The sequence below is a fragment of the Sphingomonas sp. SKA58 genome (assembly GCF_000153545.1).
In the GTDB taxonomy this organism is placed as follows: domain Bacteria; phylum Pseudomonadota; class Alphaproteobacteria; order Sphingomonadales; family Sphingomonadaceae; genus Sphingobium; species Sphingobium soli.
The window spans coordinates 1701767-1754629 of record NZ_CH959306.1 but is presented as its reverse complement, the minus strand read 5'-3'; the positions used below and the strand labels follow the sequence as shown (position 1 = coordinate 1754629).

Below are 52863 nucleotides of genomic sequence, written 5' to 3'. Positions count from 1 at the left end.
AGGAATCGGCGCGTTGGCCCGGCACCAGGCTGCCGAACTTCTTTTCCGCAAAACCAGCATAGGCCGCCTGCCGGGTGAAGCCGTCGAGCGCCGCTTGAAAGCTCACGCGTTGCTGCGGCATCCATCCGCCAACCGGCTGACCCTTTGCATCCTCCCGCGACATGGCGACCGCGATGCCGGGGAAGGGATTGGGGCTTTCCACCGGCACGTCGGAGCCGAAGGCGAGCGGCACGCGATTGTCGAGCATCGTTTTCCATGCATAGGCGCCCGCCAGCCGCGCTTCGCCCAGCCGCGCCGTCGCCATGCGCCAGTCCGACGCTTCATGCACCGGCTGCATCGAGGCAACCACGCCCAGCGGACCGAAGCGCGGCAGGTCGGCCGGATCGATGATCTGCGCATGTTCGATGCGCCAGCGCCGGTCGCCCTTGTAGGTTTCGGCCAGTTCCTGGATCGCGTCCAGCGCCTCGCCATTGGCGGCATCGCCAATCGCGTGCATCGCGACCTGGAAATTGTCCATCGCCGCCCGGCTCATGATGTTGCGCAATTGCGTGTCGGGGATCATGCGAAGGCCGCGCTGGCCCGGCGCATCGGCATAGTCGCCCTTCAGCCATGCCCCGCGCGATCCCAGCGCGCCGTCCAGCAGCAGCTTGATCCCGCCCATGCGCAGATGGTCGTCATACAGCCACGGCGTCGGTTCCGGCCCGGCGATCAGCACCATATTGTCCAGCCCCATGGCGTAGGACATGATCCGCACGCGCAGCGCGCCGCGATCGGCCGACCGGCGGAACGCCTGCCAATCCTCGATGCTGGTGCCCATGTCGGCGATGCCGGTGATGCCCATCGACAGCAGGGCGCGCTGCGCCTTCTCCAGCGCCAGATCGCGGTCCTTGGGCGCGGGCGGCGGCACGACCTTCTGCATCAGGTCCATCGCCCGGTCGACGAACACGCCCGCAGGCTTGCCGCCCGTCATTTCGATCCGCCCGCCCGCCGGCGCCTTGGTCGCGCCAGTGATCCCGGCCGCGCGGATGGCGGCGCTGTTCGCCCAGCCGGCATGGCCGTCCACCCGTTCCAGCCATACGGGAATGTCGCTGACCGCCGCGTCCAGGTCAGCGGCGGTGGGAAATCGGCCCAGACCCCATTGTTCCTGGTTCCAGCCCGTGCCGATGATCCATTTGCGGCCCGGATTGGCGGCGACATAGGCGCGGATCTTCTCCTGCGCCTGCGCCAGCGATGTCGTGTCCGACAGGTCGAGAGTGATCAGCGACAGGCCATAGCCCATTACATGGCCATGCGCGTCGATGAGGCCGGGGATCAGCGTCTTGCCGCCGCCGTCCAGCTTGAATGCCAGCCCCTTGGGCGGCTCGGGCCAGGGCTCGCCCTTCTTGCGCTTCTTGGGCCGTTTATATTCCGGTTCCTTGTAGCGGCCCTCGATCAGCTTTTCGACCTTGCCGTCATCGTCGATCATCAGCGCGCCGAAGCGCACGATCTTGCCATTGGCGTCCAGCGCGATGCCGTTCACATTGTCGATGACGCCCGCCGCAAGAACCGGCGCCGGACACAGGGCGAGCGCGATCGCGGCGCTCGAAACGAAAATCTTCATGCTCGGGTCAGTCTCCGCACCAATGCGCTCGTGTCCTGCCGATGGCCGCCCATGGCCTGCACATCGGCGTAAAATTGATCGATCATCGCCGTCACCGGCAATGTCGCGCCATTGGCGCGCGCTTCGTCCAGCGCCAGTCCCAGATCCTTGCGCATCCAGTCGACGGCGAAGCCGAAGTCGAATTCGTCGCGCGCCATCGTTCCCCAATATCGGTCCATCTGCCAGCTTTGCGCCGCGCCGCCCGAAATCGCCTCGAACACCGCGTCCAGATCCAGTTCCGCCGCCTGCGCGAACCGCAAGGCTTCGGACAGGCCCTGGATAATGCCGGCGATGCAGATCTGGTTCGCCATCTTGGCGGTCTGGCCCGCGCCCGCGCCGCCGACATGGACGATGCGCGTGGCATAGGCCTGCATCACGATCTTCGCCGCCGCGACCGCCGGTTCGCTGCCCCCGCACATGATGGCGAGCTTGCCGTCCTGCGCGCCCGAATGGCCGCCGGTCACGGGCGCGTCGACGCTGTGGATGCCCCGGCTTTCGCCTTCCACGAACAATTGCCGGGCGATGCGCGCGGATACGGTGGTGTGGTCGATGAACAGGCCGCCCGGCTGCATGGATCGGAACGCGCCTTCGCGCCCCAGCGCCACCTGCGCCAGATCATCGTCGGTGCCCACGCAACTGATGACGATGTCCGCATCCTCTGCGGCCTTGGCCGGGCTGATCGCGACCGCGCCGCCATAGGCTTCGGCCCAGCTTTTCGCCTTGCCGATGGATCGGTTGTAGACCGTCAGCTCATGCCCGGCCTTCGCCAGATGTCCAGCCATCGGAGCCCCCATGGTCCCCAGGCCGATAAACGCGATCCTAGCCATCCCGCCTCATATATTTGCGTGCTTGGACCTCCGCCATAGGGCCAGTGCCGGGACAGTTCCAGTTTCTTCGCAGCTGTTTTTGGTCTAGGGGGCGGGCATGAATACGCTCGCGAAGATCGAAAGCGCCCTGCCGCTGCCCGTCACCGTCGATGACATATTGGCCGCCCGCACCCGCATTGCCGGAGCGATCGTCAAGACGCCGACGTTGATCAGCCAGACGCTGTCCGACATGCTGGGCTGCAAGGTCTATCTGAAGTTCGAAAATCTCCAGTTCACCGCCGCCTATAAGGAACGCGGCGCGCTGAACCGCCTGCTGCAACTGGACGACGCGTCAAAGGCGAAGGGCGTCATCGCCGCGTCGGCGGGCAATCATGCGCAGGGCCTGGCCTATCATGGCAAACGGCTGGGCGTGCCTGTCACCATCGTGATGCCCACGACCACGCCGATCATCAAGGTGACGCAGACGCGCAGCCACGGCGCGACCGTCGTGCAATTTGGCGAGAAATTCGACGATGCCTATGCCCATGCCCGCGAACTGGAGGCGCAGCAGGGGCTGACCTTCGTCCACCCCTTCGATGAGCCCGACATCATCGCCGGGCAGGGGACGGTCGCGCTCGAAATGCTGGAGGACGCGCCGGAAATCGACACGCTGGTCGTGCCCATCGGCGGCGGCGGCCTGTTTTCGGGCATGGGCACGGCGGCGCGCGCGATGAAGCCGGACATTCGCCTGATCGGCGTGCAGGCCGAACTATATCCGTCCATGTACGGCTTCATGAAAAGCACGGACCTCGCTTGCGACGGCGACACGCTGGCCGAGGGCATTGCCGTCAAGCAGCCCGGTTCGGTCACGCGCCGCTTTGTCGAACGGCTGGCCGACGACATCCTGCTGGTGAACGAGCGGCGGCTGGAAGAATCGCTCAGCCTGCTGCTCCAGATCGAAAAGACGGTGGTGGAAGGGGCTGGCGCGGCAGGCCTTGCCGCCCTGCTCACGCATCGCGATCAATTTGCCGGGCGCAGGGTGGGGCTGGTGCTGACCGGCGGCAATATCGACACGCGCCTGCTGGCCAATGTGCTTCTGCGCGACCTTGCCCGCTCGGGCCGGCTGGCACGACTGCGCATCATCTTGCAGGATCGGCCGGGCGCGCTGTTCAACGTCGCGCGCATCTTCGATCAGGAGGCGGTCAACATCCTGGAACTGTCGCATCAGCGCATTTTCACCAACCTGCCGGCCAAGGGCCTCAGCCTCGACGTCGAATGCGAAACGCGCGACCGCGATCATCTCCAGAACCTGCTCGGCGCGCTGCGCGCCGCCGGCTATGAGGTCGCGCCGATCGAGGTTGCATAATGGGACGCTTGACCCCCATTTTTTGATAGTAAATGCGCTTTTCTTGCGCGCGCGGGAGCGGCATAACGAGCGCATGACGCATGGGTTTGGCAGCACAGGATCGGGGGGAGCCGCGTGACCGCGCCATTTCGCTTCCCGCGCTTCTTCGTGACCAATCCCAGCCCGTGCCCCTATTTGCCTGGCCGGAGCGAACGGAAGGTCTTTACGGAACTCAGCGGCGACAATGCGGCGGAACTCAACGACGCGCTTGGCCGCATCGGTTTTCGTCGCAGCCAGAATGTCGCCTATCGGCCCAGCTGCATCGATTGCACCGCCTGCGTGTCGGTCCGCGTCGTCACGCACGAATTCCGGCCCAATGCGACCCAGCGCAAATTGCTGCGCCGGAACGAGGATCTGGTGGTCAGCGCCTGCAAGCCCTGGTCGACGCAGGAGCAGTTCGCGCTGCTCCAGCGTTATCTGAACGTGCGCCACCCCGGCGGGGGTATGACCGGAATGGACGAAATGGACTTTGCCGACATGGTCGAACAGACCCCGGTCGATAGCCATGTCGTCGAATATCGAGAGCCCGGCAGCAATGGCCGGCCGGGCAAACTGGTCGGCGCCTGTCTTACCGACCGGCAAGGCGACGGCCTGTCGATGATCTACAGTTTCTTCGACACCCAGTCCCCGGATCGCCCCGGGCTGGGCAACTATATCATCATGGACCATATCCTGCGCGCGGCCGCCGCGGACCTGCCTTATGTCTATCTGGGCTATTGGGTTAAGGGCGCGGCGCGGATGCAGTATAAGGTGCGGTACCAGCCGCTCGAAAAGCTCGGCCGCGATGGCTGGACACGCTTCGATCCGATCGAAAGCGATCCGGGAGCTGTCGGTGCAGCACCAGAGCGCGCGCCACGAACCGCTGATCTCGCGACAATTTTGCGCAGATAGGCCGCTGGTCCGGCCGGGATTGCCCGCCAGGCTGGAAAATATCCAAATTGTTTAACCTTTTCCTCTAAACGGGTCTCCATGACGCAGGAATGTGCCTGGAGGGAGAGGAGCGGTGGACCGGTTCGTTGACCACCGGTTTTTGCAGGGTTGGGACATGGCCGGACATGGCTATGTCGGCGCCGACCCGTTGCTCGCCGGCGTCGATATGGCGCCCTCTGCCGATTTCGTCGAGATGTCGCCGCGCATCATTCGATGGGTGGCCGACCGGCATGGTCGGCTGATCGGATGGTGGTCGGTATCGGGGCCGTCGCTGCGACCGGCGATCGATCCTGTCGGCCGTGGCTGGCGGGCGCTGCTGGACGCGGCTGATCGCCGCGCCCTGATCGCCGCCAGCAAGGAACGGCAGCCGTCCCCCATCATGGTGACATTGTCGCTCGAACCGGGCCGCCCGCGCTGGTGCCGCGTCGAGATGCGGCGTCACCCCCTGCCCGGCGGGGACTGGCGCTATTACGGCATCGTGGCGGATGCTCAGCCCTATCATGAATTGCTGTCCGCAGCTGTCGCCGAAAGCCGCGATCACTATCGCTGGTCGGTCGCGCTCAGCCCGCAGGTTCCCTGGACTGCCGGGCCTGACGGAGCGATCGAGGAAGTCGGGCCTCGATTCGCGGAAATAACCGGCATTTCGAAAGACGAAGCGCTTGGCCAGGGATGGGCCACGGTGTTGCACCCAGAGGATGAGACCCGCGTGCTGGGAATATGGGATCGGCATCTCGCCAATGGGGAACCGGTCGATATCGAATATCGCGTGCGGTTGCGCTCTGGCCATTATCGCTGGATGCGAGCCTGCGCGGCGGCGCGGCGCGACGCGGATGGCCGGATCATTCGCTGGTATGGATCGCTGGAAGACGTGCATGAACGGCATATGGCCGAGCATGATCTCGCCCAAAGCGAGGAGCGGTTCCGGCTGGCGATCCAGTCGGCCGGACTTGGGATATGGGATTTCGACAGCAGGACGGGACAGCGCAGTTGGTCGCCGGAATTGCGCGCAATGCTGGGCGTGTCGCCAGATGTCACGCCGACGACCGAACTGGCGCTGTCGCTCGTCCACCCGGATGATCGCCCGCGCTTGCAGGACAAATTGGCCGCGGTTGCCGGCGGCGGCCTGCCAGCGCATTTTGAAGACATGCTGCGGATATATCGCGCCACCGACGGCGCGCTTCGCTGGATCAAGAGCACGGGCTGGACGACGCGGTGCGATACCGACGGGTCGGTTCGCATCATCATCACGTTCCTGGACGTGACCGAACAGCAGGACAGCGAACGGCGTATTCGCTGGGCGGCCACGCATGACGCCATGACGCGACTGCCCAACCGGTCGTCATGGCAACAGACGCTGGACGACATGGCCAAGGCGGCGCGCCGGTCGGGGGACAGTTTCGCCCTTCTTTTGATGGACATAGACGACCTTAAACGGACCAATGATTCACTGGGCCACGATGCCGGCGACGCGCTGTTGTGCGCCTTTGCCGAGCGGTTGCAGGCCGCGGCTCCGCCCGATGCGGTCATCGGTCGCCTGGGCGGCGACGAATTTGGCCTTTTGTCCAGCACGTTGAGTGATGCGACCCGCGCCGAAGCCTGGGGCAAGGCGCTGATCGAAACCCTGCGCCGACCGCATATGCATGAAGGGCGCTCGCTCGATTGCGGCGTCAGCATGGGCGCGGCGCTGTTCGGCGGCGACGCCGGCAGCGAAGGGGATGAGCTGTTCAAGGCCGCCGACCTGGCCCTTTACACGTCGAAGGCGGCCGGGCGCGGGCGGCTGACGCTGTTCCATTCCAGTCTGCGCGCCGAGGCGCAGCAGCGCAGCTCCATGATCCGAATGGCGCGCCAGATCATCGCCGACGACCTGATCATGCCCTATTACCAGCCCAAGATCGACCTGCGCACCCGTATGGTCACGGGCTATGAGGCGCTGTTGCGCTGGTGTCATCCGCGCCTGGGCGTGCAGTTGCCCGGCAGCATCGCTGCCGCCTTCGACCATGGGGAGATCGCGGTCGGACTGACCCAGACGATGCTGGACAAGCTGCTGCGCGATATCATCCGATGGCTTGATGCGGGGCTTGATCCGGGCAGCGTGGCGTTCAACGCGTCGGCGGCCGATTTCACTCATGCCGGCTTTGCCGATTCGGTGTTGGAACGACTGCGTCTAGCCAATATCCCCACGCGCCATCTTGAGTTGGAGGTGACGGAAACCGTGTTCCTGGGCCGGGGCGCGGATCAGGTCGCCACCGCGCTGCGCTGTTTCGCCAAGGAAGGGGTGCGAGTCGCACTGGACGATTTCGGCACCGGCTATGCCTCGCTCAGCCACCTCAAACATTATCCGGTCGATGTGCTCAAGATCGACCGCAGTTTCGTCAGCAACATGGACAATGACGCGGGCGACGCGGCCATTGTCGATGCGATCGTCAAGCTGGGTGACAGTTTCGGCATGGAAGTCGTGGCGGAGGGCGTCGAGACGGAACTTCAGGCGCAATTGCTGCTCGCCCATGGCTGCCCCATCGGCCAGGGTTTTCATCTGGGCCGGCCCCAGCCTTTTGACGTCGTCACCGCCAAGATGCGCTAGAGCATTCCCAGGTTGCTCTCTCGCGGTCGGCGCTGCCGCGAACGCTCCATTCAGCCGCCCGTATCGACCTGCGCCGGGCCGAACCGGTCGATCGCCTGGAACAGTTGCGTCAGTGCGTCGCGTTCCTCCGCCTCGATTTCAGGCCGCCATATCTCGAACAACAGCACGACCCGCGTGTCCGAACTGCGGTTCCACGCCTCATGCTCGATGCTGTCGTCGAACAGCAGCATCTCGCCCTTGCGCCATGTCCGCGTTTCCGCCCCGACCCGCAGCGCGCATCCGTCTGGCGTCAGCAGCGGCAAGTGACAGATGAGGCGGGTGTTGAGCAGGCCGTGATGCGGCTGGATATGCGTGCCGGGCTTTAATAGCGACCAGAGCGCCATCGGCGACCGTCCGGCGATGACGGGAATGGGCGCCAAAGCCAAGGCCGCCATCACCGCCGGGCAGCGGTCCGCATTGGCCGCGACCTGCTCGCCATTCTGCCAGAAATACAGCGCCCCCCAGCGATCATCGTCGCGCAACGGGTTGTTGGGCGCGGGACGCAACGGGGACGTCTGGACATAGGGGGCGAAGGCAGCGGCCTCCTGCGCGCGCACCTGCTCCAGTTCCGCGACCATGGCCCCAGTCATCGCTTCCATCGGGGCGACCCAATCAAACTCCGACCGCTCGTAAAAGGCGCGCTGCGGCAGTCCGGGGAAATAGAACATGCTGGGCTGCTGCAGGAACAGGCTCTGCTTGCCCAGCAGCAGGTCGGTCGCCAGCTGGATGCGGGGCAGTGCCGGCAGTCCGCTGATCGCATCCATCAGATGATCTTCGAAAGTCCGGCTTGATCGCGCCACATAGTCCTGCGCCTTGTGCAACAACGGCTGGAGCAGGGGCGGCGCGCCTGTGGCCGCGGCTTGGGCCAGCGCGGACCGATACCAGCTGGTCGCGCCGCGCGCGTCGCCCCGCCGATCGGCATTCTGGCCCATGGCCAGCATCGCGGGCAGATTGCGAATGTCCTGGTCAAGGATGCGTCGCAGCGCCGCCGCCTCGCCATCCAGGTCGCCGCTGCGATTGCAGGCCTGCGCCAGCAGCATGGGCGGCGGTTCCTGCATGTCGCGCAAGGTGGCGACTGCTCGTTGCGCATCTCCCTGCCGCAGCGCCGCCATCGCTGCGTCCGCCAGCGCCCGTTCCCGTCCCGTATCTGTCATCGCGCCTGTCTAGTCGGCGTCGGCGGCCCGCGAAAGCGCCTTTATTCGGCCGGCGCAGCGATCATGGGGGCCGCGCGCCGTTGCAGCATGATGGCGACCAGGAACACTGCAAGGCCGCCCAGCGCCAGCCCGCTGCCGATCCAGCCGGTCGACACCAGCCCATGGCCGGCGGCGATCGACAGGCCACCCAGCCATGGGCCAAGCGCATTGGCGACATTGAAGGCGCTGTGATGCAGCGCGGCGGCCAGCGTCTGCGCGTCGCCTGCCACGTCCATCAAGCGCGCCTGCAACGGCGTGCCAAGACCGCCGCCCAGTCCGATCATGAAGATGACGAGCCCCAGCGTCCACAAATTGCCCGCCATCAGCGGGAACAGCGCCAGCGACGCCGCGCTCCACAGCATGATGCCGATGACGGTCCGATTGAGCGCCCGGTCCGCCAACCAGGCCGACGCCAGATTGCCCAATGTCATGCCCACGCCGAAAATGGCCAGCACCAGCGGCACATAGGCTTCCGACACATGCGTCACTTCGATCATGGTTGAAGCGACATAGGTGTAAACCGCGAACAGCCCGCCAAAGCCGATCGCCCCGGTCAGCAGCGTCAGCCACACCTGCGGGCGCTGCAACGCCGTCAGCTCGCGCATCGGGCTGGCCTTGGGGTCGCCCCTGTCGCGCGGCGCATAAATGGCAACCAGGGCCACGGTGGCGATCGCCAGCACCGCCACGACGCTAAAGCCCCAGCGCCAGCCGAGCGCCTGGCCCATCCAGTTCGCCACCGGCACGCCGATGATCGTCGCAACCGTCAGACCCGCGAACATGCGCGCAATAGCCTGCGCCCGCTTTTCGATCGGCACCAGGCTGGCGGCAACCAACGCAGCGACGCCGAAATAGGCCCCATGCGGAACGCCCGACAGGAACCGGAACAGCAGCATCCAGTGATAGCTGGGCGACAGCGCAGACAACCCGTTGGCTAGCGCGAACATCGCCATCAGGCCGATCAGCAGCGTGCGTCGCGGCAGCCGGGCGCCAAAGGCCGCGATCACCGGCGCGCCGGCGACCACGCCCAACGCATAGGCGCTGATCGCATGACCCGCCGTCGGCGCATCGATGCCCAGGTCGCGCGCGAAGAAAGGCAGCAGGCTCATCGCCGCGAATTCGGTCGTGCCGATGGCAAAGGCGCCGACCGACAGCGCGAACAGGACAAGCGCTGGGTGCGCCTGATGGGGGTGGGCGTTCATCGCCGGCTCCATGTTGCAGTGCAATATACAGAAGCGACGCAGATGGGCGCGATGACAGCGTTGGTCAATCCCGCATTCGTATGACTTTGTTGCACCTGCCTCCGCAATGCACACAATCGTACGACGATCAGAATCATGGCGCCGTCCGCGCGATAGGCTATAGCGCCCGGCGATGGCCAGCAGCGAAGAACAGGGCGCGCATGACGCGCTGATCGGCACCGGGGCAGTGATGCTGTCGCTTTTGTCGATGAATTTGGGCGCGGCCTTCGCCAAGACGCTGTTTCCGCTGGTCGGAGCGCCGGGCGTGGCGGGCTTGCGGATCGTGCTGGCGGCACTGTTGCTCCTGTCCTTCCGTCGGCCCTGGCGGCAGGCGGTGCCGCCTGGCCTGCGCTGGCCGCTGCTGGCCTATGGCGCGACGCTCGCACTTATGAACCTGTCCATCTATCAGGCGTTCGCTCGGATCCCGCTCGGCACCGCCATCGCGATCGAGGTGACGGGGCCGCTCGCCATCGTGCTGTTCGGATCGCGCCGTCCGCGCGATTTCGTTTGGCTGGCCGCAGCAGTGGCGGGCCTGCTGATCCTGCTCCCCATTCGTGCCGACGCGCGGCTTGATCCCGTGGGCGTCGCCTTTGCCTGTGGCGCGGCCTTGTGCTGGGCGCTCTACATCCTTGCGGGCAAGCGCGTGTCGGCCGGGATCGGCGGCAATGCCGTCGCCTGGGGGATGCTGGTCGCCGCCATCATCATCAGCCCGGCGGCGGTTAGCGCCATCGATACGGCGGTTCATTCGCCCCACCTGCTGCTTGTCGCGCTCGCCGTCGCCTTTCTGTCCAGCGCCTTTCCCTACACGCTGGAAATGGAGGCGATGCGGCGGCTGTCCGCCCCGACCTTCGGGCTGCTGCTCAGTTCAGCGCCCGCGATCGGCGCGCTGGCGGGATTTGCCGTGCTGGGCGAGCGGCTGACGTCGATCCAGTGGATCGCGATGCTCAGCATCATGGTCGCTTCGGCCGGCAGCGCGCTGACCGCCGCGCCCAGGCCACGGATCGAAACGACGCCGCTCTAGGCGCCGACCTTCGCCTTGCCGACATTCAGCATCTTGCCGTTGGTGATGACCGCGACGTCGCCGATCTTCGTCACGCCGAACAGCTTCTTGGCAAATTCCGTCGGCACGCCGATGCAGCCATGGGTGCCGCGTCCATATTCGACATCGCTGCCATGGATGAAGACGCCGTCGCTGGTCAGTCGCTGCGCATAGGGCATGGGCGCATCATACAGGTTGGACACATGATCCGCGTCCTTCTGCGTGATCGGAAAGGCGCCGAGCGGACTGGGCTTGTCCGTCGCGCCATAGAGGATGACCGCTGCGCCGATTTCATAGCCATCGCGGAAAACGGACAGCGTCTCGGCCTTGAGGTCGATGGTGATGATGACCGGCCCGGTTGCGGGCGCGCCCTTTTCATCCCAGACATAATCGCCATGACGAAATGGTCCGTCGATAGCCAGCACGCGCTTCACGGTCAGCGCGCGCGGATCGATCTCCATTGGCTGGTCGCTGCGTCGTTCGACCGGCTGGGCGGCCGGGGTGGGGACTGCGGCCTCTGCGGCGGGAGAGGCCGCCTGCGCCGCGATCGGTTCAGCCTCGGCCGCAGCCGGTCGATCGAGCACATGCATCGCACCCCACGCCGCGCCGCCCAGGCCAAGGACGATCACCAGCTTGGGACCGATGCTTTTCGCCATCGCGTTGAACCATGATGCCATTGGCAATCTCCTTTCGCCGCGCAGGCTAGCAGGCAAAGGTTAAGTGACGCCTTCCCGCACGACCTCGGCCGCCGCAATGGCCGTCAGGTTGAGGATACCGCGCGATGTCACGCCGGGCGTCAGCACATGGATCGGCTTTGACAGGCCCATCAGCATGGGGCCGACCGTAGGCGAACTGGACGATGCCGACAGCGCCGTCAGCGTGATGTTGGCCGCGTCCAGATTGGGCATGACCAGCAGGTTTGCCGACCCTTCAAAGCGCGAGTCGGGGATCAGCCGATCGCGCAGCGCCTGGCTGAGCGCCGCGTCGGCATGCATTTCGCCATCGGCCGCCAATTCGGGGCCATATCGCGCACCTTCTTGTAGGCACGGCGCATCTTGCGCGCGCTGTCGGTGTGCGATGATCCGAATTGGAGTGGGACAGCAGCGCGACGCGCGGCTTGAGGCCGAAATGCGCGACTTCCGCGGCGGCCGCGATCGTCATCTCGGCAATCTGCTCGGTGGTCGGATCGGGCACCATATGCGTGTCGGTGATGAACAGCGCGCCCGCGTCCAGGATCAGCCCGGACAGCGCGTAGACGCGGCTGTGGCTCGGCACCCGATCGATGATGCGCAGCACATGCTCGACCTGTCCCCAATATTCCGACCGACCGCCGACCAGCGCGGCGTCGACCCTGCCGGTGCGCAGCAGCATGGCGGCGGTGACGGTCGGGCGGCGATAGACATGGCGTAGGATTTCATCCGCCGGCACGCCCTTGCGCGCGGCGACGGCGCGATAGGCCTCGACCAGTTCGCCCATGACCAGATGGTCGGTTTCCGGGTCGATCACCTCGACATCGCGGTCGAGGTCAAAGCTCAGCCCCAGTTCGGGCAGCTTCTGTTCCAGGATGCGGCGGCGGCCGACGATGGTCGGGCGGACAATCCCTTCGTCCAGCGCATCGCGGATTGCGCGCAGCACGCGGTCATCCTCGCCCTCACCATAGGCGATGCGGGTGCCGCTGCCGCGCGCGGCTTCGAACACCGGCAGCATCAACTGGCCCGACCGGGTATTCTGGTGGTTCAGGTTGCGCTTGTAATCGTCCAGATTGAGCGTCTTTTTCGCGACGCCGCTGTCCATCGCGGCCTTCGCGACGGCGACCGCAATCTCACCGATCAGGCGCGGATCGAAGGGGGTTGGGATGATGTAATCCGCGCCGAACACCAGCCTGCGCCCGCCATAGGCCTGGGCGACACTGTCATGCGCGGGCATGCGGGCGAGGGCGGCGATGGCATCGGCGGCGGCGACCTTCATCGCCTCGTTGATCTGCGTCGCGCCCACGTCCAGCGCGCCGCGGAAGATATAGGGGAAGCACAGGACATTGTTGACCTGATTGGGATAGTCCGACCGGCCGGTCGCGATGATCGCGTCGGGGCGGACCTCGCGCGCGGCTTCGGGGCGGATTTCCGGCTCTGGATTGGCGAGCGCGAAGATCAGCGGATTGGGCGCCATCAACGGCAGCCATTCGGGCTTCAGAACGCCCGGCGCCGACAGGCCCAGGAACAGGTTCGCGCCCGGCAGCACGTCGGGCAAGGTGCGTGCATTGGTAGTGCGGGCATAGCGCGCCATATTGGGCAACATGCCCTCGCGGCCCGCATGGATGACGCCGTCCTTGTCGGTCATCGTGACATTTTCGATCGGCAGGCCCATCGACACCAGCAGATCGACGCAGGCCAGCGCTGCCGCGCCCGCGCCCGACGTCACGAGCTTGGCATCGGCCAGCGTCTTGCCCTGCAACACCAGCGCGTTGCGCACGGCGGCCGCAACGACGATCGCGGTCCCATGCTGGTCATCGTGGAAGACCGGAATGTTCATCCGCTCTTTCAGGCGCCGCTCGATCTCGAAACATTCGGGCGCCTTGATGTCTTCGAGGTTGATGCCGCCGAACGTCGGCTCCAGCAGCGCGACCGCTTCGACAAACTGGTCGGGATCGGTCGTGTCCACTTCGATGTCGAACACGTCGATGTCGGCGAATTTCTTGAAGAGGACGGCCTTGCCCTCCATCACCGGCTTGGACGCCAGCGCGCCGATCGCACCCAGCCCCAGCACCGCTGTGCCGTTCGATATGACCGCGACCAGATTGCCGCGCGCGGTATAGTCCAGCGCCTTGTGGGGATCGGCGGCGATTTCGACGCAGGGCGCGGCGACGCCGGGCGAATAGGCCAGCGCCAGGTCGCGCTGGTTGACCATGCGCTTTGTGGGTTCGATCCGAAGCTTGCCGGGTTGCGGATAGCGATGATAGTCGAGTGCCGCGCGGCGGGTGTTGTCGTCCATGGACGCGGCCTTAGAGGCTTGCTTCCGCTAGGGCAATGGTGGAGCGTTCCCAGGGCGGCACCGGCCCGTAAAGGCTGGCCAGAAAGTCGATAAAGGCGCTGATCGCGCGCGGCGGATGGCTTTGCGGAAGGTGCACCGCGAACAGGGCAACATCGGCCGACCCGGCATAGGCCGGCAAGACCTGACGCAACGCGCCCGATGCCAAGGCGTCGCTCACGTCCCAGAGCGATCGCAGCGCGATGCCGCCCCCAGCCAGCGTCAATTCGCGCACCAGTTCGCTGCTGTTGGTGCGCACATGGCTCTGCCCTTCGATGCTGACGGGTCCCCTGGGGCCGACCAGCCGCCACGGCATCTGCCCGTCCGCGGCGAGCAATCGGTGGGCTTTGATCGCCGCGATCGTGTCCGGCACGCCATGACGATCGAGATAGCCTGGCGCAGCGCACAGGATGCGGCGATTGGTGGCGAGCCGCGTTGCAGACAGGCCGCGCCCGGGATTCGCAGTGATGCGCAGCGCCAGGTCCGCCCGCGCCTCGATCAGGTCGGCGAACGCGTCCGACAGGTCGATGGTCAGCGCGACCTTCGGATAGGCGTCGAGAAAGCCCTGGAGATAGGGCGCCAGATGCATGCGCCCGAAGGAGGTTGGCGCGGTCACGCGCAGTGGGCCGCTCACCATCGCCGACTGCCCCGACACCCGCCGCTCCGCTTCATCGAGCGCCGCCAATATGCCCCGCAGGTCGGCATGCAGCCGCTCGCCCGCCGGGGTCAGCGCCATGCGCCGGGTTGTGCGGTGGAGCAGTTTCGCGCCAAGCCGGTCCTCCAGCCGCGCTAAGCGCTTTGACACCATCGCCGGGGAAATATGCAGCCGCCGTCCGGCCGCCGCCAGCCCGCCTTCATCGACGACGGTCACGAACAGGTCATGGTCGGGGTCCATCATATTCGTTCACTACAGGAATGACTATGTTCGCATAATAGCGTCTACACGGCATAATGGCGATAGGGTAGGGGGTGGGGCGACATATTGATGCTGGGAGAAGAGCCATGACCGACCGCATGATCGACAAGTCCGGCCTCATGGTCGCGCCGTCGTTCGCCGACTTCATCGAAATGCGCGCATTGCCCGGCACCGGGATCGACCCGCACGCCTTCTGGGCCGGAACGGCGGACATCCTTGCCCGCTTCTCCCCGGAAAACGTCGCCCTGCTGCGCAAGCGCGATACATTGCAAGCGCAGATCGACAGCTGGCACGAACAGCGCCGGGGCCAGCCCCATGATGCGCAAGCCTATCAGGCCTTTCTGCACGACATTGGGTATCTCGTTCCCGAACCTGAACCATTCGCGATCGGCAGCCAGAATGTCGATGACGAAGTCGCCCGCCTTGCCGGACCGCAGCTGGTCGTCCCGATCCTCAACGCCCGCTTCCTGCTCAACGCCGCCAATGCGCGCTGGGGCAGCCTCTATGACGCGCTCTACGGCACTGACGCCATCACGGGCGCGCCGGCCGGAAGAGGCTATGACGCTGCGCGCGGCGCGCAGGTCATCGCCTGGGCCAAGGCGTTCCTCGATGATGCCATCCCGCTCGCCGGCGGCCGCTGGGCCGACCTGACCAACGCGGACATCGTCCTGCGCGATCCTGCCCAGTTCATCGGCACCAGCGAAAAGGGCAAGCTGTTCCGTCATAACGGCCTGCATATCGAGGTTGTCTTCGACCGCGACCATCCGATCGGCGCGACCGACCCAGCCGGCATCGCGGACGTCATCCTCGAATCCGCGCTGACCGCCATTTGCGACCTGGAAGACTCCGTCGCCGCCGTCGACGCGCAGGACAAGGTCGCCGCCTATGCCAACTGGCTGGGCCTGATGCGCGGCGACCTGACCGAAACGTTCGAGAAGGGCGGGACGCAAATGACGCGTGCGCTCAACCCTGATCGCGCCTACACCGCGCTGGACGGCAGCACCTTCACGCTGCCGGGCCGCAGCCTGCTGTTCGTCCGCAATGTCGGCCATCTGATGACGACGCCCGCCGTCCGCCTGCCCAATGGCGACGACGCGCCCGAAGGCATTATCGACGGCATCGTCACCAGCCTGATCGCGCTACACGATCTTAAGGGTCGTAGGGACAACAGCCGCGCCGGCTCCGTCTATATCGTCAAGCCCAAGATGCACGGGCCGGACGAGGTCGCCTTCACCGATCGCCTGTTCGACGCGATCGAGGATATGCTCGGCATGGCGCGCCACACGATCAAGGTCGGTGTCATGGATGAGGAACGCCGCACATCTGCCAATCTGGCGGCCTGCATCCATGCGGTGAAGGACCGCATCGTCTTTATAAATACCGGCTTCCTCGATCGCACGGGCGACGAAATGCATACATCGATGCAGGCTGGTCCCATGATCCGCAAGGGCGAGATGAAGTCGAGCGACTGGATCACCGCCTATGAGGATCGCAATGTCCAGATCGGCCTTGCCTGCGGCCTCAGTGGCCGGGCGCAGATCGGCAAAGGCATGTGGGCCGCGCCCGACCGCATGGCCGACATGCTGGAGCAGAAGACCGGCCATCCGATGAGCGGTGCCAACACCGCCTGGGTGCCATCGCCCACCGCCGCCACCCTGCACGCCACCCATTATCACAGCGTCGACGTCTTCGCGCGCCAGGCGGAGCGCAAGGCGGAAGCTGTCGCGCCGCTGGACACGCTGCTGTCCATTCCTGTCGCCTTTGGTCGCAACTTCTCGGAAGACGAAATTGCGCAGGAGCTGGATAATAATGCGCAGGGCATTCTTGGCTATGTCGTCCGCTGGGTCGATCAGGGGATCGGCTGTTCCAAGGTGCCCGATATTCACGACATCGGCCTGATGGAGGATCGCGCGACGCTGCGCATCTCCTCGCAGCATATGGCCAACTGGCTGCTGCATGGCGTTTGCACGGCGGACCAGATCGACGCCGCTTTCACCCGCATGGCGGCGAAGGTCGATGCGCAGAATGAAAGCGATCCGCTCTATCAGCCGATGAGCGGCCGGGAAGGGCAGAGCCTCGCCTATCAGGCCGCCCGCGCGCTTGTGTTCGAGGGGGTCGAACAGCCCAACGGCTATACCGAGCCCCTGCTCCACGCCTTTCGCGCAAAGAAGAAGGCGGAGGTTCTGGAAGACGCCTGAAAACATATCGTCAAGGACAAGGCGCTGGCCTGAACTTGGCAACGGCCCCATGCTGCGTTAGCCATCACGCTCCGCAGCACGGGAAGGGCCGTCATGACCATCATCGTCCATCATCTCAATAACAGCCGGTCGCAACGCATCCTCTGGCTGCTGGAGGAAATGGGCGAGCCCTATGAGGTGCGCCGCTACGAACGCGACGCAAAGACCATGCGCGCGCCCGCCTCGCTCCGCGCCATCCACCCGCTCGGCCGGTCGCCGGTCGTGGAGGTCGATGGCCACCGGCTGATCGAAACCGGGGCGATCATGGACTATCTCGTCGCGCGCGCCTGCAACCGGTTCGGCGCGCCGGCGGACGCGGAAAACGCGATCCGCTATCGTCAGTTTATGCATTATGCCGAAGGGTCGATGATGCCGCCGCTGCTGGCGCTGCTCGTGGTCGGCAAGCTGGGCCTGCTCGGTCGCCCGGCCAGGCCCACGGTGCAGAAAATGCTTGATGATCATCTGGACTGGCTGGAAACCGAACTGGCGACCCGACCCTATTTCGCCGGGGATGATTTCACCGCCGCCGACATGATGATGAGCTTTCCGCTGGAAGCCTCCCGCGCGCGCGGTGGCCTCGACGAAAGCCGCCCGCACCTCATCCGCTGGTTGCACGAGATGCACGGCCGGCCCGCCTATCAGGCGGCGCTGGCGGCGGGAGGTCCCTATGCCTATGCCTGACCGCCGCGCTGTCCTGCGTCTTGCAACTGTCAGCATCGGTGTCGGCATCGTCAGCCCGCGCCTGTTCGCGCAGGAGAAAGCGGGCGAGATGCTGGCCTCGATGACCGGTGAGGTTACGCCCATCGGCACGTCCGAGCGCGCTGGCAGACTGGCCCGCGCGCAGGCAGTGATGCGGGAAGCGGGCATCGACGCCTTGCTGGTCGAACCGGGGGCGAGCCTCATCTACTATAGCGGCATCCGCTGGCATCGCTCGGAACGGCTTACGGCGCTGGTGATTCCGGCCAGCGGCGCGCCGCTCGTCGTCTGTCCCTTTTTTGAAAAGCCCTCGATCGACGAATCGCTCGCAATCCCCGCAGAGGTCCGCGTCTGGCAGGAACATGAAAGCCCCTATACGCCGATCGCCGATTTCCTGACGGCGAAGGGATTGGCCAAGGGGCGCATCGGCATCGAGGAGACGGTGCGCTATTTCGCGGTCGATGGTTTGAAGGCTGCCATACCCACCGCCACCTTGGTGAAGGACCCCGTCACCCGTGCGCTGCGCATGCGCAAGACCGCGGCCGAAATCGCCCTGATGCAAAAGGCGGCCGATGTCACCATGGCCGCCTATCGCTGGACCTACCCCCAGGTGACGGCCGGCATGACCCCGGCCGACATCGGCGCTTTGATGAGCGCCGCGACGAGGCAGCTAGGCGGCAAGGTCGAATTCAACCTCGTCCTGCTGGGCGAAGCCGCCGCCTATCCCCATGGTTCCGGCAAGCCACAGGCCGTACGCGCCGGCGATGTGGTGCTGATGGACTGTGGTTGCACGGTGGAGGATTATCAGTCCGACATCAGCCGGACCTGGGTCCATGACGCGACCCCGACGCCGCAGCAGCGCAAGGTCTGGAACGACGTGGCGCACGGCCAGCAAATCGCCTTCGCCGCGGCGCAACTCGGCGCGCCGGCCGGTTCGGTCGATGACGCGGTCCGCGGCTGGTATGAAAAAAGCGGCTACGGCCCCGGCTACGCGCTCCCCGGCCTCTCCCACCGCACCGGCCACGGCATCGGCATGGAAGGGCATGAGCCGGTCAACCTCGTGCATGGCGAAACGACGAAGCTGGACATCGGCATGTGCTTTTCCAACGAACCGGGGCTCTATCTGCCCGGCACCATGGGCATCCGCATGGAGGACTGCTTCCACATGACCGAGAAGGGACCGGCTTGGTTCTCGAAACCACCCATGACGATCGAGCAGCCGATTGGTTAAAGGCGTCGCCCGCTATGAACGCGGCCGTTGGCGTTGTTCACGCGATGCCGAGCATGAGTTTCAGCTTCTTTTCAAACAGCGCCGGATCAATGGTGAAATGCCGCTCGCCCGGAATATTGGGGTCGTAGTTGATGGGACCTTCTGCCGGCAGGAGATATCCGACGCTGTGCTGCCGGAAATTGCCGATGCGGGACTGGCATTCGGTGATGTAGTTCAATGCCATGATCCGGCATCCTGCCGGGGAAAATAAGGCGTTGTGCATCGCACTGGAAAATTCGCCGACAATATAGCGCGCGTCGGCGAACAAAGCGATTTGCTCTTCCAACGACAATTTTTCAGGACTGACGGCTTCAAATCCATAGCCCGTAGCAATGTCGCGCAAGGCATCGGCATTGGCCAGGACGCGATAGGACTGCACCCGGCGCTCGACGAAGATGCGCCGGACGGGCCCGCCTTCGGTCCGGTACGGAGCAGCAAGGCTGTTCAATTCGTTCTGAACGCGATCGGAGTAGATGTACCCCTTGCCCCAATTTGGGACCATCAACTGCCCAACGAAGATGTCCTCATCGGCGTCCTTCAATTCTATTTGGAAATCGGGAAGCAGCAGTTCAATCCAACGTCGAGCGAAGGCAGGCGCATTTGCAGGCAGCAGGATTGGAATGTCGGACAGTGAAGGATCATCGCGATAGGCAGATCGGATCAGTAGAAGACGTGACACCGCTTCTAAGAGAAAGTGCCCGTAAATAATGCAGTTATAGTTCCAAACCGCCCAAGCCCGATCAACATGCCTCGACCGGGTCGCTGCGGGCGCAACATGACTTATGAAAGCAGGGTCTTCATATTTTACGACGACATATCCGGGGAAAAGAGCGTTTTTCAAGTCGGGCTCAAGCCCTTCGAATATCATCGGTATGCATGGACCAATGACGCGCACATCGTCAAACGCCCAAATGGTTGCTGCGGGTGTTTCAACCGGATACGCATGTCGCTGTTGGATCAGGGGTGTCAGTCCATCATTCCACAACATGGGAACAGCCTGATTTTTCCGGACGCTTTTCCACTCGGCAATAATGTGTGCCGTCATGTTGTTTGAACTCCACCTTCTGCGTAACGTGAGACCGCCATTGCAGGCGTCGGGTCGAATGACAAGGTCACTGGCCTTTCGGAGGCCCGTTTCGATTGCGGAGACGCCATCAAATCCCCCGCTTGTGCGGCGGGCCGCTTCCTCTTAAATCGCGTCCATGACCTCGACCAACGACATTCGCCGCTCTTTCCTCGATTATTTCGGAGGCAACGGCCACACCATCGTTCCCTCGGCGCCGCTGGTGCCGCATAATGATCCGACGCTGATGTTCGTCAACGCCGGCATGGTGCCGTTCAAGAATGTGTTCACAGGTCTTGAAACACGCCCCTACAAAACCGCGACATCGAGCCAGAAATGCGTGCGGGCGGGCGGCAAGCATAATGACCTCGACAATGTCGGCTATACCGCGCGCCACCATACGTTCTTCGAAATGCTCGGCAATTTCAGCTTTGGCGATTATTTCAAGGAACAGGCGATCACCCATGCCTGGACGCTGCTGACCAAGGAATGGGGTCTGCCCGCCGACAGGCTGACCGCGACCGTCTATCATACCGATGACGAGGCGTTCGACCTGTGGAAGAAGATTGCGGGCCTGCCGGAAGAGCGCATCATCCGCATCGCGACCAAAGATAATTTCTGGGCAATGGGCGACAGCGGTCCGTGCGGTCCCTGCTCGGAAATCTTCTACGATCATGGCGACCATATCTGGGGTGGTCCGCCCGGATCGCCTGAGGAGGATGGCGACCGCTTCGTCGAAATCTGGAACCTTGTCTTCATGCAATATGAGCAGGAAGCGAACGAGATCGTTTCGGAACTGCCCAGGCCCAGCATCGACACTGGCATGGGGCTGGAGCGCGTTGCCGCCGTGATGCAGGGCGTCACCGACAATTATGATACCGACACGTTCAAGGCGCTGATAGCCGAAAGCGGGGCGCTCAGTCGTACCGCGACCGACGGCGCGCATAAGGCCAGCCATCGGGTCATCGCCGATCATCTGCGCTCGACCGGGTTCCTGATTGCTGACGGCGTGCTGCCGGCCAATGAAGGGCGCGGCTATGTGCTGCGCCGAATCATGCGCCGCGCCATGCGCCACGCGCACATCATCGGCGCGAAGGAGCCGCTGATGTATCGCCTCGTCTCCAGCCTCGTATCGGAAATGGGCGGCGCCTATCCCGAACTGGTCCGCGCCCAGCCGCTGATCGAGGAAACCCTGCTGCGCGAAGAAACGCGCTTTCGCAAGACTTTGGAGAACGGGCTTAAGTTGCTGGACGAAGCGACCGGGGACTTGGCGGAAGGCGGCACGCTTGCCGGTGAAACCGCCTTCAAGCTCTACGATACCTATGGTTTCCCCTATGACCTGACCGAAGACGCGCTGCGCTCGCGCGGCCTGACGGTGGATCGCGCCGGCTTCGACGCCGCCATGGCCGAACAGAAGGCCGCCGCGCGCGCAGCCTGGAAGGGATCGGGCGAAAAGGCGTCCGACGAAATCTGGTTCGACATCGCGGAAAAGGCAGGCAACACCGAATTTATCGGCTACGCCACCACGCAGGGTGAAGGCGAAGTTCTGGCAATCGTCAAGGATGGTGTGAACTTCGACAGTGCTGCGGCCGGCGACACCGTCACGATCGTCACCAATCAGACGCCCTTCTACGGCGAAAGCGGCGGCCAGATGGGCGACGCGGGCCGGATCACGACGCAGGGCGGCTTTGTCGCGCTGGTCGATGATACGGCCAAGCCGCTGGGCCGCGTCCATGCCCATCACGCGACGATCGAGGCGGGCAGTATCAAGGTGGGCGACACCGTGCATCTGAGCGTGGATGTCGACCGCCGGGACCGTATCCGCGCCAACCACAGCGCCACCCATTTGCTTCATGCCGCGTTGCGCAAGGAACTGGGCGCGCATGTGACGCAGAAGGGCAGCCTGGTTGCGGCTGATCGCCTGCGCTTCGACTTCTCGCATCCCGAAGCGCTGACGCATGCGCAGATCGCCGCGATCGAGGCGGATGTGAACGCGCAGGTGCGCCATAATGAGGAGGTGACGACCCGCCTCATGACCCCGGACGACGCGGTCGCGGCGGGCGCCATGGCGCTGTTTGGCGAAAAATATGGCGACGAGGTTCGCGTCCTGTCGATGGGCCGGGGGGACGATGCGCATTATTCGGTTGAACTGTGCGGCGGCACCCATGTCCGCGCGACCGGTGACATCGCTCTGTTCAAGATCGTGTCGGAAAGCGCCGTCTCCTCGGGCGTGCGCCGGATCGAAGCCTTGACCGGCGAGGCCGCGCGCCTGTGGCTGGTCGAACGCGACGACAAGCTGCGGCAGACGGCCGCCGCGCTCAAGACCACTCCGGAGGATGTGCCGACCCGCATTGCCGCGCTGGTCGAACAGAGCCGCAAGCTGGAGCGCGAACTTGCCGAGGCCAAAAAGGCTTTGGCGCTGGGTGGCGGCAGCGCGGCTCAGACGGCGGGACCGGAAAAAATTGGCAACATCGATTTTCTGGGCCAGGTCATCGAAGGGCTCGACCCCAAGGAATTGCGCGGCATCGTCGATCAGAACAAGGCGACGCTGGGTAGCGGCGTGTCCGCCGTGCTTGCGGTGGTCGACGGCCGCGCCAGTATCGCAGTCGGCGTCACCGATGACCTCAAGGGTCAGATCAGCGCCGTCGACCTCGTCCGCGCCGGTGTTGAGGCGCTGGGCGGCAAGGGTGGCGGTGGCCGTCCCGACATGGCGCAGGGCGGTGGCCCCGATGGCGACAAGGCGACGGCGGCGCTGGACGCGGTGAAGACGGCGCTCGCCAGCGTGCCGGCGTGAACAGGCTTAGCCCGGTCGGGTCGTATTGATGGGTAATCAGGACGGGGTCAGTAGCTTTCCCCGCCGCACAGCACCCGGCCGGTGCCCCGATGATCGACGGTGCAGGCGGCCTTGCCGTCAATCTGAACGTCGCCTGATCCACTGGCGACGATCTTGACGGCGACGTCCCCGGTCAGCGCCACGCTGCCCGGCCCGTCATTCCCGACCTCGGCCTGTCGCGCGCGCAGGCCTTGCGCGGCGACTTCGCCCGGTCCGTTCACATGGATGTTCGCGACCCCGGCGCGTCCCGCCAGCGTCGCTCGCCCGCCACCGGCCAGCAGCAGGTCAAGCCGGTCCAATTGCACATCACTAACGGTGACGTCGCCATTGCCGCCGAGCACGATCTGGCCCCGCAGCCCTTTCAGGTGGTCGATCTGCACGGAACCGCCGCCGGTCAGCATCACGCGGTCGATCATCCCGGTCGACAGGCGCAGGGTCGCAGCGCCGCCGCTTTTCTCGCCCGGACGCAGCCTGTCCATCCCGATGGTGAGTTGTCGCCCCGACACATCAACGTGCAAGCGGTCAAGCACAGCCTGATCGCCCTCGGCACGAGCAGATGGTCCCTGCCCGGTGGCCAGGATGACATTGACTGGCGCGTCTATGCGAATGCTGTCAAAGCTGGTGATGGTATAGCCGCGCGTTGCTGCCGCCGCTGGCGATGCCGTCGCCAGCCCGAACAGGATCAGGGCGCGCAGCGCGCCTCGCCGGGGCCAAGCCCTTTTATCGTGCATTGCGCCTTGCCTTTCACCGTCACGTCGCCCGGACCCATGATGTTGATAGCGACTTTGCCGTCCGACGCGAAGTCGATGTCGCCGGCACCCAGAACGGACACGTCGGCGTCCCCGATCTTCAACGCTTCGCCATCAATGTCGCCCGCGCCGGTGATGGACAGTTTGGCCTGGTCAGTCGCGCCGGCGATCTTGATCGAGCCCGCACCGGTAATGTCGGTGGTCAAGGATTTCAGATTCACCTTGGCGATGCGAAAATCGCCCGCGCCGGTCAGCGACAGGGTCAGGCTGTCGCCTTCCGCCCGGTCGAGATCCAGGTCGCCCGCACCGGTCAGGTCCGCGCCGGTGATGGCAGGCATCGTCACATGGATGGTGGCGCGATTCGCGCTTTTAGGACCGGACCATGTGGTGCTGGACTTGCGACCGATCAGCAGCGTGTCGCCCTTCACCCGGATATCGAGGTCGGCGATTGCCCTTTCATCGCCCTGCGCCCGGACGGAAAATTGGGGGCTGATCGTGACTTTGACATTGTCAGGGCCGGTTGCGTCGATGGCGGTAAAATCTCGGAGGGAGGACCAGTCCTGCGTTTTAGCCGCGCCACTCTCCGCCGTGGGCGACTCATCGGTACGCGAGCAGGCGCTCGTGGACAGAAGCAGGCTCGATAGCGCCAGCGTCAGAAGGGGGAAGGACCGGGACATCGCAATCTCCTGATGTGTATTGCTTATATAATACACAAGATGATGGCGGTTCCAAGCCTCTTGTTCGTCGGCGCTCTTGATGATCAATGGACTTTTGGAAAAGCGGAGTGTGACCATGAAGCGCCTAGCCCTGACACTGCCATTTGCGGCGCTCATGCTCAATTCGGCGGCAGTCGGCGCCGAAGATGCCGCCCCGGACGATGGCACGCGCTGGTGGGGTCATGTGCAGGTGCTGGCCGGCGACGATATGGAAGGGCGCGGCACGGGCACGCCCGGCTATGACAGGGCTGCGGACTATGTCATCGGCGCATTCCAGTCGCTCGGTCTGAAGCCCATGGGGACCGATGGCTACAAGCAGCCGGTTGCCTTTGTCGAGCAGATCATTCGATCCGACAGCAGCAGCGCTGTCCTGCTCGGTTCGGGCGGGGAAACGCCTTTGTCCGTTCCCGGCGACCTCATCTTTTCTGGCGGCGGCGGTCCGGTTCCCGAGCGGATCGACGCCTCGATGGTCTTTGCCGGATATGGGTTGCATCTGCCCGAAGAAGGGCATGACGATTTTGCCGGCCTTGACCTTCAGGGTAAGGTCGTGGTGGTGGTTTCAGGCGGGCCGGCAACGATCTCCGGCGCGCTGAAATCTCATGCCCGGTCCGAGCGCGCACAATATCTGGCGTCGAAGGGGGCGGTCGGGCTGATCAGCCTTGTGACGCCGAGGCAGGTCGAAATCCCCTGGAAGCGGCGCGTCAATCTGGCCGGCGCGCCCGCTCTCTATTATGCGGATGCGGCTTTACGCGAAAGTGACCGGCCCTTCCTGAACGCGCAGATCGATCCAGCCCGGTCGCAGTCGGTGTTCGAAGGATCGGGCCATGATTTTGCGGCGATCGCCGCCGCAGCTGATGCTTCCGCGCCCATCGCCGGCTTTCCTTTGGCCCAGCGTTTGAGTGCGCGGGTTGCGGCGACGCGGCGAAACCTGTCGTCGCCCAATCTCATTGCGGTCATGCCCGGCAGCGACCCCAATCTGCGCGATGAGTATGTCGTCCTCTCCGCGCATCTCGATGGCTATGGCATTGGCACGCCGGTCAAGGGCGACGCCATCTATAATGGCGCGTTCGACAATGCGTCGGGTGTCGCCAGCCTGCTGGAGATCGCCCGCGCCTTGCAACAGGCGGAGCAAAAGCCCAAACGCTCCATTCTTTTTGCTATCGTCACGGCCGAGGAGAAGGGTTTGCTTGGGTCTCGTTATTTCGCCCGGCGGCCGACAGTGCCGGCCGATGCGATGGTCGCTGACCTCAATTTCGACATGGCGCTGCCCATCTTTCCCCTGACCAGCGTCACGCCGATCGGCTATGACCAAAGCTCGTTGGGCGAAGACGCCTCTGCCGTCAGCGCGGCGATGAACTTGCCTATTACGCCGGACCCGTTCCCTGATCGGAACGTCTTCATCCGGTCGGACCAATATGCCTTCATCCGACAAGGCATTCCCGCTTTATTCTTCAAATATGGGTTTAAGGCCGGGACGCCTGAGGCTGTGGTGGAAAAGGCATGGCGCGCCAATCTCTATCATTCGCCCTTTGATGATCTCAACCAACCAGTGCTACCGGCGGAAACCGCGAAGCTGAACGCCTATGTCACGGCGGTGGCGCTGCGCGTGGCCAATGCACCGGAACGCCCAAGGTGGAATGCGGATAGCTTCTTCAAGCGGTTCGCGCAATAGAAGCCGGCGCCAATCATGAGCCGGCTCCCATGGCCATGGACGTCAGGCTGGCGCTCGATCGAGATAGGGCAAGCGGTCGGTCAGCACCGACGGAAGGCCGTTGACGATGATCGAGCGCGTCTGATGCCAAAGCGCGGAAAGCAGCAACAGGGCCGATCCGATCACAAGACTGGTGAGCGCCCAGGAAAGCTCCACTGCGCCCGCCTGCTTGAACAGGGCGTAGAGGGCGAAGAGAACATAGGCGAGGCTGGAGACCAGCAAAGCGCGCCGGTCGATCGCAAGCGCGACAAGGCCAAAGGCGATGTAGAGCGCGACGACAAGCAAGGCACGGCCGGCACCAATTTCGCCCCCATTCAGAACGCCCAACAGATGAAAAAGCGAATGGGCGATCATCGGGGCTGCGGCCAGATGCAACCAGAAAGCAACGTCCGATCGACGCGTCAGGCGCGCCCGGTCGGTCATGTCCCAGCGCATCGCCAGCAGGAAAATCACCAGACCCGATGCCAGCAGCATCAGGAAGGGCAGAGTGCGGTTATCGGGGAACGCGGCCATGACGAGGCCAGCCACCACGCCGGCGCCGGCCGCTGCCCCCGCGGCTACGGTGATCGGGACCATGAACCGCCGCCAGTGCAGGGCCGCGCCAGCCAGGCCGACGGCGGCTGCGGCCGACAGGATCAGGGATTCGGCGCGATCGCCGGATCCGGGCCAGATTTGCGCGCCGAGCGCGCCCGCAGCGAACGCAATCCCCCCAACAAAGCCGCACAGCAATAAAATGGAGGGCAGGGCCATACGCCGCTGCCGGGTGAAATATTCCGCAAGGCCCCAGCTCGCCGCCGCGACCAGCAGGCCGGACATGAAGGTGGGATGATGGTCGGGCGCTCCGAATCGCAGGCTGTCGCCCAGCCAGCCGAGCGCGACCAGCAGGATGACGCTGGCGATAGCGACGAAGATGTCGTTGAATCCAGTCAGTAGCCGGAATTGTTCTTCATCCACCGCAACGGTCGCCCGCGATCGCGCGACATGATCGCGCAACGCCTGTGCGGCCTCGGGAGACAGAATGCCGGCCGTTACGGCATCCTGCAAATCGCTGTCGCTATACATGGCTTATCCTTCCCGAAAGGGTTCGATGCCGGGATATTAGCATCACTGTATTATTCAATCAATACAGTCGTTTTATGCTTTTTCTGCGACTTTCCCGATGTTAGCGCGGAACGATCGATAAGAGAGGACGCTGTTCATGACCTTGCCGCCGTTGCTTAGGGACCGGTTGTCGCTGCCGTTGATCGGTTCGCCGATGTTCATCATTTCGCAGCCCGATCTTGTCATTGCGCAATGCCGCAGCGGGATCGTGGGCGCCTTCCCGTCGCTCAATGCCCGACCGGCGGGCATGTTCGAAAGCTGGTTGCAGCAATTGGGGGAGACGTTGGGCGAAAGCGATGCGCCCTTTGCCGTCAACCTGATCGTCCACCGCACCAATAGCCGGCTGGAAGAGGATCTGGCGCTGTGCGTGCGCTATCGCGTGCCCATCGTCATCACGTCACTTGGCGCGCGGGAAGACGTCAATGACGCCATTCACAGCTATGGTGGCATCGTCCTGCATGATGTCATCAACAATGTCTTCGCCCGCAAGGCGGTGGAAAAGGGCGCGGATGGCCTGATCGCCGTTGCAGCAGGGGCAGGGGGGCATGCGGGCACGCTGTCGCCCTTCGCCCTGATCCAGGAAATCCGTGCGTGGTTCGATGGACCGCTCGCCCTGTCGGGATCGATCGCGACGGGCCGGGCGATCGCGGCCGCGCGCATGATGGGTGCGGACCTTGGGTATATGGGCACGCCCTTCATCGCGACCGAGGAAGCCAATGCGCAGGCGGCCTACAAGCAGATGATCGTGGACGGCAGCGCGCAGGATATCGTCTATTCCGATGTCTTTACCGGTGTACTGGGCAATTATCTGCGCCCCAGCATCGTTGCCGCGGGACTTGATCCCGACGCGCTGCCCAAGGCGAAGGATATGGATTTCGCCAGCCTGACGGGTGGAGAAAAAAAGGCATGGCGCGACGTCTGGGGCGCGGGGCAGGGCATCGGCGCCATCGCGAAGGTTCAGCCGGCCGCCGATTTCATTGCCGGGCTGAAGGCTGACTATAGAGCGGCGGTGGAGGGGTTTACGGCCTGACGCGCGCGACCGCGCCGGACGGCATGTCGGGCCGCAGGAAGCGAAGCGTCTCGGCAATGAAGCGGTCGAACTGATCATGGTGCAGCCAATGGCCGGCATTGTCGAACTCGGTCAGGCTGGCATCGCGAAAATGCGTCATGCGCCCGTCCTTGGCCGGGTTGGACGCCCAGCTGTCGCGCCCCAGATAGAGCTGGACCGGACAGGTGATCCGGCTCCAGAAAGCCGGCAGTTCTGCGTCCGATGCCGCCTCCGGCGCGATGCCTTTCATATAAGGATCGAATTTCCAGCTATAGCTGCTGTCTTCGTTGCGATTGATGCCATGTTGGGTCAGATGCATCGCCTGCTCCAGCGTCAGTTTCTCGTTACGTTCGCGCATCCGGCCCACTGCGGCCTCCAGCGTCGGGTAGGAACGGGGCGTGCGATGCGCGCGGGCCCGGCGACCTTCGATCCAGTCGACCCAAATGTCAGGCGCTGCCTGTTCCTGTCGTTGAGCGACGGCGTCGGGAGACAGACCCAATCCCTCGATCGCCACGATCTTGTCGACCTTGTCCGGAAAGAGGCCGGCGAACCGCAGGCTGATCGATCCGCCCAGCGAATGCCCCATGATCGTCACCGGCGATCGGTCGAGGAGATCGACGAGCAGAGCAAGGTCATAGACGAAATGGGCGATCGGATATGCCCCGGTGGGCGACCAGGCGCTGTCCCCATGTCCCCGCAAATCGGGCGAGATCACGTGAAAATCCTGCGCCAGGACACGCGCGGTCCAGTCCCAGCTATGCGCATGATCGAATCCGCCATGGACCAGGATCAACAAAGGGGCAGAAGGATTTCCCCAGTCCAGATAATGGAGGCGCGACCGCAGGGAGGTGAAGAAATGCGATGTCGGAGTAGGTACAGCCGGCATGTTCCAGGATCCTGCGGTAGCGTTTTGCATGTCCGCACGACCATTGGCGCGCCCACTGCATCTTGCAAGCGCGAATAAACAATAAGGCGTATTTTCCGTGATTTCTGAGCGCTATGCGGTGAAATTGCCGTCTTGCGGCAAGATCAGGGACAATGATTGTCGTTAAAGTGGATCGGTCGATGGGCCAAACGAGATGCGCTCTTTCCCTGAGGAAAGTGCGCCGACCTGATTGACCAGGCGAGCCAGTTGCGCTTGGCGGAAGGGTTTGTCCAGTCTTGGCCGGCTGCTGGAATGGGCTGGCAGTTCGGCAAAGCCGGTAATGATAATGACGGGAAGGTGAGGATGGGCCTCCTCGATGGCGTCGGCCAACTGCGCGCCCGTCATGCCGGGCATGGCATGATCGGTGACCACCATGTCGATGCGGGATTGTTCGAGCATGCGCAACGCGTCGGCCGCACTTCCGGCCCGAAAGACGGTGTGTCCCAGATCCTCCAGCATGCCAGCCGTGTTTGTCAGGACCAGGTCGTCGTCGTCGACCGCCAGGATCACGAGCGGAGTCTGCATCAGTGGGCCTTCCGGGGTGTCGGTCCCGACGATCGATGTCTCTTCCTCCTGCGAGACGGGCAACCATAGCGAGACGGTCGTGCCTGCGCCAACGGTGCTTTCGATGGTCAGTGCGCCACCGCATTGTTCGACAAAGCCATGGACCATGGAAAGGCCAAGGCCCGTGCCCTTGCCGACGCCTTTGGTCGTGAAGAACGGCTCGCGAGCCTGTTCCAGCGTCGCGCTGTCCATGCCCTGGCCTTCGTCGATCACCGACAGCTTGACGTAGGTGCCGCTCGCAAGGCCTGGAACGGTCCCCTGCGCCGTCAGCATCTCACTGGCGCTGATCAGGATCCGCCCGCCGTCGGGCATCGCATCGCGCGCATTGACCACCAGGTTCAGTAAGGCCATTTCCAGTTGGCCGGTGTCGGCATGAGCGGGCGCAAGGCTTTTCGGGAACAGACTGTCGATGATGATGCCCGGTCCGACGCTGCTTTGCAGCATGTCGGTCATGCCGTGGACCAGCGCCAGGCAATCGACGCTTTGCAGCTTCAATTCCTGCCGTCTGGCAAAGGCGAGCATGCGCTGCGTCAAGGTGGCGCCCCGGTCTGCCGCAGCCATGGCATTGTCCAGGAAACGTTCTATGTCGCCGCCTTTGGCAAGGCGCATCCGGGCCAGCTCGAGACTACCGACGATCACGGCAAGCAGATTATTGAAGTCATGCGCGACGCCGCCCGTTAATTTGCCGATTGCGTCCATTTTCTGCGCCTGCATGATCGCTGCGCGGGCATCCTCCAGCGCCAGCTGGGATTCGCGCCTTTCGGTCAGGTCACGCGTGACCTTGGCAAATCCGATCAGCTGTCCTGCGGAATCGCGTATGGCGTCAATAACGGCATTGGCCCAGAAGCGGCTGCCATCCTTGCGGATGCGCCAGCCTTCCGATTCGAACCGGCCATCGCGCTCGGCGCTGTGCAGGGCGCGGGAAGGAAGGCCAGCAATGCGATCATCCTCCGAATAGAATAGGGCGAAATTCTTACCCAGAATCTCATCCGTCTTATAGCCCTTGGCGCGCTCGGCGCCCATGTTCCAGCTCGTGATGGTCCCGACGGGGTCGAGCATGTAAATGGCGTAGTCCGATACGCTTTCGACCAGCAGGCGAAACCGCTCCTCGCTCTTGCGCAGCGCTTCGTCCGCCGCGCGACGTTCGGTCAGATCGCGCGTGACCTTTGCGAAGCCCAGCAATCGCCCATCGGTATCACGGATGGGATCGATCACGACATTGGCCCAGAAATGGGTGCCGTCCTTGCGCACGCGCCAGCCTTCGGCTTCAAATCGCCCTTCCTGCTGTGCCGTCGCCAGCGCGGCAGCGGGTATCCCTGCGGCCTGATCCTGGGGTGTGTAGAAGCGGGAAAAATGCTGGCCGATAATCTCGTCGGGCTCATAGCCTTTGAAGCGGCGCGCGCCGGCATTCCAGCTGGCAATCCGGCCATCGGTATCCAGCATGAAGATCGCATAATCCGTCACGCTCTGAACCAATAATTCAAACCGGTTGCCGCTATATTCCGATGGGAGGGTGTTCATTTAGTCCCCTTATGGTTCGCTGGCCCGCGCGAACCTGCTTTTGCCTGAGCAAAACGTCCCGTGTCCCCGATCGTTCCCGTAGAGATGCGGGTGCGCCGGGCAAGGCGACTTGACTTGGCGACCACCTCTGCCCACCACGCAGGCGCGGATCAAGGAGCAGCCAAGGCATGGAAATGAAGGCAGGGACGGTCATCACGGTCATCGGCGAAGCGATGCTGGAACTCAGCCATGGTGACGGCGCCAGCTGGAATTTGCGCTATGGCGGGGACGTCATCAATACGGCCGTCCATCTTGCCCGTTTCGGGGATAAGGTTCGGTTGGCGAGCGCGCTTGGCACCGATCCGATGAGCGCGCATCTTATCGCGCAATGGCAGGCGGAAGGCGTGGATACGCAGCTCGTTCTGGCTGCGGCCGATCGCCTGCCCGGCCTGTATGCGATCGAGACGGATGCCGCGGGTGAACGCAGCTTTCACTATTGGCGAAGTGAAGCGGCCGCGCGGCGCATGTTCGCCTTGCCCGACAGCGATATGATGGTGGCAAACGCGGCGCAGTCTGACCTGCTCTATTTCTCGCTCATTACGCTGGCCATTCTTCCCGATGAAGGGCGCGAAGCGCTGCTGGCGCTGTGCGAACAAGTGCGGGCCAATGGCGGGCGCGTGGCGTTCGACGGTAATTACCGGGCGCGGCTCTGGCCCGATGTAGCGACGGCGCGGCACTGGAGGGATCGCGCGATCGCGATGGCGGATATGGGCCTGCCCACGCTGGCCGACGAGGTCGAGATGGGTGAGGCCGACGACGCGGCCGACGCGGCTGCCCGCTGGGGCGCGGGCGAGGGGCGTGAAATCATCGTGAAGCTGGGCGGCGACGGGTGTCTGGTCGATGGCCAGCAGGTCGCTCCACCACGCCGGATTGACGTGGTCGATTCGAGTGGCGCGGGCGATGCGTTCAATGCCGGCTATCTTCATGCCCGGCTCGCCGCATCCTCTCCGCTCGAAGCGGCTTTGGCCGGCCATCGCCTTGCCGGATGGAATATCGGCCGGCGCGGCGCGATCCCGGACAAGGACGCCAACGCCCCATATGACGCCCGTTGACAGTATCGGGCCGCTGCGCCATTGAGCTTCAGCCTCGCGGGTGTAGCTCAATGGTAGAGCAGCAGCTTCCCAAGCTGACGACGGGGGTTCGATTCCCCTCACCCGCTCCATTTTCCGATCTCAGGGCGTCCCCGACAGCTTTACAAACCGCTGAAATCTGCGGTATTTTTCGGGTCATCCGGCTCGTGAAATCTCGCCTCATGCCATGGAAGCCCAGGCAAATGTGGGGCCTTTTTCGAAAATAGCGGGCCAAAAAATGCACGAGGCCCCCAAGGGTGGGGGCCTCGCCATGGAAGGCCTGACCTATGTCATTGACTGATATAGCAATTCGTCGAGCCAAGACGCGCGACAAGCCCTACAAGCTGTATGATGAGCTGGGCCTCTTTCTGGTGATCTCCCCGTCTGGCTCGCGACTCTGGCGGATGAAGTTCCGTCACGGCGGATCTGAGAAAAAACTCAGCTTCGGCGCTTACCCTCAGGTGAGTCTGCGCGACGCGCGCAAAATGCGCGATGACGCTCGCGACCTGCTCGCGGAAGGCAAGGACCCCTCCCTTGAAAAGCAGCGGGAGAAGCTCCGGGCCGGCGCGCTGGCGGAAAACACCTTCACCAGCATCGCCAACGAATATTGCCGCAAGCGGCGCCGCGACGGTGACAGGGCCTGGGCACCGGCTACAGCCGCGCGCTGCGAATATCTCCTCAGCCTGCTGGACACCTCGATCGGCAAGATGCCGATCCATGAGATCGAGCCGATCGACGCCCTCGCCGCGATCCGCAAGATCGAGAAGCGGGGCAAGCTGGAAAGCGCGCGGCGAACCTTGCAATTGGCCAGCGCCGTGTTCCGCTATGCCGTAGCCACGGCCCGCCTGCGGTCCGACCCCACACGTGACCTGCGCGGGGCGCTGATGACCCCCACGGTCACGCATTACGGGGCGGTCACCGATGCCAGTGAGGTCGGCGACCTGCTCAGGGCCATCGATGGCTACGAAGGCCAGGGCATGACGAAATGGGCACTGCAACTTGCACCGCACGTCTTCGTGCGCCCCGGCGAGCTTCGTCACGCGCGATGGGATGAGGTCGACCTCGAAGCCGCACTGTGGACCATCCCGGCCGAAAAGATGAAGATGCGTAAGGCGCACCATGTGCCGCTCTCGCGCCAGTCGATCGCGATCCTGCAGGAAATCCGCTCGATCACGGGATCGTCTGGCTATGTTTTCCCGTCGATGCGATCCCGAACGCGGCCGATGTCGGAGAACACCCTCAACGCCGCCTTGCGCCGCCTGGGCTATGCCACCAATGAAATGACCGCGCATGGCTTTCGGGCGATGGCGAGTACTCTGCTAAACGAATCGGGCAAGTGGTCCCCCGACGCCATCGAACGCGCGCTGGCGCATGGTGACGGTGACAAGGTGCGCGCGGCCTATCATCGCGGAGCCCATTGGAAAGAACGGGTCGCGATGGCGCAATGGTGGTCCGATCTCCTGGATTCGTTACGGAGTGGAGCCACCATCCTGCCCTTTCCCGGGGCAATGGCTGGCTAACCGTAATGGGATCAGTCCGGCTGCCGTCTCGTACGGCTGTCTCTACACGCTGGTCGACTGGGATTGGACCGCGAAGAGACTGGCGGGTTCTTGAAGGCCGCCGGGCAAAGCGGTCGTTCGCGGATCACGTTCGCTACCGGCAACTTGCGACCAAACCACGTCGTTTGCCGATTGGGTTTGAACGGCAGCTTCGGGTCTATAACTGGACGTTGGCATGCCTCCAGGGACCGGACCTTCAACGGCGGGCTAAGCGCTCCGTACATGCCACAAGAGCGGCGGGTGGAAGCGCTCAACAACGTCGTTACGTCGTACGTCCCGGCCTACACCCGCATCACAGCACGCCATATTTGGAGCCAGCCCGGTTCGCCCGTTTCATGGCATGGCATTGAAACTGCTAAGCCAATGTCTTGAGCGCATCAGGGTCAAAGGTGCGCAATTCATCCATCCGGCCAGCCTGCACCTTCTCGACCCAATCAGGATCGCCAAGTAGCGCCCGACCCACCGCGATCAGATCGAACTCGCCGCGCTCCATTCGCTCATAGAGTCCGTCAATTGATCTCGGCTCTGCGCTCTCGCCGGCATAGGCAGCCATGAATTCGCCGGACAGGCCTACCGATCCGACAGTGATCGACGGCTTGCCGCTCAGTTTTTTCAACCATCCGGCAAAGTTGAGATCGGAACCTTCGAATTCCGGTTCCCAATAGCGGCGTTGTGATCCGTGAAGAGCATCGACACCGGCATCGACAAGGGGCGCCAGCCACGCTTCGAGTTCGGCAGGTGTCGCTGCCACCTTCGTCTCATAATGCCCGACCTTCCATTGCGACAGTCGCATGATGATCGGAAAATCGGGACCGGTCGCTTCGCGTACGGCACGAACAATTTCGGCGCCAAATCGCGCGCGTCCGCTCATAACGCCGCCCCATGCGTCACCGCGACGATTTGTGAACGCCCAAGCGAACTGGTCGATAAGATGGCCGTGCGCCCCGTGAATCTCAACGGTGTCGAAACCTATGCGCTGTGCTTCCGCCGCGGCATTGGCAAAGGCGGCGATAGTGTCGGCAATGTCGGCGTCGCGCATCGGCTCGCCGAGCGGATTCCCGGCATTATCGAATCCAGAGACGCTGTCGATACGACCTTCCGGCAACCAGCCATTTATCGGATTTGGGTTGGCTCCGAGATGGCCGATCTGAAGACCGATTCGACCATTCGCCGCATGGACATCATCGACGACCCGGTGCCAGGCCTCGAACGAAGCTTCTGAATTCAACCGGGGCATTGCTGGGTCGCCGTGGGAAGCCTCACGATCGACAACGCTAAGTTCCGTCAGGATCAAACCTACGCCACCTTCTGCACGCTTGCGATAGTATGCTCCTGCCTCTGGAGGAATAATGCCGTCATCTGCAAAAAGGCGCGTCATAGGCGCCATGACAAAACGATTGGGGAGAACCAGTTTGTTGAGTGAAAAAGGTTCGAACAATGCTTCATATACCATGTGATGGTTTCCTAACCTGATCCATGCAGGTTGTTCGTAGAGGTGAGCATGTCGATTGATATAGCGTCGTGATGTTTCAGGGGCCTTGTTTATCACTTCTGCCATCTCAATCAGTCTGCAAGGAGCCAAAGAGCGGTTTTGTATGTTGGCACGCAAACTGGTATAGCATCGAAACCTAGCGTCAATTAGGCACTAGAGATCGCCTAGGTATACATGAAGGAACCGCATGCTGGACGCTCAGAACCCGGATTTGGGCAATCGCCTGCTTCTCGATCAAATTGCCGACAAATGGTCTATCTTGATCCTGTCGCAAATCTGTGAGGAACCGCTACGCTTCAATCTGCTCAAGCGCAGTATCCCCGGGATCTCGCAGAAGGCTTTGACGCAGGCTTTAAGGCGACTTGAGCGGAATGGTATCCTGCAACGTGTCGTCAGATCGACGTCACCAGTCGCTGTGGAATACCGCGTGACGCCTCTCGGCCGGACGCTCAGCGGACCGTTCTCGGCTCTTTTTGACTGGACCGAGCGCTATGCGTCGGATGTCGAAGCTGCCCGGAGTGAGTATGATGCCCGTGAAGCTCTTACGGTTCTTTGAGCGACTACAGTCATAGATTGCCGGGAGAGAGGGAAAGCGTACTGCATGTCGTTGGCATTTGCGGGTGGGGCGGCGACGGTGCTTTCCATTGATGGAAATCGCCACGCATGCCGCTCGCTTACAATCGGAACCTTGCCGCTGAGCAAGGGGCCGCTGGTCGGCGCATGGCGCAGCCTGGTTAAACCCCTCTGGTCTATCGGTTCGGTAGTTAGGTTGGTGACATCAGTTCGCCCCTGCTACACTGTTGGGCATATGCGAAAGACCATGCTGTCCCCCCAAGCCCAATCGCCCGAAGCTGCCGGCGCTGTCAGTGACCGCCGACGCCAGATTTTGGAAATTTCCGCCCAATTGTTCGCGCGTAAGGGATATAGGGGCACCACCATGCGCGATATCGGCGAAGAAGCCGGTGTGCTCGGCGGGTCGCTCTACCATCACATAAAATCGAAAGACGCATTGTTCGTCGAGTTGCACAACGTAGCGCTGGATGCAGCCGCCGAGCGCATCGCGACGGCGATCGCAGACCATGACGATGCATGGCAAAGGCTCGAAGCGGCGTGCGTGGCCATGCTTGAAATCCAGCTCGACCCGGATTCCCTGACATTGCCGATGATGAACGACTTTCGGGAAGTGCCCGCCGAGGTGAGAGCGGCGCTCATCCGACGGCGCGACCAGTTCGAAGATCAGTTTCGGAAGCTGGTCGATGCACTGGACCTACCGGCGGCGATCGACCGGTCGGTATATCGCAATCTGCTGTTGTCGCAGTTGAACACGGCTGCGGCCTGGTTTCGACCGGGCCGCCTCACGCCGGCGCAGCTCGCCCATCAGATAGCGATCGTGTTTCGCCACCAATAACGACCGGGCCTTCTCAGCCGATTAGGCTGATTAAGCGCTCGCGAATTGACTGTAACAGATGTTTGGTATAGCAGCGTCCCGGAATAGCCGGGAGTGCCGCCATGCCGAGTTACGTGCCGCCAATCGAGGATTACCGCTTCCTCCTGAACGAGGTTCTCGGCTTCGATGCCCAGACGTCGGAGCTCGGGTTCGAGGTGGATGCCGATCTGGCGGCCTCGGTGCTGGAAGAGGCCGGACGATTATGTTCGGATCGCCTCTATCCGCTAAACCGGGAAGGGGACGAAAAGGGTAGCCAGCTGGTCGATGGCGTCGTGCGCACGCCGCCGGGTTTCGCGGATGCGTATCGCGACTTTGCCTCGGCGGGCTGGGCCTCGCTGTCGGCGGACCCCGCGTATGGCGGGCAGGGGCTTCCTTTCATCCTGCAGCTCTGGCTCGACGAGATGATGTCGGCGGCGAACCTGTCGTTCGGCCTTTTCCCCGGTTTGACGCGCGGCGCGTGCGAGGCGATCGCAGCCCATGCCGATGACCAGCTCAAGACTGCCTATCTGCCCCGCATGATCAGTGGCGAATGGACCGGCGTCATGGCGCTGACCGAAAGCGGGGCGGGCACCGATCTGGCCTTGCTCAAGACCAGGGCTGCGCCGCTGGACGACGGCTATGCCATCACCGGCACCAAGATCTTCATCTCCTCGGGCGACCATGATTTCGGCGGCAATATCGTCCATCTCGTGCTGGCGCGCTTGCCGGACGCGCCAGCCGGGGTGAAGGGCATCAGCCTGTTCCTGGTGCCGAAATTCCTTCCCGACGAAAGCGGTGGTTTCACCGCGCGCAATACCCTGTCGGTTGGTGCTCTCGAAAAGAAGATGGGTATCCACGCGCAACCGACCTGCGTGATGAATTATGACGGTGCTACCGGCTGGCTCGTCGGCGAGCCTCATCGGGGGCTGGCGGCGATGTTCACTATGATGAACACTGAGCGGCTGATGGTCGGTATCCAGGGTCTCGGCATTGCCGGCGCGGCCTATCAGCAGGCAGCCGCTTATGCGAAAGATCGCCTGCAAGGGCGGAGTGCCGATGGCAAGGCCGGCCCCGTGGCGATCATCGATCATGCCGATGTGCGCCGGATGCTGCTGGGCGTGCGCGCCTTTGTCGAAGCTGGGCGGGCCTTGGCCGGGTGGACAGCGCTGCAACTCGACCGCGCACAGGCGCATCCCGACCCTTCGGAGCGCGCCCGAGCGGATGCGCGCGTCGCGCTGCTCACGCCGGTGATCAAAGCGGCGTTTACCGACCTTGGCTTTGAAGGAGCCGTCCAGGCGCAGCAGGTGTTCGGCGGTCACGGCTACATCCGTGAATGGGGGATGGAGCAATTCGTGCGCGATGCACGCATCGCCCAGATTTACGAAGGCACCAACGGCGTCCAGGCGATGGATCTGGTCGGCCGCAAACTCGGTATGGGGGGCGGCACCGTCGTCGAGGAGTTTTTCGCGTTGATCGACGCGGATCTCGACAGTCTTGCGGAGGCGGCCGTCAACCACTCGGTCGTGGCGCAGACGCGACAGGCGCTCGCGTTGTTGCGGACGTCGACCGTCGCGCTGCGTGGCGCCGATGCCGATGCGACGGGCGCGGCGGCGGTCGACTATCTGCGGTTGTTCGCGTTGGTCGCAATGGGGTGGATGTGGTCCCGGATGGTCGGCGCCGCGATCAAGGGCAACTCGCCGCTCCATGCCGCAAAGCTCACCGTCGCCACCTTTTTCGGACAGCGGGTCTTGTCGCAGGTCCACGGGCTGGCAGCGAGCATCGCGGCGGGTGGGCAAAGCATCATGGCACTTCCAGCGGAAGCTTTTTGAACGAACGGGGAATTGGAAATGGCGGTTCAAGTGGAACGAAACGGCGCAACCAGCGTGCCGCGCCTGTCCAACGGTGCCGTGATGCCCTGTCGATAGCCAATGGCTTTGTCGATCAGATCGGTGAAACTGCGACGGCAGCCGAGGCTGATCCCGATTGCCAGGCCATCGTCATGGCCGGCGCCAGCAGGCTGTCATTGCGACCAGATCAGACTGTCGACACTGGCCGATCGGCTGCAATTCTAAGCGGCATGCCGGAACGGCTGGGCCTGGCAGCCCGCTCCCTTGATCGAACAACTGGCGGCGCAAGGCCGCACATTCTTAGACCTGAATGCATGAAGCGCCACGATGTGGCGATCGGAGACAGACAATGACGGACGTATATCTGGTTTCTGCGGCGCGGACCGCTATCGGCAGCTTTAGCGGGTCATTGAAGGACCAGAAGCCGGGCGAACTGGCCGCCCATGTGGCGAAAGCGGCGATCGCGCGCGCGGGCATCGACGCCGCCCTGGTCGGTAATGTCGTGTTGGGTAACGTCATCCACACCGAACCGCGTGACGCCTATGCGGCGCGGATCGCGGCGATCGGCGCGGGCATCCCCCAGGAATGCCCCGCGCATACGGTGAACCGGCTGTGCGGATCAGGGCTGCAGGCCATCATAGCCGCGGCACAGTCGATCCTGCTCGGCGATTGTGAAATTGCCCTTGGTGCAGGTGCAGAGATCATGAGCCGCGCGCCCTATTTCGCACCAGCCGTCCGCTGGGGTCAAAAAATGGGGGAGGCGGCTCTTGTCGACGGGCTCACCGGCGCATTGACCGATCCGTTCCAGGCGATCCATATGGGCGTCACCGCGGAAAACGTCGCGGCGCGCTACGGCATCAGCCGCGAAGCGCAGGATAACCTCGCGCTGGAAAGCCAGCGTAGGGCAGCCCATGCCATCGCCGAGGGCTATTTCCGCGAACAGATCGCCCCCGTGGATATCATCGCGCAGCGCAAGCCCGTGACGTTCGACACCGACGAATATGTCCGCACAAATGCCGGCCCGGAAGATTTCGCCAAGCTCAAGCCCGTGTTCCAGAAGGACGGCACCGTTACCGCTGGTAATGCGTCGGGCATCAACGATGCCGCCGCAGCGGTGATCCTCGCGAGCGGGGAAGCTGTGCGGACCCACGGCCTCAAGTCGCTCGCGCGCCTTGTCTCTTATGGCCATGCTGGCGTCGATCCCGCCTATATGGGCATCGGTCCGGTGCCTGCGACCCGCCAGGCGCTTCAACGGGCAGGACTGACGGTCGCCGACCTGGACGTCGTCGAAGCCAACGAAGCGTTCGCGGCACAGGCCTGCGCGGTCACGAGCGAACTGGGTTTCGACCCTGGGAAAGTTAACCCCAATGGCAGCGGGATATCGCTTGGTCACCCGGTCGGCGCGACGGGGGCGATCATCACGACGAAACTGGTCTACGAACTGCAACGTACAGGCGGCCGTTACGGGCTGACGACGATGTGCATCGGCGGTGGACAAGGCATCGCCGCGGTGTGGGAGCGGGTCTGACTTCCGTAGCGAGGGTACGGAGAGGCAGCGCCTTCACAAACGGGTTGGCGGGCAATCGTGGAATGATCGTCAGGCCGCGACCTTGTGGCATCTTCCATCCTCGAGCCCAAGCCGACCCGGTGAACGTCCAAAGTGACGACTGAACTTCGTGACGGCGTGAAGGTAGGGACGCTGGGTAGCCGGCGACAAGTTGCGCAACATCATGTCGTCGATCATATGACGGAGCAGCGGGCTCACCGCTGTCGTGGTATCCGCCATAAGGTGGTCTCCTGATCAGGTGGTGGTGGTCTCAGCACCCGCACCTTCTCATCAGGAGACCATTTCAGCCAATAGGCAAACCTCTCCCACGCTACCTCTGTTCAATCCGGTTTGCCCGTGGACCAGTGCGCCGTCAGAACCGATAGCCGACCATCAGACTGAACACACCGGGATCGACCTTGACGTCGATCGTCCGGGCAATGTCGCCTACTCCGGGCGTCGTCGTGGTGAGGGTGGCCCTGGTGTCGATCCAGTAGCGCGAGTAGGCCATGTCGAGCATCCAGTTCTTCGCGATAGGAATTTCCGCGCCGAGCTTCACCACGGGGCCCCAGGAATCCTTCAGCTTGGAGGAACTGCCGGTGCCGCCAAACGCGCCGGTATATCCGGCACTCACGTGCCTGTTGGCGAAAGATGTGTAGTTCACCCCGGCGCCGACATAGGGCCGAATGCCCGGCAGGTCGGTGACGGTATAGGTTGCCAGCACCGCGGGGAACCAGGCTCTCGCTGTCCCCACCCGGCCGAGCGCCGCCCCCGCGCCAGCACCATCGAACTTGATCAGGGGCGGGGCGCCCGCCTGCACCACGACCGACCATGGCCCCGAGATCTTCCGCTCATAGACCAGCGCAAGGGTGCGCGTATTGCGCAAGTGGGTTTGAATTCCCGGTGGCGTGGTGCCGGGAAGTCCGACCAGGTCGTCGGACTTCGTGTTGAAGCCAATTTCGGCATAGCCGATCTTCAGCGTGTTGGCAGCCGCTTCAGATTGTGCATGTGCAACAGTGCTGCCAAATGCAAGGGCAAGCCCCGCGACAGAGACGCAGGCGGCTTTGATGTTTGACATATTCTCTCTCCTTTGGACTGGTCATTGCCAGCTGATTGTTGGAATGAAATGCTTGCGGCAAAGCGGCTCTGGCATCGGAAAACACCCGCTCAAGCCGACTTTTTGGTTGCTCCTGTAGAGGGCTGGCCACGCCGCCAGGGGTTGATGTCCCTGGCCGGGCACTGGCGAAGCCACGCTTGTTCCGTCATGGCCCGCCTGTGGTGGAATAGTGCCACGTCACAGGTCGAGCACCAGAGGCCCGCTCCCGGTTCCCCGGGATACGCAGAGTAGAATCTTGTTTCCTTTTTCGCGTTCCGCCGTCGTTAGGACTGCATCGCGGTGCTCGATTTCGCCGGAGAGGACCCGGCACTGGCAGGTGCCGCAGACGCCCTGACGGCACACCGTGTCGATAGCGAGACGTTCGCTTTCGAGAACCTCCACGATGCTCTGTCCCACTTCAACCCGCAGCTGCCGACCGCTGCGCGCCAACTCGATGGTGAAAGGTACATCAGGGTGCGAAGGGCGGGGCGGGCTGAAGCTCTCGGTCGCAATCGCGTCCGCCGGCCAGCCCATCGTTGCCGCGACCGCCTTGACACGTTCCATGAAGCCCGCCGGTCCACACAAAAAGACCTGATCGTCCGCCTGATATTGACCGAGCGCGCTGGCGATCTCACCGTCCTCAATGCCTTTGCCGTCGTCGCAATGCAACTGGATACGCGCTGCGAACGGAAAGCGTTGAAGCGTCTGGTCGAAGGGAACATGAGCCGGCGTACGCGCAAAGACATGTAGCGCAAAGTCTTTCGCCGCGAGCGCATAGGCCATCGAGATGAGGGGTGTCACGCCAATGCCGCCGGCGATCAGGACATGACGCCCGCTGGATACCTGCAGTGGGAAATGGTTGCGGGGGCTGCCGACCTCGACGAGCGTCCCTTCCTGAAGACGTGAATGCATGGCCATGGAGCCGCCGCGGCCGGCGGCATCTCGCTTGACAGCAATCTGCCATTGCCCCGCATGGCCCGGCCGACCGATCAGTGAATATTGGCGCACCAGGCCAGGTTCGAGCCGGACATCGATGTGAGCGCCGGCCTCGTAGATCGGCAGCGACGAGGGAGATGCCGATTCAAGCGTGAACAGGCGTATGTCCTGGGCGATGTCTTCGGTCGCGACGACCCTGGCCAGTCGCCATGGCGTCTCGCTGTTCGGAAAGGCCTCCGGGCTCCACTCTCCCCAATAGTCGCGCATCAGTGGAGCGCGCGGCGACAACTCCGCCTCTGTTGCGCGCCAGCCCGCCACCAACCGATACCAGGGAATTTGTGGGTAGAGATGATGGATGAGATGGGCGTTTTGACCGAGCATCAAAGGGTCGAGCCACTTGTTGGGCTTGATGATCGCGGTCGCCTTGACCGGATGCTCGCGCTGCTCGACGCCCGGCGGATGCTGGATATGTGCGAAAACATAGAGGGTCAGCAGGATTCCGATGCGCTGGGGTATCCACCAGATCAGGGCCCACTCGAGCGCCCAGGGGGATGCGATCCAAAAGGCATACCAGCCCGCCATCAGGGAAAGGGCTAGGATGAAGCGCACATTCTGTGCAGTCGACCACTGGCCGAAGCGTTTCAGGTACCAGGAAACCCAATGAAACTCGAGAAACAATGCAAAAAAGAACAGGCCGGATAGCGAACCCGTTGCGCCCTCGTCCGGGTCTTCGTGGAGTTCCCCCGTCGACTTGTGATGGGCCAGGTGAAGGACGCGGTAGACGGCCGCTTCAAATCCGGGAAACAACAACTGGCCGCTGACGGTGCCGATCGCGTCATTGACAAATGGGTTGCGCGACACGGCCCGGTGCGTTGCGTCATGCAACGGCGTGAAGGAAACATATATGGCCAGCGTATTGATGATGATGCCGAGGGGAATGGGCATCCAGCCCTCCAACATGCCGTAGGCCGACAAGCCGAAGGTGGCGAAGCAGCCTAGGACTAGACACAGCGTCGGCAGCGGCCAAAGGGGAATTGCGTGAAGGGCTTGCAGTTCCGAAGTGGCCCGCAATCTTCCTGCCACCGCCCAATCTGCCTGCGCCTGTTCCGCAAAGGCCGGCTCCGGCAATCCGGGACCATCCAGAACGGCTGTTTGGTTAAACATCTTGGTCTCCGCATGCATAGAAGAATTGGTCGAGGGTGTGGGACATGACGCGGCTCAGCCCTTGAACCGGATCAGCAGGTTCATCAGCTTGATCGCCCTACCGGCGTAAGGCGGCTGGAAGAGCATCTGGATGGCCGAGAGCCGTCCCTGGTAGAACACCGGGCGCAATTTCGAGAAAGTGTTGAACCCCTCGCGCGAGTGGTAGTGCCCCATGCCGCTGGGGCCGACCCCGCCAAAGGGCAGGTCATGTTGGGCCACGTGCAGCAAGGCCTCGTTGACCCCCACTCCCCCCGACATGACGCGTGAGATGTAGAAGTTCTGCAATGCCTTGTCGTGCGTGAACGGATAGATCGCCAGCGGCCGGTCGTGTGCATTGATATAGTCGGCCACCTCCTGCGCGCTGCGGTACGTGCGGACAGGCAGGATGGGACCGAATATCTCGCGCTGCGACAGTTGCATCTGCGGCGTCGGGTTCAACACCAGGTGCGGCGCGAACTTACGCAACGCCGCATCGGGCGTCTGGCCTTCAGCCAAGTTTACCAGCTTTGCCCCCTTGGCACGCGCGTCCTCAAGCGTGGCGGTCAGGCGGGCATATGCGCGCTCATCGATGATAGAGGTGTAGTCGTTGCCGTTGATATCGGGGAAGCGCTCGGCGAACAGATGCTTGCAGTGCGCTACGAATTCCTCGGTGGCCCCCTCGGGCAGGAACACATAATCGATGTTCGTGCAGATCTGCCCGGCGTTGAACATCTTCACCCACATGATCCGCTCGGCAGCGGTCTTGACTGAGAAGTCCGGACCGACCACCGCAGGCGCCTTGCCGCCCAATTCCAGCGTCACCGGCGTCAGGTTGCGCGCCGCGTTGGCCATCACTGCGCGGCCGGTAGCGCCGGAACCGGTGAACAGCAGGTGATCGAAGGGCAATGACGAGAATGCCGGCCCGCTGCCGCCGCCGTCGTCGAAGAAGCGCAGTTTCTCCTCGGGGAAATATCGGGGACTGATTTCGATCAACAGGGCTGCCAGATGGCGCGAGTTCTCCGACATCTTGACCATCGCCCGGTTGCCCGCCGCCAGGATCGCGGCGAGCGGGCAGAACGACAGGTTGAGCGGGAAATTCCACGGCACGATCACGCCCACCACCCCCAGCGGCTGCGGAATCACCCGGTTCGAAGCGCCGGGATACAGCATCACGTCGATGTGCCGACGCTGCGGCTTCATCCATCGTTTGAGATTCTTGGCGGAGTCCTTGACTGTTTCGAGCACCACGAAGAATTCGGCGAAGAGGGTCTCGAACTCCGAACGATTACCGTAGTCGAGGTTGATCGCCTCCACGAGGCGCTGGCGGTTGTCCTTCAGCAACCGCGATAGCGCGTCCAGGTCGGCCATGCGCTCGGCTCGCGTGGGTTCCGGATAGGCGAGATAGGCCGCGCGTTGACGATCGAAACATTGTTGGAATTCGGCCGGCATCTGCAGCTGATCGGATGCAAGGGTGCGTGCGTCCATGTGGGTTCCTAGCGGGTGTTGGAGTCAGGCGATCTGGCGCAGCTCGCGCCGAAGAATCTTGCCCACCGTGGACTTGGGCAGGGCATCCACGAATGCCACCTGCTTGGGCACCTTATAGGCGGTGAGCTGGCTGCGGCAGTGCGCGACGATCTGCTCGGCGCCCACGTCAGCGCCGGGTGCGCGCACCACATACAGCTTCGCGGCCTCACCGGTCCTCTCGTCTGGAACGCCCACGCAGGCGCACTCCAGTACGCCGGGGCACGCGGTGGCCACGCCCTCGATCTCGTTCGGGAAGACGTTGAAGCCGGAGACGATGATCATGTCCTTCTTGCGATCGACCAGCTTCAACAGGCCGTCAGGCGTGAACAGGCCCACGTCGCCTGTGCGGAAATAACCATCGGACGTGAACGCTTCGGCATTGGCCTGCGGTTGCTGCCAATAGCCGCGCATCACCTGTGGACCCTTGACGCAGACTTCACCGGCCTCACCTTGTGCGGCCTCAGTACCATCCTCTTTGAGCAGCATGACGTCCGTGGAGGGCAGCGGCACGCCGGTGGTGCCATTATAGCCCCCGGCAGAAGCGAGGTTGAAGCTGATCACGGGGCTGGTTTCGGACATGCCATAGCCCTCGCGAACGGGGCATCCGGTCAATGCCTCCCATTTCGCCGATGTCGGTTCAAGGATCGCAGAGCCACCGCCGGCGGCCATGCGCAGGCGCGAGAAGTTGACCTCCTTCGCGCGTGGATGCGTAGCCACCCCTGCGAACAGCATGTTGACACCGGTGAAGACGGTGCAGCGCGACGCCTTCAGCACGTCAATGAGGCTATCCATGTCCCGTGGGTTGGGCACCAGCCAGTTCTCGGCGCCCACCGAGAAGTAGGTGACGAAGTTCACCATCAGCGCGAAGATGTGGTACAGCGGAATAGCGGTGACGATCACCTCCTCGCCAGGGCGCAGGTTGTCCGCCACGATCGACTTGAACTGTTGCACGTTGGCCACCAAGTTGCGGTGCGTCAACGCAGCGCCTTTGGACAAGCCGGTGGTGCCGCCGGTATATTGCAGAAACAGCAGATCCTCTCCACCCAGCGCCACCGGCGCGAAGGGCAGGCTTTCGCCGTCCATCAGCGCCTGCGCGAGGGCAATCGTGCCCTGCAGGCGCGCATCGACCGGCGGGCTGGGCAGCGCCGCTGCAGTACCGTCGCCAGGGCCGATCATTATGACTGTCTGCAACAGCGACTGCGCATCGGGCCTGCTCAGCACCTCTGCCACAGTGGCAGAAGCGCCGCTGAAGCCGACGAGTATCCGGGCGTCCGCATCGCGCAACTGATGCTCCAGTTCGCGCGGCGTATAAAGCGGATTGACGTTGACCTGCACCGCGCCGGCGCGGGCGATACCGAGAAAGGCAATCGGGAAGGCCATGAAATTCGGCGTCATCAATGCGATGCGGTCACCCTTGCGTACGCCCAGACGGGACTGCAGGTAGGCGGCGAAGTCGCGCGACAACCGATCCACATCGGCATAGCTCAGCGTCTGGCCGAAGCATTTGAACGCCGGCCGATCGGCGAACTCGACCATGGCCGCTTCCATCATGGCGACGACCGATGGATAGGCATCGGCATCGATTTCTATCGGCGTGTTGCCATAGCTGGCATGCCAAGGACGTTGGCGCATCGGAATATTCCTGAATGGGGCGTTGGACATGGGGGGCGAGCTCAGTGCACGGTGCGGATCAGATCCACCGCTTTCTCGGCGATCGCGATGGCGGCGGCATTGGTGTTGCCGCCGATCAGCGTGGGCATGATGGAAGCATCCACCACGCGTAGGCCTTGCAGACCATGCACCCGCAGTTGAGGGTCGACGACAGCCATCGGATCGACACCCATCCGGCACGTCCCGACGGGATGATAGACGCTATCGACGCGGGCCCGTAACACGGCGCGGATGTCTTCGTCGGTGTGGACGTCGGCCGTGAAGAGGTCTTTGTGCCGCAAGCTGGCCAGCGCGGGGGCATCCATCAACCGGCGCGTCAGCTTGAAGCCTTTGACCAGGGTCTCCAGATCGTCCCCATGCTGTAAAAAGGCGGGATCGATGTCCGGTGCCTGAAGCATGTCCGGGCCTTTTAGTGTGACCTGCCCCCGGCTCTTGGGTCGCAGTGCGCAGACGTGGCAGGAATAGCCATGTGCCGCGTGCAACTTGCGTGCGTGATCATCGACCAGGCTGATGACGAAGTGCAGCTGCACATCGGGTGCGGCCAGTGAGGGATCCGTCTTCAGGAACCCGCCACCTTCGGCAAAGTTGCTGGTGAGCATGCCTTGACGCGAGCGCAGGTACCGGATGATCTCGCGCGTCATGCGCACCGAGGCACCCAAAGAGATGCCCATCAGATCCAGGCTCTTGGCAGCGTAGCCAAAGATGAAATCGGGATGGTCCTGCAAGTTCCGGCCTACGCCTGGCAGGTCGTGCAGCACCTTCACGCCTACCTGACCAAGATGCTGCGCGGGTCCGATCCCTGAGACCATCAGCAGCTGTGGCGTATGGAAAACGCCAGCGCTCAGGATCACTTCCTTGCGGGCGCGGTAGATTTTTTCCTGCCCGGCATGCGTGCAGACCACGCCCACGGCGCGGCGCCCTTCAAACAGGAGGCGGGTCGCCTGGGCGCCTGTCACCACCAGCAGGTTGCGGCGATGGCCGATATGCGGGTGCAGATAGGCCCGTGCGGCGCTCCAGCGCTCACCATTCCTCTGCGTGACCTGGTAAATGCCGATGCCTTCTTGTTCGGCGCCGTATCTCGGGCGCGTGAGCGCCTGTGTCGGTGACTGGATCATTTACTACGAGCCGAGCAAAATCCAGGGCACGCGCGGCTACTTTGCCGTCGCTAAGGTCGCCCAGGTCGTGCCGGATCCCAAGGCGAAGGACATGTACCAGGCGCTGATCGAGCCGGGCACATATCTCGACTTCGTCAACCCTGTCCCCTTCAACGGTCCGCTCGGTCTGGTCGAGCGCGGTGTGCTCAACGAGGCTGGCAAAATATCGGGCCGGGCACAGTCCGCCGTTCGCCCACTTTCAATTGCGGATTTCAATCGCATCATCGATCTCGGCACTGCGGAAGAGGACGACTTCTTGCCGCGCGTCGATAGCGGGAGTGACAATTCGCTGCGCGAGGAGCGGACGCCCTTCCTTCACGAGATCGAGCGGGACCGGGTCGCCTACCTCGGGTCGAGATTGGTGCGGGACCGGTTGTTCCGCCGCCGTGTCGTCACCGCCTATGACGCGCGGTGTGCGATTACGGGCCTCAAGCTCATCAATGGCGGTGGCCGGGCCGAGGTTGAAGCCGCCCACATTCGCCCCGTGGAGCGAGGCGGCCCCGACATCGTCAACAACGGCCTCGCCCTGTCAGGAACGGTCCATTGGATGTTCGATCGCGGGCTCATCAGCTTGAAGGACGATCTGGAAATCCTGATCAGCCGGCAAGCGAACGATCCTGACGGCATTCGCTCGCTGGTCAATCGCACGGGGTTTGCGATGCCGCCCGAGAGGATCGCGGACAGACCGCATCCCAGTTTCCTGTCCTGGCATCGCGAGCACTGTTTCAAACACTGATCCCACGCGTTGATCGCCGGTCATTCAATTCGGTGTGCCAGAGTGGGCGGCCACGATTGACCCTGTGTCGGCAAACGCGCGCTTCCCTCGCCGATGCCACATTGTCAGCATCTGCTCGCGATCCGGCCCCCGCAGTTTTGCTGCCGCCTCGATCAGCAATCCAAGGATCACGGCGCGATCGTCGTCGGTGAGTTCGACCAACCCGGCTTTGGCGACGAGCCCGCCCAGTTCGATCAAATGCCGCGTGCGTTCGCGCCGCTTCACTTGCCAGTCACGGGTGTCACGCCGCGCCTGCTTCGCCTGAAGGCGATTGCGCGCGGCCGTCGTCCTTCGCAGCGCCGCCTTGTTCATGGCCAGAGCGGCTGCCAGCGCCTTCGCGGTCCCCGCGAAAGAACGCGGCGCCCCGCTTGCGCCACGCCTCCCGTGTCGGACGTTCGGCTGTGGTGGCAGCGAGCAAGGCCCCGGCCAGTTCCTCGATGGTCAGGTCGTCGGCGCCGGTCGCTACGACCAGCTCGCCAAGCTGGCTTTGCTTGCGGCCTTTCAGTTGTCTGGCCTTGCCGGTCAGTGCCTTGAGTTCGGCATCATAATCGCGAGGTTTGCGCATCGGTCCGTCCTTCCAATTGTATGGGTCGGACGAACCAGTTATCGAGGTTCCCGATTAGTCACAACATCGTGAAATCTCCTGAGATTTCGCGCTCCCGAAACTGATGAAATCTTTCGAGGGCGCGCTTATACGTCGTGCCGACGTGCGCTTTTGAGTGTAAATGGATTGCCGTCATGGCGATCTACCACTTCTCGGCCAAAGTGATCTCCCGCGCTGCCGGTTCGTCCGCCGTGGCAGCGGCCGCCTACCGCTCGGCCTCGCGCCTGCGCGACGATCGGCTCGACCGGCACCACGACTTTTCCAACAAGCCGGGCGTCGTACACAGCGAAGTGCTGCTGCCCGCTGGCGCGCCTGACGAATGGCACGGCCGCGAGCGGCTCTGGAATGACGTCGAGGCGGCGGAACTGCGCAAGGACGCGCAGCTCGCCCGCGAAGTCGAGTTCGCCATTCCCCGCGAGATGAGCCAGGCCGACGGGATCGAACTGGCCCGCGACTTTGTCCAAAAGGAGTTTGTCGACCGGGGCATGGTTGCCGATCTCAACGTGCACTGGGATGTCGGGCCCGACGGGCAGCCCAAGCCGCATGCGCACGTGATGCTGGGCATGCGTGAAGTTACCGAGGAAGGCTTCGGCCAGAAGGTCCGCGACTGGAACAAGACCGAACTCCTCACCCACTGGCGCGAAGCCTGGGCGCAGCACGTCAATACCCGGCTTGCCGAACTCGACATCGACGCCCGGATCGATCACCGCTCGCTGGAAGCGCAGGGCATCGATCTGGAGCCGCAGCACAAGATCGGCCCCGCAGCCTCGCGCATGGCAGAACAGAGGCTCTCCAGCGAGCGTCTCGACGAGCATCACGCCATTGCCCGGGCCAACGGCGAGAAGCTGCTCGCCGATCCAGAAATCGCGCTCGATGCGATCACCCACCAGCAATCGACCTTCACCAGCCGCGACCTTGCCATGTTCGTGCACCGGCACAGCGAGGGCAAGGACCAGTTCGATGCCGTGATGGCGGCGGTGCGGTCCTCGCCGGAGTTGGTCAAACTGGGCCAGGACGGGCGCGGCGAGGATCGCTTCACCTCGCGCTCGATGCTGGAGACCGAACAGCGGCTGGAGCGCGCGACTATCACGCTCGACGCGCGGCGGCATCACGGCGTCGGTGACCGTCACCTGGAACGCGCGCTGGCCCATGCCGAGGAACGCGGCATGGTGCTTTCCCCTGAACAGTGCGGCGCCTTCGAGCATGTCACCGAGGCGCGCGGCATCAGCAACGTCATCGGCTATGCCGGCACCGGCAAGAGCGCGATGCTCGGCGTGGCCCGCGAAGCATGGGAGTCGGCTGGCTATTCCGTGCAGGGCGCGGCCCTCTCGGGCATCGCCGCCGAGAACCTGGAAAGCGGTTCGGGCATTACATCCCGCACCATCGCCAGCCTCGAACACCAATGGGGCCAGGACCGCGAGCTGCTGACGAACAAATCGATCCTCGTCATCGACGAGGCCGGCATGATCGGCACGCGCCAGATGGAGCGTGCAATCGGTGAGGCTGAGAAGCGCGGCGCCAAGGTCGTGCTGGTCGGCGATCCCGAGCAGCTCCAGGCAATCGAGGCCGGGGCCTCGTTCCGCTCGATCGCCGAGCGGCACGGCGCGGTCGAGATCACCACCATCCGCCGTCAGTCCGAAGACTGGCAGCGCGATGCGACACGCCAGCTTGCCACCGGTCGCACGGACGAAGCGCTGACGGCCTATGAGGAGGCGGGCCATGTCCATGCCGCCGAGACGCGCGAACAGGCGCGCGAGGAGCTGATCGATCGCTGGGATCGTGACCGGATGGCCAATCCCGATGCCGGCCGGATCATCCTCACCCATACCAACGACGAGGTGCGCGAACTCAACGAAGCCGCGCGCAGCCGCATGCGTGCCGCCAGTCTGCTCGGCGAGGATGTTGGCCTTGAAGTGGAACGTGGGCCGCGCTCCTTCGCGTCCGGCGACCGTGTGATGTTCCTCAAGAACGAGCGCAGCCTGGAGGTGAAGAACGGCACGCTCGGCGCCGTCGAGCACGTCAGCCACATTGCCATGCGCGTTCGCACCGATGACGGCCGATCGATCACCTTCGATCTCAAGGACTATGCCCATTAGGATCACGGCTATGCCGCCACGATCCACAAGGCGCAGGGCATGACCGTGGACAGCGTCCATGTGCTGGCAACGCCGGGGCTCGACCGCCATGCCTCCTATGTCGCGCTCTCGCGGCATAGGGACCAGGTTGACCTGCATTACGGCAAGGATGACTTTGCCGACCGCGATCGGCTTGTCCGCACGCTCAGCCGCGAGCGCGGCAAGGATATGGCGTCCGACTATGCCCGCGTGCCCGAGCCCATCCCCGCACTGCAGCCCAGGCGCGGCATCTTCGACGGGCTCAAGCTCAAGGTGCCCAACTTCTCGGTCGTACCCGAACGGGTGAACTTCGATGGCGTGCGGCTCAAGGTACCGAAGGAGCCGCTCCAGCCGGTCGCGCCGTCACCCGAACCCACCTCGACCGCGATCACGGCCGAAACCCGCGAAGCGCAGCTGCGGCGTGAGCGGACCGAGGCCCTGAAACGCCATGCCAAGGCGATCGACAGCATCTACAACGCCCGAACACACGGCGGCCGGGAAAGCTCCGAGCAGCTAGCCGAGCTCATGTCCGCGCGCAAGGCGTTCGAGGACCTGCGCCCTCATGGACCTCGCGACGCCGAGGCGGCCTATGCCAAGGACCCCAGCCTGGCGAGCGAAGCGGCACGCGGCAGTGCCAATCGCGCGATCCGCGCGCTTCAGCTGGAAACTGAGCTGCGCACCAATCCAGAGCTTCGCTCCGACCGGTTCGTCAGCCGTTGGAATGAGCTCAGCGCCAGTGCCGATCGCCACTACGCAGCCGGCGACATGGACGCCCATAAGAGTGCCCGCTCGGCCATGGCAAACATGGCCAAGAGCCTGGAGCGCGATCCGCAGCTCGAATCCCTCCTCGCCATTCGCAAGGCCCAGCTTGGGATCACCATGATGGACAGCCAGCGCAAACTTGGCGCCCAGCTCGCGTTCGAGCACGGCCTCGATCTTGGCCGGGGTCGCGGGCTGGGGCTTTAGGCGAGTCCAAGCCCCGAGTCGCAGAGCCTTCACTGCTTGGCACAATCTCACGGCGCCTCAATGCCATGCGCGCCGACACGCCCACAAATCTCACCGCTTCCAGCGAGGTTCCAGCGTCTGGCATTCTGAATTAGGCAAGGTCTAGCCTGCCGTTCATGACCGATACCACCGACACCGAAGTGACCACCGCGCAGGCTTTCGAGGCCGTGCGGCACGAGCTCAGCCTCCTGCACAACGCCGTCGCCAATCTGACGGCGGCGCGCGAACGAATTCCCGACCACACTGCGGCGCTCGATGGCATCGACCGCAGTCTGGGCAATGTCCGCGCCCGGCTTGCCGCCGTCGAACAGACCCCGGCGGTCTCGTTGACGCCAGCCGAAATGGCGAAGCAGATCAACCTCGCCGCTCAGGCGGTCCGCATCGAGGACCGACGCATGCTCGACACTGCCCGCGCCGCGCTCGATCGATCAGCCGGGTGGATCGACAGTGTCGTGAAGCGCGGCCAGGCCGCCGATCGGCAGGTCGAGCGCCAGATATGGTGCGTGGCAGCGGGGATGCTCGTCGGCATCTTCGTTTGGGCCGTTCTGCCCGGAGCCATTGCCCGGTCCCTGCCGGCAA

General features: G+C 63.6%; 37 protein-coding genes, 1 tRNA gene and 3 pseudogenes. 20 read left to right on the top strand and 21 right to left on the bottom strand.

The genetic code is table 11. From position 1 onward, the window contains the following. Together SKA58_RS08910 and SKA58_RS08905 are read right to left on the bottom strand one after the other, a co-directional pair. Window positions 1-1600, bottom strand: a 1600-nt coding sequence (locus SKA58_RS08910) for an amidohydrolase (protein WP_009822078.1), incomplete at its 3' end; no start/stop codon positions are given. Then, window positions 1597-2466 carry an NAD(P)-dependent oxidoreductase gene (locus tag SKA58_RS08905; RefSeq protein WP_037542349.1) on the bottom strand — a complete coding sequence of 290 codons (870 nt, stop codon included), beginning with the start codon at window positions 2464-2466 and terminating at the stop codon, window positions 1597-1599. The genes SKA58_RS08910 and SKA58_RS08905, both read right to left, overlap by 4 nt. Window positions 2467-2563: 97 nt before the next feature. Between SKA58_RS08905 and SKA58_RS08900 the strand changes: the two genes are divergently transcribed. The 3 genes from SKA58_RS08900 (at window position 2564) to SKA58_RS08890 (ending at window position 7361) form a co-directional block, all read left to right on the top strand. Next, complete coding sequence (locus tag SKA58_RS08900) at window positions 2564-3811, top strand: threonine ammonia-lyase (RefSeq protein ID WP_009822076.1); 1248 nt, start codon at window positions 2564-2566, stop codon at window positions 3809-3811. A 114-nt stretch (window positions 3812-3925) separates the two neighbouring features. Beyond that, the gene (locus SKA58_RS08895) at window positions 3926-4741 is read left to right on the top strand and encodes an arginyltransferase (protein ID WP_009822075.1); all 816 of its coding nucleotides are present in this window, start codon (window positions 3926-3928) and stop codon (window positions 4739-4741) included. Between the two features lie 112 nt (window positions 4742-4853). Next, window positions 4854-7361 carry an EAL domain-containing protein gene (locus SKA58_RS08890; RefSeq protein ID WP_037542347.1) on the top strand — a complete coding sequence of 836 codons (2508 nt, stop codon included), beginning with the start codon at window positions 4854-4856 and terminating at the stop codon, window positions 7359-7361. A gap of 50 nt (window positions 7362-7411) precedes the next feature. Here the strand turns inward: SKA58_RS08890 and SKA58_RS08885 are convergent, their stop codons facing one another. Continuing rightward, window positions 7412-8554, bottom strand: a complete 1143-nt coding sequence (locus SKA58_RS08885; protein ID WP_009822073.1) for an aspartyl/asparaginyl beta-hydroxylase domain-containing protein — start codon at window positions 8552-8554, stop codon at window positions 7412-7414. 41 nt (window positions 8555-8595) lie between these two features. Beyond that, a complete protein-coding gene (locus SKA58_RS08880; RefSeq protein WP_037542800.1) occupies window positions 8596-9792 on the bottom strand; it encodes an MFS transporter in 1197 nt (398 codons plus the stop codon). 172 nt (window positions 9793-9964) lie between these two features. Here SKA58_RS08880 and SKA58_RS08875 point away from each other — a divergent pair, with 172 nt between their 5' ends. Beyond that, the gene (locus tag SKA58_RS08875; RefSeq protein ID WP_009822071.1) at window positions 9965-10852 is read left to right on the top strand and encodes an EamA family transporter; all 888 of its coding nucleotides are present in this window, start codon (window positions 9965-9967) and stop codon (window positions 10850-10852) included. Here the strand turns inward: SKA58_RS08875 and SKA58_RS08870 are convergent. The 3 genes and pseudogenes from SKA58_RS08870 to SKA58_RS08860 all read right to left on the bottom strand — a co-directional run bounded on the left by SKA58_RS08870 (window position 10849) and on the right by SKA58_RS08860 (window position 14792). Further along, window positions 10849-11547 carry a L,D-transpeptidase family protein gene (locus SKA58_RS08870; protein ID WP_009822070.1) on the bottom strand — a complete coding sequence of 233 codons (699 nt, stop codon included), beginning with the start codon at window positions 11545-11547 and terminating at the stop codon, window positions 10849-10851. The genes SKA58_RS08875 and SKA58_RS08870 overlap by 4 nt on opposite strands. Before the next feature lie 39 nt (window positions 11548-11586). Beyond that, window positions 11587-13858, bottom strand: a pseudogene (locus SKA58_RS08865) (NADP-dependent malic enzyme). A 10-nt stretch (window positions 13859-13868) separates the two neighbouring features. After that, window positions 13869-14792: a LysR family transcriptional regulator gene (locus tag SKA58_RS08860; RefSeq protein WP_009822067.1), complete on the bottom strand. Its 924-nt coding sequence runs from the start codon at window positions 14790-14792 to the stop codon at window positions 13869-13871. Between the two features lie 104 nt (window positions 14793-14896). Here SKA58_RS08860 and SKA58_RS08855 point away from each other — a divergent pair, with 104 nt between their 5' ends. The 3 genes from SKA58_RS08855 to SKA58_RS08845 all read left to right on the top strand — a co-directional run bounded on the left by SKA58_RS08855 (window position 14897) and on the right by SKA58_RS08845 (window position 18974). Further along, entirely contained in the window at window positions 14897-17008 is a 2112-nt protein-coding gene (locus SKA58_RS08855) for a malate synthase G (RefSeq protein WP_009822066.1), read from the top strand. Window positions 17009-17101: 93 nt separating this feature from the next. Then, complete coding sequence (locus SKA58_RS08850; protein ID WP_009822065.1) at window positions 17102-17728, top strand: glutathione S-transferase family protein; 627 nt, start codon at window positions 17102-17104, stop codon at window positions 17726-17728. Next, window positions 17715-18974: a M24 family metallopeptidase gene (locus SKA58_RS08845; RefSeq protein ID WP_037542345.1), complete on the top strand. Its 1260-nt coding sequence runs from the start codon at window positions 17715-17717 to the stop codon at window positions 18972-18974. Before SKA58_RS08850 ends, SKA58_RS08845 begins: the two co-directional genes overlap by 14 nt. A gap of 37 nt (window positions 18975-19011) precedes the next feature. Here SKA58_RS08845 and SKA58_RS08840 read toward each other — a convergent pair whose 3' ends face one another. Continuing rightward, window positions 19012-20058 carry a glycosyltransferase family 61 protein gene (locus SKA58_RS08840; RefSeq protein ID WP_083784867.1) on the bottom strand — a complete coding sequence of 349 codons (1047 nt, stop codon included), beginning with the start codon at window positions 20056-20058 and terminating at the stop codon, window positions 19012-19014. 157 nt (window positions 20059-20215) lie between these two features. Here SKA58_RS08840 and alaS point away from each other — a divergent pair, with 157 nt between their 5' ends. Next, complete coding sequence (alaS, locus tag SKA58_RS08830) at window positions 20216-22870, top strand: alanine--tRNA ligase (RefSeq protein ID WP_009822061.1); 2655 nt, start codon at window positions 20216-20218, stop codon at window positions 22868-22870. A gap of 47 nt (window positions 22871-22917) precedes the next feature. Here the strand turns inward: alaS and SKA58_RS08825 are convergent, their stop codons facing one another. Next, window positions 22918-23640 carry a GIN domain-containing protein gene (locus tag SKA58_RS08825; protein WP_009822060.1) on the bottom strand — a complete coding sequence of 241 codons (723 nt, stop codon included), beginning with the start codon at window positions 23638-23640 and terminating at the stop codon, window positions 22918-22920. After that, a complete protein-coding gene (locus tag SKA58_RS08820; protein WP_037542799.1) occupies window positions 23592-24335 on the bottom strand; it encodes a head GIN domain-containing protein in 744 nt (247 codons plus the stop codon). The genes SKA58_RS08825 and SKA58_RS08820 overlap by 49 nt, the downstream gene beginning before the upstream one ends. Before the next feature lie 115 nt (window positions 24336-24450). Between SKA58_RS08820 and SKA58_RS08815 the strand changes: the two genes are divergently transcribed. Next, window positions 24451-26046: a M28 family metallopeptidase gene (locus SKA58_RS08815; RefSeq protein WP_009822058.1), complete on the top strand. Its 1596-nt coding sequence runs from the start codon at window positions 24451-24453 to the stop codon at window positions 26044-26046. Window positions 26047-26088: 42 nt separating this feature from the next. Here SKA58_RS08815 and SKA58_RS08810 read toward each other — a convergent pair whose 3' ends face one another. Beyond that, window positions 26089-27147, bottom strand: a complete 1059-nt coding sequence (locus SKA58_RS08810; RefSeq protein WP_009822057.1) for a hypothetical protein — start codon at window positions 27145-27147, stop codon at window positions 26089-26091. Window positions 27148-27283: 136 nt separating this feature from the next. Between SKA58_RS08810 and SKA58_RS08805 the strand changes: the two genes are divergently transcribed. Further along, the gene (locus SKA58_RS08805) at window positions 27284-28216 is read left to right on the top strand and encodes an NAD(P)H-dependent flavin oxidoreductase (protein ID WP_009822056.1); all 933 of its coding nucleotides are present in this window, start codon (window positions 27284-27286) and stop codon (window positions 28214-28216) included. Here the strand turns inward: SKA58_RS08805 and SKA58_RS08800 are convergent. Beyond that, the gene (locus SKA58_RS08800) at window positions 28206-29120 is read right to left on the bottom strand and encodes an alpha/beta fold hydrolase (RefSeq protein ID WP_050762995.1); all 915 of its coding nucleotides are present in this window, start codon (window positions 29118-29120) and stop codon (window positions 28206-28208) included. The two genes, SKA58_RS08805 and SKA58_RS08800, sit on opposite strands and share 11 nt — an antisense overlap. Window positions 29121-29282: 162 nt before the next feature. After that, complete coding sequence (locus SKA58_RS08795) at window positions 29283-31244, bottom strand: hybrid sensor histidine kinase/response regulator (RefSeq protein ID WP_009822054.1); 1962 nt, start codon at window positions 31242-31244, stop codon at window positions 29283-29285. Window positions 31245-31411: 167 nt separating this feature from the next. Here SKA58_RS08795 and SKA58_RS08790 point away from each other — a divergent pair, with 167 nt between their 5' ends. The 3 genes from SKA58_RS08790 to SKA58_RS08780 all read left to right on the top strand — a co-directional run bounded on the left by SKA58_RS08790 (window position 31412) and on the right by SKA58_RS08780 (window position 33873). Next, a complete protein-coding gene (locus SKA58_RS08790; RefSeq protein WP_009822053.1) occupies window positions 31412-32335 on the top strand; it encodes a sugar kinase in 924 nt (307 codons plus the stop codon). Window positions 32336-32371: 36 nt separating this feature from the next. After that, window positions 32372-32445, top strand: a tRNA-Gly gene (locus SKA58_RS08785). A gap of 195 nt (window positions 32446-32640) precedes the next feature. Further along, window positions 32641-33873: a tyrosine-type recombinase/integrase gene (locus tag SKA58_RS08780; protein ID WP_037542344.1), complete on the top strand. Its 1233-nt coding sequence runs from the start codon at window positions 32641-32643 to the stop codon at window positions 33871-33873. A gap of 394 nt (window positions 33874-34267) precedes the next feature. Here SKA58_RS08780 and SKA58_RS08775 read toward each other — a convergent pair whose 3' ends face one another. Continuing rightward, on the bottom strand, window positions 34268-35365 hold the full coding sequence (locus SKA58_RS08775; protein ID WP_037542343.1) for an NADH:flavin oxidoreductase: 1098 nt from the start codon (window positions 35363-35365) through the stop codon (window positions 34268-34270). Between the two features lie 226 nt (window positions 35366-35591). On the opposite strand from SKA58_RS08775, the gene SKA58_RS08770 reads away from it, so the two are divergent. From SKA58_RS08770 to bktB, 4 genes are all read left to right on the top strand, one after another. After that, a complete protein-coding gene (locus SKA58_RS08770; protein ID WP_009822048.1) occupies window positions 35592-35960 on the top strand; it encodes a winged helix-turn-helix transcriptional regulator in 369 nt (122 codons plus the stop codon). 264 nt (window positions 35961-36224) lie between these two features. Continuing rightward, window positions 36225-36812 (top strand): TetR/AcrR family transcriptional regulator, encoded by a 588-nt coding sequence (locus tag SKA58_RS08765; protein WP_009822047.1) that lies wholly within the window; start codon window positions 36225-36227, stop codon window positions 36810-36812. Window positions 36813-36913: 101 nt separating this feature from the next. Beyond that, entirely contained in the window at window positions 36914-38659 is a 1746-nt protein-coding gene (locus SKA58_RS08760) for an acyl-CoA dehydrogenase family protein (protein WP_009822046.1), read from the top strand. A gap of 367 nt (window positions 38660-39026) precedes the next feature. After that, entirely contained in the window at window positions 39027-40205 is a 1179-nt protein-coding gene (gene bktB / locus SKA58_RS08755) for a beta-ketothiolase BktB (RefSeq protein ID WP_009822045.1), read from the top strand. A 391-nt stretch (window positions 40206-40596) separates the two neighbouring features. On the opposite strand, the gene SKA58_RS08750 is transcribed toward bktB, so the two are convergent. The 5 genes from SKA58_RS08750 to SKA58_RS08730 form a co-directional block, all read right to left on the bottom strand. Further along, window positions 40597-41301 carry an OmpW/AlkL family protein gene (locus SKA58_RS08750; protein ID WP_009822044.1) on the bottom strand — a complete coding sequence of 235 codons (705 nt, stop codon included), beginning with the start codon at window positions 41299-41301 and terminating at the stop codon, window positions 40597-40599. Between the two features lie 216 nt (window positions 41302-41517). Next, the gene (locus tag SKA58_RS19135) at window positions 41518-43437 is read right to left on the bottom strand and encodes a fatty acid desaturase (protein WP_009822043.1); all 1920 of its coding nucleotides are present in this window, start codon (window positions 43435-43437) and stop codon (window positions 41518-41520) included. A gap of 36 nt (window positions 43438-43473) precedes the next feature. After that, window positions 43474-44922 (bottom strand): coniferyl aldehyde dehydrogenase, encoded by a 1449-nt coding sequence (locus SKA58_RS08740; RefSeq protein ID WP_009822042.1) that lies wholly within the window; start codon window positions 44920-44922, stop codon window positions 43474-43476. 24 nt (window positions 44923-44946) lie between these two features. Next, a complete protein-coding gene (locus SKA58_RS08735) occupies window positions 44947-46593 on the bottom strand; it encodes an AMP-binding protein (RefSeq protein ID WP_009822041.1) in 1647 nt (548 codons plus the stop codon). Between the two features lie 41 nt (window positions 46594-46634). Beyond that, window positions 46635-47747, bottom strand: coding sequence for a GMC family oxidoreductase (locus SKA58_RS08730; protein ID WP_009822040.1), 1113 nt, complete (start codon window positions 47745-47747; stop codon window positions 46635-46637). Here SKA58_RS08730 and SKA58_RS08725 point away from each other — a divergent pair. Next, window positions 47719-48522, top strand: coding sequence for an HNH endonuclease (locus SKA58_RS08725; RefSeq protein WP_232209388.1), 804 nt, complete (start codon window positions 47719-47721; stop codon window positions 48520-48522). The two genes, SKA58_RS08730 and SKA58_RS08725, sit on opposite strands and share 29 nt — an antisense overlap. Window positions 48523-48546: 24 nt before the next feature. Here the strand turns inward: SKA58_RS08725 and SKA58_RS08720 are convergent, their stop codons facing one another. Together SKA58_RS08720 and SKA58_RS08715 are read right to left on the bottom strand one after the other, a co-directional pair. Continuing rightward, complete coding sequence (locus SKA58_RS08720; protein ID WP_083784865.1) at window positions 48547-48873, bottom strand: conjugal transfer protein TraD; 327 nt, start codon at window positions 48871-48873, stop codon at window positions 48547-48549. Further along, a complete protein-coding gene (locus SKA58_RS08715) occupies window positions 48803-49126 on the bottom strand; it encodes a conjugal transfer protein TraD (protein WP_009822037.1) in 324 nt (107 codons plus the stop codon). The genes SKA58_RS08720 and SKA58_RS08715 overlap by 71 nt, the downstream gene beginning before the upstream one ends. Before the next feature lie 173 nt (window positions 49127-49299). Between SKA58_RS08715 and traA the strand changes: the two are divergent. Both traA and SKA58_RS20045 read left to right on the top strand, forming a co-directional pair. Next, a pseudogene (traA, locus tag SKA58_RS08710) lies at window positions 49300-52245 on the top strand (Ti-type conjugative transfer relaxase TraA). A 155-nt stretch (window positions 52246-52400) separates the two neighbouring features. Then, window positions 52401-52863: pseudogene (locus SKA58_RS20045) on the top strand (hypothetical protein); the annotation flags it as partial.

What these genes read in the sequence shown, in the direction of transcription:
- bktB (WP_009822045.1), top strand. Translation starts at nt 39,027, where the DNA reads ATGACGGACGTATATCTGGTTTCTGCGGCGCGGACCGCTATCGGCAGC.
- SKA58_RS08790 (WP_009822053.1), top strand. Translation starts at nt 31,412, where the DNA reads ATGGAAATGAAGGCAGGGACGGTCATCACGGTCATCGGCGAAGCGATG.
- SKA58_RS08900 (WP_009822076.1), top strand. Translation starts at nt 2,564, where the DNA reads ATGAATACGCTCGCGAAGATCGAAAGCGCCCTGCCGCTGCCCGTCACC.
- SKA58_RS08760 (WP_009822046.1), top strand. Translation starts at nt 36,914, where the DNA reads ATGCCGAGTTACGTGCCGCCAATCGAGGATTACCGCTTCCTCCTGAAC.
- SKA58_RS08875 (WP_009822071.1), top strand. Translation starts at nt 9,965, where the DNA reads ATGGCCAGCAGCGAAGAACAGGGCGCGCATGACGCGCTGATCGGCACC.
- SKA58_RS08850 (WP_009822065.1), top strand. Translation starts at nt 17,102, where the DNA reads ATGACCATCATCGTCCATCATCTCAATAACAGCCGGTCGCAACGCATC.
- SKA58_RS08815 (WP_009822058.1), top strand. Translation starts at nt 24,451, where the DNA reads ATGAAGCGCCTAGCCCTGACACTGCCATTTGCGGCGCTCATGCTCAAT.
- SKA58_RS08870 (WP_009822070.1), bottom strand. Translation starts at nt 11,547, where the DNA reads ATGGCATCATGGTTCAACGCGATGGCGAAAAGCATCGGTCCCAAGCTG.
- SKA58_RS08860 (WP_009822067.1), bottom strand. Translation starts at nt 14,792, where the DNA reads ATGATGGACCCCGACCATGACCTGTTCGTGACCGTCGTCGATGAAGGC.
- SKA58_RS08810 (WP_009822057.1), bottom strand. Translation starts at nt 27,147, where the DNA reads ATGTATAGCGACAGCGATTTGCAGGATGCCGTAACGGCCGGCATTCTG.
- SKA58_RS08720 (WP_083784865.1), bottom strand. Translation starts at nt 48,873, where the DNA reads ATGAACAAGGCGGCGCTGCGAAGGACGACGGCCGCGCGCAATCGCCTT.
- SKA58_RS08735 (WP_009822041.1), bottom strand. Translation starts at nt 46,593, where the DNA reads ATGCGCCAACGTCCTTGGCATGCCAGCTATGGCAACACGCCGATAGAA.
- SKA58_RS08855 (WP_009822066.1), top strand. Translation starts at nt 14,897, where the DNA reads ATGACCGACCGCATGATCGACAAGTCCGGCCTCATGGTCGCGCCGTCG.
- SKA58_RS08765 (WP_009822047.1), top strand. Translation starts at nt 36,225, where the DNA reads ATGCTGTCCCCCCAAGCCCAATCGCCCGAAGCTGCCGGCGCTGTCAGT.
- SKA58_RS08750 (WP_009822044.1), bottom strand. Translation starts at nt 41,301, where the DNA reads ATGTCAAACATCAAAGCCGCCTGCGTCTCTGTCGCGGGGCTTGCCCTT.
- SKA58_RS08770 (WP_009822048.1), top strand. Translation starts at nt 35,592, where the DNA reads ATGCTGGACGCTCAGAACCCGGATTTGGGCAATCGCCTGCTTCTCGAT.
- SKA58_RS08795 (WP_009822054.1), bottom strand. Translation starts at nt 31,244, where the DNA reads ATGAACACCCTCCCATCGGAATATAGCGGCAACCGGTTTGAATTATTG.
- SKA58_RS08845 (WP_037542345.1), top strand. Translation starts at nt 17,715, where the DNA reads ATGCCTATGCCTGACCGCCGCGCTGTCCTGCGTCTTGCAACTGTCAGC.
- SKA58_RS19135 (WP_009822043.1), bottom strand. Translation starts at nt 43,437, where the DNA reads ATGCATGCGGAGACCAAGATGTTTAACCAAACAGCCGTTCTGGATGGT.
- SKA58_RS08880 (WP_037542800.1), bottom strand. Translation starts at nt 9,792, where the DNA reads ATGAACGCCCACCCCCATCAGGCGCACCCAGCGCTTGTCCTGTTCGCG.
- alaS (WP_009822061.1), top strand. Translation starts at nt 20,216, where the DNA reads ATGACCTCGACCAACGACATTCGCCGCTCTTTCCTCGATTATTTCGGA.
- SKA58_RS08825 (WP_009822060.1), bottom strand. Translation starts at nt 23,640, where the DNA reads ATGCACGATAAAAGGGCTTGGCCCCGGCGAGGCGCGCTGCGCGCCCTG.
- SKA58_RS08740 (WP_009822042.1), bottom strand. Translation starts at nt 44,922, where the DNA reads ATGGACGCACGCACCCTTGCATCCGATCAGCTGCAGATGCCGGCCGAA.
- SKA58_RS08715 (WP_009822037.1), bottom strand. Translation starts at nt 49,126, where the DNA reads ATGCGCAAACCTCGCGATTATGATGCCGAACTCAAGGCACTGACCGGC.
- SKA58_RS08840 (WP_083784867.1), bottom strand. Translation starts at nt 20,058, where the DNA reads ATGACGGCACACATTATTGCCGAGTGGAAAAGCGTCCGGAAAAATCAG.
- SKA58_RS08885 (WP_009822073.1), bottom strand. Translation starts at nt 8,554, where the DNA reads ATGACAGATACGGGACGGGAACGGGCGCTGGCGGACGCAGCGATGGCG.
- SKA58_RS08780 (WP_037542344.1), top strand. Translation starts at nt 32,641, where the DNA reads ATGTCATTGACTGATATAGCAATTCGTCGAGCCAAGACGCGCGACAAG.
- SKA58_RS08805 (WP_009822056.1), top strand. Translation starts at nt 27,284, where the DNA reads ATGACCTTGCCGCCGTTGCTTAGGGACCGGTTGTCGCTGCCGTTGATC.
- SKA58_RS08800 (WP_050762995.1), bottom strand. Translation starts at nt 29,120, where the DNA reads ATGCCGGCTGTACCTACTCCGACATCGCATTTCTTCACCTCCCTGCGG.
- SKA58_RS08730 (WP_009822040.1), bottom strand. Translation starts at nt 47,747, where the DNA reads ATGATCCAGTCACCGACACAGGCGCTCACGCGCCCGAGATACGGCGCC.
- SKA58_RS08905 (WP_037542349.1), bottom strand. Translation starts at nt 2,466, where the DNA reads ATGGCTAGGATCGCGTTTATCGGCCTGGGGACCATGGGGGCTCCGATG.
- SKA58_RS08775 (WP_037542343.1), bottom strand. Translation starts at nt 35,365, where the DNA reads ATGGTATATGAAGCATTGTTCGAACCTTTTTCACTCAACAAACTGGTT.
- SKA58_RS08820 (WP_037542799.1), bottom strand. Translation starts at nt 24,335, where the DNA reads ATGTCCCGGTCCTTCCCCCTTCTGACGCTGGCGCTATCGAGCCTGCTT.